This window comes from Pseudoalteromonas obscura (genome assembly GCF_030135505.1).
Taxonomy (GTDB): Bacteria; Pseudomonadota; Gammaproteobacteria; order Enterobacterales; family Alteromonadaceae; genus Pseudoalteromonas; species Pseudoalteromonas obscura.
This window is the reverse complement of sequence record NZ_JASJUT010000020.1, coordinates 1-57048: the sequence shown is the minus strand read 5'-3', so window position 1 is coordinate 57048 and position 57048 is coordinate 1. Positions and strand designations below refer to the sequence as shown.

The following is a 57048-nucleotide window of genomic DNA, read 5'->3' as shown; positions in this document are numbered from 1 at the left end:
ATATAATTGTGCCAATTCTACAGACTTACCTTGGCTATTTTTAAGTGTTAGTTTGGGTGCATCAAGGCCAGGTAATAAAGGCGCGACGGTATTTGGGGAGTTTGTAATATTGGTAACAGTCGCAGCCGAGGCGCTCGGCAGCATAACTAGAAGTAAAATAAAGAGTAGTATTTGCATAAAATCCTCTGTCGAAATGTTTGATCAGTGATATTAGACAGGCAAAGTGACGAAAGACTTTCGCTCGGGTATGATATTGTTTTTATCCTTGTAATTTTATCACGTCAAAGAGAGCGAATATGTCTGCAAATATCACAAAGCTAGTGGTGATGCTGGAAATGCAAAATGCGATGAATACCAAAGTGCATGAGCAATGGTTCAGTCAGGGTTTTGAATGGTATCGAGCGATATGGGTTGAGTGTGCAGAAATGCTTGATCACTATGGTTGGAAGTGGTGGAAAAAGCAAACGCCGGATACAGAGCAAGTGATCTTGGAGTTGGTCGATATTTTTCACTTTGGACTGTCTTTGAGAATTGATGGCGAAACATCATTTGAAGCGCTGGCTGCGCAGCTTGACCAAGAGTTGGCAGCACCTACACAAGCAGACGATTTTAAACAAACGCTTGAACAGTTAGCTGCGAGTGCAGTGGCCGAAAAGTCTTTCAACGCAGCCGCATTTGCAGGGTGTATGGCACAAATCGGAATGAGCCTTGACGACTTATACCGTGGTTATGTAGGTAAAAACACCTTGAATTTTTTCCGTCAAGATAATGGCTATAAAGATGGCACTTATATCAAAGTGTGGGATGGCAAAGAAGACAACGAACATCTGGTTGAGATTGTAAAAAGTCTGGACACTGAACACCCAGACTTTGCTAAGCAAGTTTATAGTGGCTTAACAGCTCGTTACCCTGCTTAGGCTACTTGATTGGCAGCAATGTGCGATAGTCACTGATCGCCAAATAGTCAGTGATCTCTCTAGGAGGTTGCTGACTGTCTGGGTTATTGATTGCCAACAGGTGGCCTATGCCGTACTTTTTGGCTGCAGCCAACACACTCAGGCTATCATCAACAAATAAAGTACGTGTTTTATCAAACCCGATGTCAGCTTGTACTTGCTGCCAAAGCGACTGACTTTCTTTACTGACACCATACTCATGGGTCGAAATCACTTTATCTAAATACCCATCGAACTGAGTACCACTAAGTTGAGTTCGCTCTATCTTGAGGCTTAGGCTGTCGGGGTGAGCGTTCGTTAGCAGCACCAATTCTTTATCGGCATCTTTGAGTGCTTGTAAAAATTCGGGCACGTCTTCTCTGACAGAAATTAAATGCTGCACCTCTCGTTTTAGCTCCATAATGGGAAGCTGAAGCTGTTCTTGCCAGTAGTCGAGGCAATACCACTCTATTTGCCCCATCACGGCTTCATATCTGGCAAGTATATCTGCGCGAGCCTGTTCAAGACTCAAACCCTGTCTCTGCGCGTGGGCTCTGGGAATGAGTTCTAACCAAAAATGGTTGTCGAAGTGCAAATCTAACAATGTGCCGTCCATATCCAACAGAACGGTATCGATTTTAGACCAATTTAACATAGGCTTTTAACTGCAAAGGCTTTATGATTAGATTACCAACATCATAGCAAATAAAAGTTTATGTCACAGAAAAAGCACCCATGTCCGCCAGAAATTTTGTCATCTGACGTTGTTGCATCGAGCAAGCTGTTTACAGTTGAAGCTTTGTCATTGCAATTTTCAAACGGAGAGCGAAGGCAATATGAGCGTGTAAAAGGGGGTGGGCGCGGTGCTGTGATGATTGTGCCAATAACTGCTGAAAATGAGCTATTATTAGTCAGAGAGTACTGTGCGGGCACACATGACTATCAATTGGGGTTTCCAAAAGGGTTAATTGATCCTGGCGAAACACCAGTTGAAGCGGGAAACAGAGAGTTAAAAGAAGAAGTCGGTTTTGGGGCTAACGAATTTGTGAATTTGAAAACCGTATCTTTAGCGCCAAGTTATTTTAAAGCGCAAATGCATATTTTATTTGCACAAGATCTATACCCTGAGCGCTTGATTGGCGATGAGCCAGAACCTCTTGTTGTTGTAAAGTGGCCTTTGAATGATTGGCAATCATTACTTGAGCAAAGTGACTTTACTGAAGCGCGCAGTGTCGCGGCATTGTTGTTATTACAACAGCATTTATTAAAGGAGGTTTAAATTGCAAACCTACTTAGAGCCTTGTATCGAGTTGGCGCAGTTAGCGGGTAAAGCCATTATGGCAATTTATCAACGAGATGATATTGGCCAACAAGAAAAATCTGATCATACACCGGTAACTGCAGCGGACTTGGCCGCCAATGAAGTATTGCTTAATGGGTTGCAGGCATTAGCACCAGAGATCCCGGTAATGTCAGAAGAGACTCCAATTCCCCCTCTAGAACAGCGACAAAGTTGGCAGCGCTACTGGTTGTTGGATCCTATGGACGGAACTGGGGAGTTCATTCTAGAAAGCGGTGATTTTGCTGTTAATATTGCATTAATTGAAGATAATCAACCGGTGTTAGGGGTGATCCATTGGCCTGCCAAAAACGTCACCTATTTTGCAACTAAAGGCGGCGGTGCATTCAAACGTGATAAGCAGCAAGATGAACAGATCTTTGTATCACCGCCTGACACTTTGACACTCGCGGTGAGCCGAAGACAAAAAATCGAAGCGGTGAGCCAATATTTGAATAGCCAATTCGATACAATCGCGCTAGGCTCCTGTTCTCTTAAGGCATGTATTATTGCTGAAGGGAAAGCTGATTGCTTTTTACGAGTTGGACCTACCGGTGAGTGGGATACTGGCGCATCGCAAGTCATTGTCGAAGAAGCGGGCGGCTGCATTACCGATGCACAATTTAATCCACTCACTTACAACCAGCGTGAAACAACTGAAAACCCAGATTTTATTGTTATGGGTCACCCAGATTGGCAATTTCAAAAGTTGATAAGCCCTCATCAGAGGTAATTTTACCCGATCAGAAGGCGTATTTGATTGATAGAATACGCCTGCAATGAATCTATTTGGACCTTCAAAAGTAGGTCTATCTCTTAAAATAAGCGTTGTTGATGTATTTTTGTTCGTTTAAACAATTATTTTATGTCAAATCCTTGCAATAAAAATAAATTTAGATATTATAGCGACCTCTTTAAGGGAGAGCTGCAAAGCACACTTCTTAAAGCGCATCTCAATTAGATGCATACAGGCGCGGGATGGAGCAGCCTGGTAGCTCGTCGGGCTCATAACCCGAAGGTCGTCGGTTCAAATCCGGCTCCCGCAACCACTTCTCAGTTAAGAGAGAAGTAAAACAAACTTAACAATACAGGCGCGGGATGGAGCAGCCTGGTAGCTCGTCGGGCTCATAACCCGAAGGTCGTCGGTTCAAATCCGGCTCCCGCAACCAACTTCTTAGTTAAGAGAGAAGCGAAACAAACTTAACAATACAGGCGCGGGATGGAGCAGCCTGGTAGCTCGTCGGGCTCATAACCCGAAGGTCGTCGGTTCAAATCCGGCTCCCGCAACCAACTCCTGTATTTAAACTTTTCAAACTCTGAACTTCCTGAACATAAAATTTCCTGACTATTCACTTAGCTTGTCATTTTTATTCGTTTACTTAATTGTGTTGTTGGCAGCGCTCATTTTCTGTGGCTTTTAGATCAAAATAGCGCACCAAAAGTGCGCTATGTAATGTGTTTGCAACTAACAGCGACAAGACGAACGATTGCCAAGACAACTGTGCGCCATCGAAACTTGGCAGCAGACCGTATTGGCTGTTCTTGCACCTGCAACATTTGGTGTGTGTTCTGACTCTAGTACGTTTTCGTGAGTCAGTGTTTTAAGCTTCTTTTTTTCAATTTTAAGTTTCATTAAATTTTCCTTTTTAATAGTTGATAAGTTGAAGTAGCACGCTAAGTGGCAACTTCAAAAATTAAGATAGTGCATTTTTTAAAACCAATTAACTTTTTTTGTATGTTTCTGCATTTTTTGTCTGAACGCTTTAACGTGTTTTGAAAAAGGCGTATCTAGATTAATAATCGTGGTTTATGAATAGTGTGATGGGCGCTATATTAAAGTGCTATTGTTGCTCTGATTCAACAATGAGTATTAGTATTAATTTCTGGTTATATAGTTGGTCAATATATCGAGCTTAAAATAAGTGCATTTCTATATGGTGTTAAATAGCGCGAGCCTAAAAAGGCTTGCGCTCACTTAGTGTTACAGTTAGCAGCGGCAAGAAAAGCCACCAATACAACTTGCTTCTTTAGATGCGTGGCAGCATAAAGAAAGGTTGGTTGCACAACTATTTGTTACATTGCAACCATAGCCTTCTTGAGACACCCCACCACCTGCTACCTGTGGTGTTTGTTCCTTCATAATACCTTTGTCACTAGATAGTGATTTGAGTTTCTTTTTTTGTATTTTTAGTTTCATTTAAATTTCCTTTTATACTTGAGATTTTTTGCACGTATTGAAAGCTGATTGGTTTCTTTAACATGCAAATTTAATATAGGATAAATATAAAATTAAAAAAACACGCTGGCTTGAACAATGAAAAGTTTAATAGAGAAGGTATGCTGAGGTAGGAAAAATGACAGGTAGACTTACCATGTTTTCTGACCTCTAACGAAGGATATTAAGGTTTAGCTACAAGCTTCACTGTCGGTTGTCATACTTTGATTTACTTTTTTCATAGCGCCTCTTCGCTTATTTGTTCTCTCGAAACGAAAATTGAAAAGCACAGTTTTGGAACAGTGCACAGGCTTATGCAAGCAAAGGGCAAATTAATTCAATGAGAGTAATAGGTGGCTATGCAAGGGGTATGTACGAGGAAGAAGTGTTGGTGCAGAAGATTGCTTTGCCCCAACACTAAAATGCTCGCTTTAGTTTCAAACAGCGCAGGACTCACTGCTTGAAACTGGACCATCGCTAAAATGAATACGCGAGTGCGCCCTTTGACTTTTTAGGCTCAATACGCACACGCTCAAAGATTAATTAAATCTCAGTAGGGCAGGACGACATCTTCGTCTTGCACCCAATATCAACAATGTAAATAAGCTAAACAAAGTGAAACTACCGCCGCCGCTGTCTGAGTTATCAGACTGCGTTACAGCTGCTTTTTCAATGGTATTTACGTTGACGGTTTTTGATACCTTAGCACCAGCCTCATCAGTGACCGTGACCACAAATTTATCTGCACCTGAGCTCCCTGCATTCGCTGTATAGGTCAGTACGCCTTGCTCATCAACTGTCGCTGTGCCTCTTGCTGCTTGTTCAGTGACTTCGAATTTTAGCTTACCCCCATCAATATTAATGACATCAAGGGTAGATGATTGGCTTGCGCCGCTGACTACAGACATGTTTAAAACATCACTGTGAAAAGATGGTGCATCGTGCATTGGTAATATATTGACGGTCATATTGAAATAACTTGCACTGCCATGTGTATCTTGGATCAATAGTCTCACGCTGTCAGTACCATTTTGGTTTGCTGCGCCTTCATACAATAACGTGTTGTTGTCTTGAATTGAAACACTGCCCTTTTTTGGTTCAACTGCAATACTGATCGTTACCTTATCGCTTTCAGCATCAATAGGAGAGAGTGCGACTGTGGTTTGCCCATCTTCCACTAATTCGATTTGTAGGTCTTTTTGAGTTGGCGCATAGTTTAGATTGACTCTATTAATACGACCAGCGCTGCTGCTTGCGACTGTGTAAATCTCTTTGCCAAAGCCATTCCCGACTCCATTTGTCGTAATTTGACTATTTTCGTCTATTTGAATCGGCTTTTCAGGGTTTGATATGTCAAACAAGAGACCTTTATCATCAAAAATTGCGATCAATAAATCATCATATACATAAGAAAAAGCATTTCTTGTATCAGTGTTGATGGAGACGCTGCTCTTCCTAACAGGTTTATTTGGTTTGCTTATATCAAAGATGAGTAGCTCTTCAGAACCAAATGCATATAGGATATTTCCAGTTACCACAACCTCTCCAGCATAGAAGTCTTGGTGTTCAATACGACTTAGTTCCGTTACTTTTGATAAATCGGACATGTCATAAATAATAATTTCTGATGAGCCTTTAGACACAAAGAGCAAATTATTAGCCACTGCCATATGGCCATATCTGAAACCTGAATCTATTTGCGATAAGATATTTTTGTCTGCGTCAATAAAGCTTAATGTTGTGAAAGCTTTAGCAACAAAACCATTATCTGTTTTCACTATGCGGCCATCTGTTCCAGTGCTGCCTAAAGTTCCATGATTTATACCGACATCAAGGTGTTTCTTTAAGTCCTCGGCTAGGTGAGACTCCAGACTCGACCCTGAGTTAATAATGATTTCATCATCAACCCATTCAACACCTTGAATATTATTGACCGTGTGATACGTTGACTCTAATGTGGCTGGTTTTGATGCATCTGTTTGCCAAAAGTGCAAATTGCTCTGAAAAGCAGAAACAGCAAGCTCGTTTTCGTGTATTGCGATATCGCTCACGTCACCTGATTGGTTAAAGGTATGCAGGCTTGTCAAAGTACCATCACCGCTCAGATTAACAGCCTCAATGCCCATAGAATCTTTAGTTACAAGCAATGTTTCACCGACCAAGGTTGCATCTTCTAAAAAGCCTTTTGTATATAGTTGAGATTTCAACAGCGCGGATTCATTATTTTGAATATCATAAACATCAATCGAGCCAAATGTGCCAATTGCTAAGAGTTGGTTACCTTTGACCTCAAAAGTGTTATACCAAGTGTTATCTGTACTTTCATAGATGATCTTTAACGTATCTCCCTCAATACGTGCCACTTGAAAACCCCAATAGTGATAAGATAAGAACCACAAATCACCGGACACTTGAGAGCTATGATACGCTGATTTTGCGTTAGCTAATTTTAATTCAACGACTTGTCCAAAAGCGCCATTGTCAGCAAGCGGTAACTGGTATAAACCTGCGCCTATTTCATCTTGATTACTGGTTAGGTACAAAGATTGATTGTCGTAAGAAACGCTAAATTTATCATTGTAACGAGGCTCATTTGGACTTATACCAAACTCTAAGCTTTCTTTTTGTTCTAACTTACCACTCTCATCGAGTAGTACGTGCGTTACGATAAGGTTATCTAGTGTACCTATTAAATATAAATTGTTGTTGTGACCAGCGACCAGCTCTCCCGCAGAAAAATGTTTGCTGACATGTAACTCATCTAAGATATTTAAGCGACCGTCTACAATTGATGCTGAAAAAACATGATGACCATAAGAACTGTAAGCGAGAATTACCCAGTGTCCATTGTGGTTTTCAATACTGATTACTTGTATTGGCTTGTCAACGTTTTGCTTACTGGTTAGTTTAGTTTGGCTGAGCAGCTCAAAGCCGTTGTCACCATATTTTAAAATATCAAGATTAGCACTTAACCAAGACGAACCAGATTCAACTTTTCCCGATACTAAAATACTCCCGTTGTGATAAGCCAATTTACTATAGGGATCAGAGCCAAATGATTCTTTAAGTACCAGAGAAACTGGTTTCTCAAGCGCATAAGAGTTGAACACTGCAAAAAACAGCATAGATATAGTTATAAACTTTTTTGTTAAAGCGGAAATCAGATTGGACATCTGCATACTACTTCCTTTGATTGTTGTATGAAGAGATATAATTACATCACCGCAAATGGGTTAACTTTTGCGCTACATGTGTGCGTGCATAATAACTTAAATTAGGTATTTGTAAATAAATTAAAATGTGGTTATACATGTTTTTGGAATTAACAAGTGATGATATAAGAAGTGGCTTCGTATAAAGTATTTTTTGCTGATTGAATTAAATATTCAAATTACATTTCAAAAATAAAAGGCACACACGTCTGATGTGCAACGTAAACTTTATGGCTAAAATAGTAATTCTATCTGTGCTTTCTCAATTATACGTTACCACAGGGAACGTAATATCATTCGACCCAATATTGTGTTGATATGCAGGTTGGAGAATTAATTTATTGAAAGGAAGTCAGGTAGACTGATCAGCCCACCTGATTTAAGTTAAAATTTCGCAGCGAATGCTTCAGCTTGCTTCCAAACTCTCAGCGTATTGCCACCGAGGATCAATTTAATATCGTTATCGCTGTAGCCGCGATCTAAAAGGCCTTGTACTAGATTTGGATAGGTAGATACATCTTTTAACCCGACCGGAAGAGAGTCCCCCACACCATCGTAATCAGAGCCAATACCGACATGTTCAATACCAATCAATTTTACTACGTGATCAATATGGTCCAATACCTGATCTAAAGAGGCGAATGGATAAGGGTTACGTGCGAGAAATGCCGCGCGGAAGTCGGTCTTGGTCGCCCCACGACTGGTTGCTTCTTGCTCTTCTTTAGTGCGTTTATCGGACCAAGTTCGCGATGCAGAAGTGACAAAGCTAGATCCAAAGTTTATCTGGATCACACCACCATTCTTCTTCAGCGCCAATAACATCTCGTCATCCATATTGCGCTCAAATCCTGGAGTATACTTTCGGAGCGAGGAATGTGAGGCGATCACGGGTACTTTTGAGACATCCATTACTTGATAAAAGGCCTTATCTGAAATATGCGAGACATCGATCAGCATACCAATCTTATTCATTTCAACGACGAGCTTTTTACCAAATGGGCTTAACCCTTTCCATTTGCGGCGCAAATCATACGAAGAGTCAGAAATATGGTTGCTTTGCGAATGGGCTAAGGTGATATAGCGCACACCGCGGTCAAAAAAGTGCTGTAGATTTTTTAGATCCCCTTCAATGGGAGAGCCGTTTTCCATACCCATGGCAATCGACATCAACCCTTTATTGAACTGCGCTTCGATGTCTTTGGTATTGTGTGCAATTGCAAACTTATGTGGTGCGCGATGTACCAGAGCTTCCATACCGTCAATGAGCTGATTTGCTAACTGGTAGCTTTTGCCCTTGCCTTCAAACTCTAAGCTAGCAGGTATATAAATTGACATAAAAGGCGCGTTAAGTCCGCCCTGCATTGCTCGAGGGTAGTCGAAATCGCCCCCTTGTGTTGCTTTTGAAACATCATCCCATTTCATATTGATACGATAGGGGACGTCAATATGGGTATCAATAAGTAAGTTTTCTTGAGCCAAACGAATGGCACGGTCGGATGCGGTGTATTCTTTTGCCTGGGCAGTGGAGATGGCCAGTGTCAGAACACAAAGAGCTGAGCTTAACTTCATGTTTGCGCCTTTATTATGATTGTGAAGTTTGATTGTAACAACTAATTATAAAGGCTCAACATGTGGTGCTACATTAAGCGGAGAATACTTAATAAATGGGCTCTGAAGTATAGTCCTGGCTTTGCATAGCGTGAAACTCTGCTTTGCTGACAATATTGACTGATTCATGGAGCTCCGAAAATACAATCAGTGCATCACCACTTTGCAATTGGGCTTTGACTTGAGCAACTTTTTGCTCCGTTGAGATTTCACTGTCACCATAATCTGTGCCTTCACGTAACACATAGTGCTCGATCAAGCTGTTCAGCGTCTCAGTGGCAATTTGTTGATAAGGAATAAGCATGGATGTATCGCTATTTTATTAATGAGTGGATGTAATCAGGCACGACTTTTTCCAGCCAATAGATTGGCTTAAATGGGTTTGCGCCAGAAATAAAGCCAACGTGACCGCCTTTAGAGGATACCGCAAGCTTCACTTGCTCACTGACTTGCTGGATCAGAGGGATAGCTTGTTTTGACAGCATGGGGTCATCTTCAGCGTGGATAAGTAGTGTCGGTGTTTCTATTAAACTTAAATACGGTTGTGCACTGGCCTGTGCATAATAGTCTTCAGCGCCTTTAAAGCCATGTAAAGGTGCGGTGACTCGATCGTCAAATTGCCAAAGGTCTTTAATTTGTGACAGCTCATGGGCAGTCATATTAATGGATGTGTGGATCTGGTCTAATTTACGTGAAAAAGAATGCTTCATTCTATCCAGTAGGTACTTTTGATACAGTTTGAAGCAGCTCTTTCGGATCACTTGGCAAGAGGATGACAAATGATAGGGAGCGGAGATCACCGCTGCGCCAGCTAAGCGGCTTGCATGGCCTTTTTCTCCAAGGTATTTTGCCAACACATTCCCACCTAATGAAAAGCCAACGGCAAACAGAGCCCGGCCGGGAAATCGCTTACTCAATGTTTGCAGTAAGAACCCTAAGTCTTGTGTTTCACCACTGTGGTATGCCCGTGGTTGTTTATTCACTTCTCTAGAGCAGTTACGAAAGTGCATCAGTACCGCATCTAACCCGGATTTGGTAAGGGCATGCAGCATCCCTTTTGCGTAAAAGCTGTTTATATTGCCTTCTAAACCATGCAGTACCACTACGAGAGGCGCCTGTTGATTGCCCTTTTTGGCCCAAGCAAGTTCTAAAAAGTCGTTGTCTGGCGTGGTGAGGTGCTCATAGCTGACATCCGCTTTTAATCTTGGTCGAAAAGCGCGTGGAAGAATAGTTTGCACATGACGGTTGCGCATCCACCAAGCGGGCTGAAAATTTAAATCGAGCTGCTTTGACATAGATAGGTGACGATCTCTTTGTGACGATTAACCCAAATAGTGTACCAAAGCTGCTACAAAATGAGTATGGACCGAAAGAATTTGTCTGTGTCGAATAAAAAGCACCCGACCAGCGAAGCTGGTAAGGTGCTTTGTGCGTCGTGCTTAATTCTGAAACGGGAACTAAGTTTGCTTAACTAGATCTGTGTGACGGTGTCTTACTCTGGTACTTCAGCCTCATTGACCTTTTTCACAAAGTAGTAGACGTAATAGATGCACAGCGCGATCACGATCCCGAGTATGCCAAAAGATAAATACAGTACCGGGTCGGAAAAGAAATCTCTAAAGAATACGTTCATGGCTGTGTCTCCTCAATTTGTCGATGAGTTAATAGTAGAGGAGCACCTGAGCAATCGTTATGATCGAGATCAAGTTTATTATTTAGCCGATCAGCCCGAGTAACGGCACTTGATCTTGATCATAGTTTGGCGTGTTGAAACCGCGTGTAGAGTGACTTTGGCAAATAATGAAGCAGGTTTTTAGGGTCTTTTACATGGTCTTGTAAAGAGAACGTTTTGACATGCTCAATTAAGTGGTGCTGTTGCAGTTTTTCAAGCTCTAGCTCAGTCGCGAGCAGACTGGCTCTGAGTTGTTGATAATCTGGGTAAGCGCTATAACGTGTTTTGGCTTGTTTTCTGGTAGCGCGATAGGGAACCAGCAGTTCCCGATCAATCTGTTTTACGATGACCTCTAACTCGTTAACTTGTTGCACAGTTAGCTGCATATTTAAATAGCTTAAATAGTCTAGTAACAAACACAGGTTTACGTTCTTGCCATGCTTATCTTGGCATTCCAAAAGTATTTGTTGAACTTGCCCGTTTTGATATACCGTGCAAGCGTATTGCCAAAAGGCATCGCGACTTAGCATACCTCTCCTGTACTTGCGAACTGGGCTTCTTTTTCTTCCAGTTCTTCCAGTGCCATTAATAATGCCTCTTCGGTTTCATTCAATTGAGGTGTTAAACGTGCTTGTTCACTCAGCAACTCGCTTAATTTCGCTTTGTTTTCTGCCTCATAGAGCGCATTGTCAGCTAGCTGAGATTCGATTTCGGCCAGTGCAGTCGTATATTTGTCAAGCTGCTTTTCTAGCTTATCTATTGACTTTTTAATAGGTTGCACCGACTTTCTGAACTCCGCTTCTAAGCGTTTTTGCTCTTTTCGATTGACACTTGAATGCGCTTTGTCTTCAGCCTGTGGTTTTTGTTTTGCTTCTTTATTGGCATTAAGCAGCCACTGATAGTATTCGTCTAAGTCATAACCAAATGCCGACACAGTGCCGTTATCGACTAGGTAATACTCATCGGCGGTATTTTTTAGCATATGACGATCGTGGGAAACGGTCACCATAGCGCCCTCAAATCCCTGTAGCGCCATGACTAATGCATGACGCATTTCCAAGTCTAAATGGTTGGTAGGTTCATCCAGCAATAATAAGTTGGGTGACTGATACACCAACATGGCTAATACCAATCGCGCTTTTTCACCCCCCGAGAATGGCGCAACAGGATCAAGCGCTTTGTCGCCGTGAAAGGCAAAGCCGCCTAAAAAGTCACGTAAAGTCTGCTCGGTTGCCTGTGGATCTATGCGTTGTAAGTGGGTGACCGCACTGGCATTTAAATCGAGAGATTCAAGTTGATGCTGGGCAAAGTAACCAACTTTTAAACCTTGATGTTGAAATACCTCGCCTGCTTGAGGTGTTATATCACCAGCCAGCAGTTTAATTAAGGTGGACTTACCTGCGCCATTTCTTCCCAACAGAGCGATTCGGCTACCGGGTACTAAGTTGAGTTTAATTTGATGCAAAATAGTGATGTCGCCATAGCCCGCTTGTGCTTCATCCAATGTCATTAAAGGGTTTGGCATATTTTCAGGGTTGGCAAATTCAAAACTAAATGGTGAATCAGCATGTGCTGGTGCTAACTTTTCCATGCGCTCAAGCGCTTTTACCCGACTCTGTGCCTGTTTGGCTTTGCTGGCTTTGGCTTTAAAACGAGTAATAAACTTTTCAAGATGTGCGATGGTTTCTTGCTGCTTTTCGAACATAGCTTGCTGTTGTGCCATGCGCTCTGCTTTTTGACGCTCGAACTGTGAGTAATGGCCTTTGTAAACATTGATACACTGCTGATCGATGTGCCAGATCTGATCGACTACCGCATCCAAAAACTCTCTATCGTGAGAGATGAGTACTAGGGTACCTTGATAGGCTTTTAGAAATCGTTCCAGCCAGTAAACTGCGTCTAAATCAAGGTGGTTAGTCGGTTCATCCAGCAAAAGTAAATCGGCGTCGCGGATCAGGGCTTGGGCCAAATTGAGGCGCATTCGCCAACCACCAGAAAACTCACTGACTGCAAAATCTAGTTGCTCATTACTGAACCCTAAGCCATGTAGTAATTCTCCGGCCTTAGCTTCAATGCTGTATCCGCCGACTAATTCCATTTGCTGATGGATCTTGGCCTGTTTTTCACCATCACCCTGTGCTTCGGCCTGTTGCAGTGACGCGCGTAATTCATAGTACTGCTGATGACCTTGTAGGACATACTCCATCGCAGAAATAGATAGTGCAGGTGTTTCTTGCTTAACTGAAGCGATAGACCAATCTTTTGGGATTTGAAAGTCGCCGGCATCTGCGTGCAGTTGTGATTTGAGCAACGCAAACAGTGACGATTTGCCGCAACCATTGGCGCCGACTAAGCCGACTTTGTGCTGTGCAAAGAGGGTTGCGCTGGCATTTTTCAATAGCGTTTTGCCGCCGCGTAACAGTTCAATATCAGAAAGTTGGATCATAATAAGCTCGAGTCAAAATTACTGTGTGAATGATAACATGGATCTATAACTAGGGAACAAGCGTATAAATGTATCGCGACTTGAGTTAAAATAGCCTTTCACAGAGTAGGTGAGGTTGTATTGTGAGAACGAAAAAACGCTTTATTGCTGGTGCGTCATGCCCGGCTTGCAACAAAATGGATGTCATGATGCTTTACAAAGAGCATGATGTTGAAAAGGTCGAGTGCGTCGCTTGTGGCCATTCAATGACTCAACCTGAAGAAGCAGTACAAGCGTCAACGCGTCAATTTGAACAGGTCATTGGTGTTTTTAAACCGCAATAACCTGATGCGCCTGAGCGCATCAAATACGGTTGTGGATTAATAGTGCGGTGGTGGGGGCTCTTGCTCGATAGGCATCATGCCATCATCTTTGCCCTCTTTGATTTTTTCAGCTAACAATCTGATTTGATGCTGCATCGTTGCAAGCCTTGCTTGGTGGACTCTTAACTCATCATTTAACGTCTCGATGGTATCTTCTTGAAATGCCACTTTTGCTTCAAGTTCAATTACGCGACTTTCTAACTCTGTCATTACTCTTTTACTCTTTCGAATTGCTCCATTAAACCGCTTGAGCTCTCGGTAACTAAAACGCCGTCGCGCTTTGCAAACGCCACATCAAATACGACTGCGGATTTGGGTCGGCTGCCTTCTCTGGGTTTAACTAGCCAAGTGTTTAACTTGGTGCCATCACTGATCCGCCAAAGTGTCAGTTGGCGGTTGGGGGAGCCTGTTGCGAGCAGATCACCCTGCTGATTGAAGCGCACGGCACTGAATATTTTCTGCCGTGCAATATACTGTAATTGCGCCACAAGATCACCTGAAGTGAGCTGCCAAATACTGGCTTTTTTCATGCTGTCGGCAGTAAATGCATAGCGACCTTGCGGATCTAACGCCACTTTGGTCACTCGACTTGGGTGGTTAAATCGGTGCAAAACTTGGCCAGTTCTGGTGTCCCAAAAGTATGCACTATAGTCATTGGCGCCTGTGAGTGCGAAGTGTCCATTGGGTGAAAGCGCAATACTATTAATTTTTTCTTGGTGTCCAAGGAACTCTATTCGTCTTCCGCTATCTAAGTCGAGATGCACAACCACATTGTCACTGCGACCGTATAGGACATATCTACCTTGGTTGCTGACAGCGATGTCTCTGATGGTGCCAGTGTCTATTTGATAATAGCCAATGTTTTTACCGTCGGAGAGCTGCCATACAGCAAATCGATCGTTGGCGGCTGTGACCGCTGTGGAGCTGTCATGGGAAATGGCGAGAGAGTGAATGAGCTCATCAGGCTGATCTGAATGAGACCACTGATATTTCAGGCCATGGGTGGTGTTGTCCCATAAAACTGCACCGTGTTCGACTGATGACACTAAACTGTAACGCCCATCGTGTGAAATAGCGGCTGCAAATGCACCGCGTGCAGCGTGTTCGACAGTCAATTTCGCTTTGGAACTGTCTGGAGAACAACCTGATAGCATCAGAATGGGTAAGCAAACGAAGAGTCGTGTGTGCAATTTAAAAAATTTGGCCATAAATTCGGTATTTCCCCTTAACTCTATGATTTGCACCGAGTAGACTAGTGGTAAAATTGATTGGGCCACAAAACTGATATTAGCGTATTCGCTAAAGTATGTCGCCAGTAACATGGATTTTTCCTAAAGCAAGGTTCTGTAGGTGTGAATCTTGGCTTTGGTGGCAATGAGTGATAATGTGACATCACCTTTTAAATTAATAATTATTTAACATGACAATGAAGTTAGAGAGCAATGAGACATTGCTGGCTGCTCGGATGTCGGAGAAAGTAAAATGAAACAAACTATTAAGCTGTCTTTAATTGCAGCCTCAGTACTTGCATTAACTGCGTGTAATCAAAAAGCGCAGGAAACTGCAAAAGTAGAAGAAGTAAAACTAGAAACTGAAGTTCAAAAGCAAGCATACGGTATTGGTGCATCTGTGGGTAATTTCCTACAAAAAGATCTTGCAGATAAGCAAGGCCTAGGCATTGAGCTTGATCAAGCATTGCTTATGAGAGGCTTTGAAGATGCGCTTGCTGGTAATTCGAAACTAGATGATGAAAAAATTCGTGAAGTGTTAACTGCACTTGATACATCTGTACGTGAAAAGCAAACTGCTAAAGCAGAAGCTGACGCGAAAGAAAACAAAGAAAAAGGCGCAAAATACCTAGCTGAAAACGCGAAGAAAGACGGCGTTACAGTGACTGAGTCTGGTCTTCAGTACGAAGTAATTTCAACAGGCGAAGGTAAAAAGCCAGTTGCAACTGACGTTGTAAAAGTACACTACAAAGGGACGCTACTGGACGGTTCAGAGTTTGATAGCTCATATTCGCGCAACCAGCCTGCAACTTTCCCACTTAACCAAGTTATCGCTGGTTGGACGGAAGGTCTACAGCTAATGCCTGTGGGTTCAAAGTATAAATTCACCATTCCTGCAGATCTAGGTTACGGTGAGCGTAACTTAGGTAAGATCCCTGCTAACTCAACACTTGTTTTTGAAGTTGAGCTACTGGAGATCCAAGAAGATAAAGAGAAGCCTGCAGCCTAAGGTGCAAGCAAATAAAAAAAGGGCCGATAGGGCCCTTTTTCATTTGCTTAGTTTATTCGGTATGATTTGCAAAGAGGTTATCAATCAGCTCATCCTCTAGTCCGAACCGCTGCTCCAGCGCTTCACCGAGGGTTGATAGGTCTTTATCAAAATCTTCTAGTGGGTTGTCACTACTTGCTTCTGCGTATTTATCATTGAAGTCGAGTGCTAAATCAGTTGATGCTGTAATTTGCGGGTAAATAGACTGAGCTAGTTTTAAGCTATCAGGGCCTTTTTCTTTGCACGCAGCAACAATGTTGTCATATATCTCAAAGTGTCCAGCTGACAAGTAATCCATTAATATCTGGCAAAAAGACTGGATTTGAACTTGTTCTGGCAGCGCTTTGTCTACGCTCTCATAAGGCGATAGGCCTGCTACTTTGTAATATAGTAGCAGCAATTCTTGACGCTCCATGAGCCAGTTGTCGATAACACTATGACTCCCTCCCCATTTTTGTTGGGCTTGTTCTAACCGTGAAAGCATAGTTATCTCCTTAGCGGGTCGTTTTTTTAGGCCCTGCAATGACCAAATTGTGTTTGTATATTAGATTTTATTTTTATGGGTACATCAAAAATAGGATGGTTTGGACCCAATAAGAGACAGCAATTTGGTAATACTGAATACTTAATCTTGCCTCCTATAAAAATGAAAACTGATGAAAAGATCAACCACTTTTTGCAAAAAGCACATAATTTCTTTCATTTGTACCTTAGCTGGGTTTTTTAGTCTTGGTGTTAATCATTTTTATTTAGTATTCAGGTAGGCAAAGTGATGTTTGCTGGGTGATAAAAAACAAAAAACCACCCTAAGGTGGTTCAAAACAGTTTAGCAAATAGCACTTGTTCTTGTTAGAAGGTGTTTTGTTCTTGTTATTTTGCGCAGCATTTTTATAGCAAGGTTTTTTTTGTGGTGCAAATAATCACGAACATTTTTTTATGAATTTAATATCTCAAAAATATGAAAGTGCGTTTATGGAAAAGTGTTGATTGGTGTTTTGAGTCAACAAAGGGGGTATTTGAATGAGTTACACATTAATCTGGATCATGGAGAAGTGATTTAAACGGTTGAACAGCTAGGGGGGTTGGGGATAAAGTGATACAATTCGAACAATTTTTACAGCACTGGAATTGAATCACGCTATGAGCGAGTTGAAAAATGATCGTTATTTACGCGCGTTGCAGAAGCAGCCGGTTGATGTGACACCTGTATGGATGATGCGACAAGCAGGTCGTTACCTCCCTGAATACAGAGCTACACGAGCGCAAGCTGGTGACTTTATGAGCTTATGTAAAAATGCTGAATTAGCTTGTGAAGTGACATTACAGCCACTACGCCGTTACCCACTGGATGCTGCGATTCTATTCAGTGATATTTTAACTATCCCTGACGCTATGGGACTTGGCTTGTACTTTGAAACAGGTGAAGGTCCAAAGTTTGAACGTCCAATCACCTCGCTAGCTGATGTTCAGAAGTTACCAAAACTCGATCCGACGGACGAGCTTGGTTATGTGATGAATGCCGTGAGTACAATTCGCCGAGAACTAAAAGGAGAAGTTCCTTTAATCGGCTTCTCTGGTTCTCCATGGACGCTCGCCACATACATGATCGAAGGCGGTAGCAGTAAAACCTTTGGTAAGATCAAAAAAATGGCATTTGCTGAACCGCAGACATTGCATTTACTACTTGATAAAGTCGCTGACTCGGTAATTGACTATTTAAATGCACAGGTGAAAGCGGGCGCGCAGTCTCTGATGATCTTTGATTCTTGGGGCGGTGTGCTAAGCCCTCGTGACTATAAAGAGTTCTCGCTACAGTACATGCATAAAATTGTCGATGGCCTGATCCGTGAAAACGATGGTCGTAAAGTACCTGTTACCTTGTTTACCAAAAATGGCGGGCAATGGATTGAAGCGATTGCTGCAACGGGCTGTGATGCAATTGGTCTGGATTGGACCATAGATATTGCCGATGCAAAACGCCGTGTAGGTGATAAAGTTGCGCTGCAAGGCAACATGGATCCTGCCATGTTACATGGTACACCCGAGCGCATTCGTGAAGAAGTTCAGTCAATCTTGGCAGGCTTCGGAGAAGGCAATGGTCATGTATTTAACTTAGGTCATGGTATCACGCCGGATGTTGACCCTGAAAATGCAGGTGTGTTCATTAATTCAGTCCATGAATTTAGTCGTCAGTATCATCAGAAGTGATAGTCTGACAAGACGAAAAACCCAAGCATTGCTTGGGTTTTTACTTTATGGCTTGAGCGCTATTCGTCGAATGCGCGGCGCATAAAGTTAGGCGTTGCCAAGGCGCCGTGGTGAATACCGCTATTGTAATATTCGGTATCAAACTGTGCAGCATCAACATCCTGCTCTCTAAAGCCGTTGAAGTGTTCACCTTTGCGCGCGAGTGTTGCTGACCATAGACCGCTTGGGTAAATAGGCTGTGGAAATGGCAAGGTTTGCAAATCGGCAAAACCCACATCTTTCATTGCTTGACGCATTTCTTTAAGCAGTGCCATATGCATCAAAGGTGATTCACTTTGCTGGATTAAAATCCCACCATCGCGCAGTGCAGCTAAACAACTCGTATAAAATGCGTGATTGAATAGGCCTTCACCTGGACCTACCGGATCTGTACCATCGACAATGACCACATCAATAGAATTTGCAGGAGCTTCTCGCATATATTTGATGCCGTCATCAAACATCACCGTAGCGCGAGGGTCGTCATTTGAGGCGCATAATTCAGGGAAGTACTTGAGTGACATTTGTGTTACCACTTCGTCGATGTCTATTTGAGTAACCGACTCGACGTCTGGATGTTTGAGTACTTCGCGCAGTGTTCCGCAATCCCCACCGCCGATGATCACGACATTTTTAGGTGCAGGGTGAGCAAAGAGTGCAGTGTGACTCATCATTTCATGATAAAAAAAGTTTTCACGAGTACTGACCATGGTGCAGCCATCTATGATCATCAAATTACCAAAGTCGGTTGTTTCATACATCTCAACCTTTTGAAATGGTGATTGAACTTCATCTAGCTTTTTATTGATACGCAGAGAAAAAGCGCTACCATCTCGGTCACTGATCTCTGTAAACCAGCGGTTTGCTTCTAAATTAGACATTTTTGCTTTCACGTTGAATTGTTAACAGGCGCAATTTTGCCAGCGCCAAAGAATTTGCTCAATCTATTTTAGTCGATTGTGCCTAGTTTGTCTGTTTACCATAAATTGCGCCCCTAAGTGCGTATAAAAGCGACCTTTCCCTATCGCTAATCACGCTTAAGAGTATTAAAATGAGCAACATATTAGAATTATTTTGCAGAGAAGATGATGGAGTGGGGAGTCGATACAGCACGTAATACATACAATGTACAACATTGGAGCGATGGTTATTTTGATATTGATGATGCTGGTAAGTTAGTCGCCTATCCAGATGGCGATCGCAGCAAAAGCCCTATTTCATTATCTGAACTTACTGAGCGCTTTAAAGCGCAAGGGCTGACGCTGCCTGTTTTAGTGCGTTTTACCGATATCTTGCAAAACAGAGTAGATACACTGACGCAAGCATTTGAGAATGCGCGTGCTCAAAAGAGCTACCGTGGTCAATACACTTGTGTCTACCCAATTAAAGTGAATCAACAGCGTTCTGTGGTCAGTAAGTTGCTTAGTCATCCAAGTGGGCTAGTGGGATTGGAAGCGGGGTCTAAACCTGAACTTATGGCCATTTTGGGTTTGGCTACTTCTCCAATTACGATCGTGTGTAATGGCTATAAAGACAGAGAGTTTCTTCGTCTTTCACTGATTGGACAAGCCATGGGGCACAAGGTACAGATTGTGGTTGAAAAGCTATCAGAACTTGATGCGCTCATTGCTGAAATAGACGATATGCAAATCGAGCCGGCCATTGGTATTCGCATACGACTCAACTCTGTAGGAAAGGGCAAGTGGCAGAATACGGGTGGAGAAAAGGGAAAGTTTGGCCTGACCGCTGGGCAAGTACTCAATGCGGTAGAGACTTTGCGCCGTCACAATAAGCTGCACTTGATGCAGTTGGTACATTTTCATATAGGCTCTCAAATTGCCAATATTCGCGATATTCAGCGTGCACTAAGAGAGTGCGCGAGACACTACGCAGAATTAATCCAGATGGGTGTACCGTTAAAAACAGTCGACGTTGGTGGTGGCCTCGGAGTTGACTATGAGGGCTCAGGCTCGCGTAGCGCTTGCTCGATGAATTACACCGTTGGTGAATATGCCCGCAATGTGGTGAACGCATTTGCTGAAGTTGCAGAGCAACACGACTTACCCCACCCAGATATCATTACTGAGTCGGGAAGAGCATTAACTGCCCATCACGCGGTACTTATTACGGATGTTATCGATATTGAAACGGCCCCTTGTGAAGCAGTGCCTGAACAGGAGTCTGGTGATGAACATCATTTAATCCAAGAGTTGCGGTTATCGCTGGCGCGATTGACGCCAAGACTGGCCTTGGAAACGTATCATGATGCGATGCATTTGTTCCAAGATGCCCATGATCAATATGTTCATGGCCTTATCACGATGGCACAGTGGGCGCAGATCGAGCGTTTGTATTTTACAATATTGAGAAATGTACGTGATAGACTGAACACACAATCTAGAGCACATCGAGAAGTGTTGGATGATTTAAATGAAAAATTAGCCGACAAATTATTTGTGAACTTTTCTCTGTTTCAATCTTTGCCAGATGTTTGGGGGATCCAGCAGTTGTTCCCAGTTATGCCAATTACCAATCTCGATCAACCCTTAACGCAAAGAGCTATCATCCAAGATATTACCTGTGATTCAGATGGACAAATTCGCGAGTATGTTGAAGGGGCTGGAATAGAATCCAGTTTGCCAATGCCGCAATATCGCAGCACAGAGCAATATCATTTAGCTATGTTCATGGTCGGTGCATATCAAGAGATATTGGGAGATTTACATAACCTATTTGGCGACACGGATTCTGTGCACGTTGAGCTCACTGAACAAGGCTACCAATTGACGAATGCGCTTAAAGGAGACTGCGTTGAAGATGTATTGCGCTTTGTTCATTATGACAAACAGCAATTGGTAGACAATTTTAACCGCCAGATAAATGCCACGGCTTTGCCTGCGCAAACACAACAAGCATTTCTACAAGAGTTAAATTCGGGTTTGGCTGGATATACATACTTTGAAGATTGATAAGAACTGCTCAGATTTTTTCTGATCTTGAAAATGCGTATGATGACCTCATCACAGTATTGAGCTGTGATGAGATATCCTCGAGTAAATAATAGTAGTAAAGGAACTTTGCATGTCGCTAGTCCGTCAAATCATGGGGCTTATTTTATATGTCCTAAATACATTAGTGTGGTTCGTGCCAATTTTCATTTGTGGTGTATTAAAACTGATACCGCTCCCTATTTTGCAGCGTTTATTGAGTAAATTGGCAAAAGCATGTGCAAGCATGTGGGTGGCGGGCAACAATGTTAATCAGAGCTGCATTTCACCTTATAAGTTACAAGTTTCAGGTGCAGATACGCTTAATACAAAAGATTGGTACCTAGTGATCGCCAACCATCAAAGCTGGGTTGATATACTGGTATTGCAAAGAGTACTGCATCGCAAGATTCCTTTTTTAAACTTCTTTCTCAAAAAAGAGCTCTTGTACGTGCCGTTTTTGGGGCTTGCTTGGTGGGCGCTGGACTTTCCATTTATGACTCGTACCAGTAAAAGCCAGATTAGGAAAAACCCTAAACTTAAAGGCAAGGATATCGAAACCACAAGAAAAGCATGCGAAAAGTTCAAAACGATGCCTGTCAGTATTGTGAACTTTGTTGAAGGTACGCGTTATACCGAGGAAAAACATCAAAGACAAAATAGCCCATTTAAGCATTTACTTAAGCCTAAGGCTGGAGGCATTGCTTTTGTAATGCAGGCCATGGGAGAACAGATTAATAAAGTGGTCAATGTAACTATTCACTACCCAGATGGAGTGCCTACTTTTATGGATTTTGTGGCCGGAAAAGTAGGCCAAATTAATGTACAAGTCGAGTTGATGCCAGTCAGTGATAAGCTGGTGGGAGATTACACCGGAGACAATGAATTTCGGGTGCAATTTCAAGGAGAGCTTAATCGCTTATGGTCAGAAAAAGACAAGTGCATCGACCAGCTGGCAACGCCTTCGAAGTAAACAGGTAGTACACGGAATAAGCAGCAAGTATAGGAACAGAAATAATGAAGAGTATATTACCGAAGTGGTTTTACGGTGCAATTGGAACATTATTTTTATTACTAAACACCGTGATTTGGGGTGTGATAGTGCTATTACTTGGTGTGACTAAATGGTGTATTCGCGTCAAATTCGTTTCTGTGTTATTGCATTGGGCTTACCATAAATGGTGTCTCGGAAATCGTATAGGATTAAAGCTAGGTGGCGTGCAGATGCACGTCAAGATCCCACAGTCTGTTTCGATAAATGGTTGGTATTTATTGGTTTCTAACCATATTAGTTGGTTGGATATCGTGGTACTAAGTGCGCAAGCTCAATTACCAGCTCCAAAGTTTTTCCTTAAAGATGAGCTAAAATATGTGCCATTTATTGGTACTGGGGCGTGGGCATTGGATATGCCATTTATGAAACGCGCTAGTAAAGCGCAAATAGCTAAAAACCCTAAATTAAAACGCATGGACGTAGAGCGTACCAGACAGAGTTGTAAAAACTTTAAACAACATCCTACTACGGTGATAAATTTTGCTGAAGGTACTCGTTTTACTGCGGCAAAACAGCTGCGCCAAGCGAGCCCATTTGATAATTTATTAAAGCCAAAAGCAGGGGGAACTGCTTTTGCTTTAGATGTGTTGAGTGAGCAGGTTGACGGCTTATTAAATACCGCTGTGGTTTATCATAGTGACGATGAACATATTTGCCGGGCATTTTTCCGCGGGCAGTTAGAAGCAGTTTCGCTGGAAGTTGACTATATTCCAATAGACGATTTACCAAAGGGTGATTATCAACTTGATAAAGAGTATCGCGTGCAATTTCAGGCCTATATGAATCAACTGTGGCAACAGAAATCTCTGCAAATAAAAGCCATAGAGCAACGGCTGGATGACGCAACTGGAAAGTATTCAACAGAGGCAAAATCACTATGAATTCAATGCATGTACAAGATGTGATCTCACCAATTATTGGTGGCGCTAACATGCACCCTTTTGTTCTAGCCTCCCTTACAAATAGTGTGTCGTTGATTGCTTTAGTGATCATATTCGCACTGATCAAGTTAGCATTAGTGCCAAAAGTCAAACGTATGTTATCGCGTTTTTCGCGGGCAAAAATTGCATTTCTCGCTCCCCAGTTAAGTAAGTTAAGTGGCAGAGTGGCTTTACTAATTTGCAGTATGTTGTTTGTGATGGTTAACAAGTATTTGTTTGTTGCGCCCTTGTGGGTCATGGCGCAATTACAAGTATTGGCTCAGGTCATTTTAATTATTGCGTTTGGCTTTTTAGTGAGCTCTTTAATGAATATTGCCCATGCAATATATCAGCAGCAAAAATTCGCAAAAGATGTTCCTATTAAGGGCATTGTTCAGTTGGCCAAACTGATGGTATTCATTGTCACAACTGTTTTGGTCGTCAGCACTGTAGTTGATAAGTCACCAACCTATATTTTGTCTGGCTTTGGTGCCATTGCTGCGGTGACGCTATTGGTTTTCAAAGATACTATTTTAGGTCTGGTGGCGAGTATACAAATCGCAGCAAACAAACTGGTTGCAACAGGAGACTGGATCCAAGTTGATACATTTGGTGCCGATGGAGAAGTCATTGATTTGGGCTTAAATACCGTGCGAGTTCGCAATTGGGATAACACGGTGACAACAATCCCTACCTATGCGCTGATCTCTGATTCCTTTAAAAACTGGCGTGCAATGCAAGAGTCAGCTGGGCGCCGTATAAAGCGTACTATTCCAATAGATATGAACAGTGTGTCTCTGTTGTCTGAGCAGCAATTGATAGTGTTGAAAGACAAGTTCGTAGAATTGAATGCATTAAAATTACCAGAAATGTGTAGCAACTTAACTGCATTTAGAATGTATGCTGAATTGTTATTGAAACAACGTCCCGAGATAAATACTGAGTGTATTTGTATGGTGCGTGAGCTTTCTCCGACTCATAATGGCCTGCCTATCGAGCTGTATTGTTTTAGTAAAGATAAAAGTTGGGTTAACTATGAGCACATTCAAGCTAATATACTTGACCAGATGTTATTGCTCATCAAAGAATTTGAGCTACGTCCCTATCAAACCTTTGACACACGTAGTGTTATGGCTTAAAACGCACTTTGGAGTACCTATGCCTTTTATGCAGGGCGAGATCCGCTGTTCATCCCATAGATAAAAAAATGACTGAGTAGTCACCTTGTCTGTGATAAGGTGGTGGTTCAGGAAACTATTTTATTGTGGTATTTTCGTGACAATGAGATATGTTATATAGCAGGAGAGCATGACATAGGTAATCGCAAGTACGCACAATGTCTTGGTGTTTAAAGGCGTGTTTTTAGGTGGGTGGTCGAATGAAGTTATATAACGTACTAATACAGAGTGTGTTGGCTTTAACTTTTAGTACGTATAGTCTAGCAGTAGAGCAAATTGTTCATGTGGCAGTGGATCATGCGCCTCCTTATAGCCGGCTGAGTGAAAACAACCACTCTCAGGGCTTGATCTTGGATATTCTCAAATATGCCCAGTTAACCAGTGATAAAAAGTACAAGATAAAAGCGGTACCTTGCCCTTTCTCACGTTGTGTCCGTTTACTGAGTAAAGGCAAGGTAGATGTGATGGGGGGATTAATCAGAACTCCTGAGCGTGAAAAAATCATGTCTTTTGTTGAACCTCCTTATATGGTGTTGTCTTCGTCATTTGTATTTTATGGACAGCAAAATAGTGATATTGAGGTTGAACGCTATGAAGACTTACAAGGTAAACGCATTGCGGTGATGCGTGGCGGTGCATTTTTTCCACGTTTTGACAAAGATAATAGCTTAAATAAAATCGCCGTTCCCTCGGAGCGTGTTGCTGTTGATTTGGTGCTTAAAGGGCGTGTCGATTTGGTGATAGCGGTGGAGGATACCGCTGATATTGCAATGGATGCACTCGACCAACCCATGCATAGACTAAAGAAAATGCAATATCGCCATACCCAAGCCATTTATGGTTATATGGCGATGAGTGAGTCATTTGCAAACTCTGGATTGGGAGATCATATTTCTAAGCAAATGCACAGTATGGCCAAAAACAAGACGCTAGACCAACTTGTTGCGCCGTATCACCTGCCCAAAATCCCGTCTAGTTTAATTGAGCCTGCTGCCTCATTTTCGCCTCACTAAGTCATTATTTAATTTGGTGATGCATATACATAGTCATATCAAATATTAGCTTTTCAAGTTTTTGGTATGCTGCGCTTGCCTTCTTAGAGCCAGGATCCGAATCTGTTAGTAAGATAAACCCCGTTTGATTGTATAAGTCGGCAAAAAACTGCGCTTTGGGTGCGGCTACGTTACCTCGGTAGTAAAATTTCTGGTTGTCGGTATGCCAAAAGTAAGTTGGTAGTGGAGTATCATTTTCAATGGCTTGGTGCATACTCGCGATAAGCAAGTGACTCAAATCATTAGCTGTGGAGACAAACTGAGCGCGTGTCGTGGTTGAGTCACTCGAGGGCTGCCAGTAGGTATTTTGCATCTTGAGCGGCTCAAATACATAACGTTGCGCCAATGAAGATATAGGCTCTTGACTACTTTGTTCAAGTACAAAAGTAGCTAATTCTATGCCCATTTGAGAATAAAGTGAGGCATCCTCTGAGGTAACTCCATAGTGACTAGAAAAGTTGCCAGTTTGGTATAGCTCACCTTCTGCACTTAAATAGGCTTTTAACAGATTTTCACGGGCTTTGTGTGAGTGCACACAAGACGTGACAAGTTCCGCAGCATGTCCTGCACAGTTGAGGACCTTTGGGTTATCAACAATGCCACTGGTGTGTGTCAGTAGTTTAGAAAGTGTTACTGGGTGGTCGTGACCAACGGGGTATTCCAGTGCAAAAGGCAAAACATCGTCAATTGACTCATCAAGAGAAAAATGCCCATCAATACTCGCATGAGCTATGGTGGCACCAACTAATATGTCGTTCAGTGATGAGAGGTAAAATGGCGTGTCAGCATTGACCAAATTGCGCTTGTTTGTTGTAAAGCCTTGACTATATATAGATTGACCTTGCGACACGATATTTACTGCAATTGTGGCTATGTCTCCCTGTTTTTGTAGTGCGGATATTTCGCGTTCAAAATCCGCCACTGTCTTTGTAGGTCGCGAATCTTTGTTTAATTTATTGAACACAAATTCATATGTTTCAAAGCGCTGCATTTCGATATCATATTGACTGAAAGCGGGGACGTGATGATCAGGAGTAAACCCTGTATGTTCAAACATATCCCCTTGCGCATTGCGATAGATCTCATTGGATAGGCTTAATTGCCAGCCGTTAGGCAACTCAAACCGCAATGCATCTGAGAGCGCTCCGGCAGTTTCTTCACCGACTTTGGTAACATGATCGAGTTGGTCCATCGCCATTGTAAATACTTCAGCTGCGCTGACTGTCAATTGGCTAGTGAGTAAGTAAACCGGTTTGGTATAGGCATTTGGGTTAAGAGTTAATTTCTGCCGTACAGGTATCCCTCGACCAGTTTGGTTGATAGCTTGCTTGTTAAAGGCCAAGACTTCTTTGTCGGCAAAGTAGCCTGCAATGGCCAACGAAATAGCATCATCTCCGCCAGTATTGTGGCGAATGTCCAGAAGCATAGCGTCAGTGTTGCCAAGATCAGTCATGACTCGCGACATCATTTTATGGGCAGCTAAGAGTTGTTGGGACTCATTTGCAGTTTGAGCCTCAGAGTAACTATCCATATTGTTGAGCACCAAAATGCCAATATTGTCTGCTGTTTTCCCCCATATTGCAGTGGCCGTATGGCTATTTTCTGGTATGGTCGTGAGACTGTCTGGCGTAATATAGTGTTGGCTTATGGATTGTAACTGGGATTGGTAATGTTCAAAAATGCGATACATATCATGCTCTTCTCCTAGGTAGTTTAGGTTAGCCATTTCTTGTTGCACAGCATTTAAAAGCGGCACTGACTTGCGTGAGAAATACTCTTGTTGAGGTGATGAGATACTTGCATGCATATCTTGAAGAGGTGCAATCATTTCTGAGAGAACATCAAATAGGGCCTGCTCTGTCATTGATTCTGTAACAAGTGGACGGTACTGGTCATACTGTGCCTGCCAGTCAAGGTTGCGTATTGAAAAAAAGGCATAGTAATCATTAAAAGTATGCCAAAAATAGTCAAAGACAATGACGGGAGAGACTGTCTTCGATGCCGAAATCGGATCGTCGCATTGTGTAGGGATGGCAGCTATCTGTCTATAATCAATAGGGTAAACTTGGTCTTTGTGGATTAAGCGCAATCGTTCAGTTGAATGAACTTTCTTTACTTCTAATTGGCGATTTGCTTGTTGATGGGTCAGTTCTGATGTTTGGATGCAGCCATAACTGTTGTATTGGTAGCGTAATACTCGACTCATTGTTATGTGAAGTGCTTCGCCATAAGCTGGTTTGTGCCATGTACCAGCTGAGCGCTGCAAGTCACTCCGATGATCCTGGTTATCTTGGCAACCACTTAAAACTAAGCAGCTCGCAGCGATTAACAACTTGTATTTAGGGGCCAGTATCATTGTGAACAATCCTTTGCAATCGATAATTAAAGTGACATCGAGTCTACAAATAGCTGTTGATTGGTGCTGTAAGGGAGTTGGGAAAAAACGTCAACAAATGTTGTAACCATGCTACATTTTTAAACAGTTCAGTGCGCGGATCATGAGTAGGCTGTATATGACGATGACTTTAAGGACAGATGTTGATGCGATTAGAAAATCTTGCTGCGAAGTATTTTGCTATGAGTGAGGAAGTGTGGGAGCGACACGCAAACCCTTGGAGTGTGTGGACTCGATACAGTTGTTTGCCTTTGCTGATTGCCTGCATTTGGTGGCGAGAAATACTGGATATCTGGTTTTGGCCAACTTTGGTGGTCTTGATGGTTTGGATTTGGATTAACCCAAGGTGTTTTAAAAAGCCGCGACATACTCGCCATTGGGCGTCACAAAGCGTATTGGGTGAACGCATACTGATTTATCAACCGGAAATAATCCCGCCGCACCATTCAAAAATGCTGGATATCATTTCAATTTTACTCTGTATATTTACTGTATTGTGTGTCGCGGGGTTGTTTTTTCACGAAGTGATCAGCACTTGTGTAGGCGCGGTTGGCTTGATATTGACTAAAACTTGGTTTTTAGATCGCATGGTGTGGCTATACCATGAAGTTGACAACGCAAACCGCATGAATAAATCAATTAACTCGGAAAAATAGTACACAGCTCAGTGGGTGAACTCGTGAGCACAGTAATATTTTGGTAGCCCAGTCGTTTTAGCTGTTCAGCGGCAAGTACGGCTCTTCCGCCTGAAGCGCAGTACAAGTAAATCGCCGTTTTTAGATCTGGCGCAAGTACAGGTAGCTTAAACTCCAGTAAACCTCTAGAGATGTGAATCGCCGCTTTTGGAGCGCCGGTTTGATACTCAGATGCTTCTCTTACATCTATAAGGAAGCCTTGATTAACAGCGAGCTCTTGCTTTGCCTGTTTACCATCGACACAATTTTGCTTGGCTCTAACGGACGCGACCAAATCTTTAGTGGGTTGAAACATTTTCTAGCACCTTTTATATTAGAATTTACTAATATTAGATCTTTCTAATGTATGTGTCTATAATCTCGGCATACAGAAATTGTTTGGACGTGATATTGAAAGTTCAAGGTATGGCGCAAAGCGCCGAGAATGCAGAAGCTTTGCTAAAGCTTATGGCCAACAAAAATCGCTTGATGATATTGTGTAGTTTGCTGCAACAAGAAATGAGCGTTGGCGAGTTAAATGCTCAGGTTCCCTTAGCTCAATCGGCTTTGTCACAGCACTTAGCAGGGCTGCGCAAAGCCAATGTCGTTGCGACGCGTCGTGATGGGCAGGTCATTTACTATCGCATCATTGATGACAAGGTCACTGCGATTTTGGCCCAGTTGTATCAACTGTTTTGTCAGCCTCAGCTAGACGAGGAGCCTAGCTAATGCTTGCAAGAGTAATGACGCAGTTATTAAACAGCCGCATCCCCCTGTTTATTCTAGTGGTGAGCATTGCACTGGGCCTGTTAGCGTTACATCAAACTGCACGTGAAGAAGAGCCGCAAATAGTCGTGCCTATTCTAGATATTCACGTTGATGTACCAAATATTGCGGCTCCCGAGGTGACGCGTTTGGTTACTGAACCCTTGGAAAAGTTATTGTGGCAAATTCCAGGTGTTGAGCATGTTTATTCCACGACTGTGTCGGGTAAAACCTCAGTTACATTGCGCTTTGAAGTTGGCCAAGATCGCGAGCGAGCGATTCTCAACACTTACACAAAATTGTATGCCAATGAAGATCGCATGCCTCAAGTCGTTGAAAAGTGGCAAATAAAGCCTGTAGAGGTGGATGATGTAGCGATCTTGATGTTGGGCTTATATAGCGATGACCCCAGTCGTTATAGTGACTTCGAGTTGACTCGTATCGCGCAGGAAGTTTCGATACAGCTACAGACGATTGCCGATACCAGTGAGGTGACGGTGCTCACTGGGCGGCAGCGACAAATTCAGGTTGAGCTCAATGCAAATTCGTTAGCGGCGCATCATACTACACCGCTAGATGTACTGAGTGCGATCCAGCATGCTAATCAGTTGCAGACCGTTGGCAGCTTCGTCGTCGGTGATCGGCAATGGCAATTGCAAGCAGGTGATGTGTTACGTACCGCTGCTGATCTCGGCCAGTTGGTTGTCAATGTTGTCAATGGCAGACAGATTTACCTAAGCGATATTGCCGCTGTGAAAGATGGTCCAAGTGAGCCACTGCATTATCAATGGTTAACCCTAGATGAAAAGCGACGTAACCTACCTATGGTGACGCTAAGTGTGGCCAAACAGCGTGGCAGTAATGCGGTGACAGTTGCCAAGCAAAGTCTTGCAATGATGGACAAGTTGGACATGGAGTTACTGCCAGCTGGTGTACATTACCATGTGTTGCGTAACTATGGCGAAACCGCAGATGAAAAAGTGAATAACCTGACCGCAAGTTTGGCTTTTGCCATAGTAACTGTGGTGACATTTGTGGGTGTATTTCTGGGCTGGCGTCAAGCCCTAGTGATTGGTTTAGCAATCCCTATCTGCTACGGTATAACGCTGATTCTAGGGTATGCATTTGGCTATACCATTAATCGAGTTACATTATTTGCCTTGATCTTAGCGCTAGGCCTATTAGTGGACGACCCGATAACTGGCGTAGACAATATGACACGCTTTTTGCGGCGCCTCGGGCCTAGTCAAAGCGATGCAAAACACACCAAAGCTATTACATCAGCAATGCTTGAAGTTAAAGTACCGTTGTTAACTTCGACGCTGACCATCATAGTCGCATTTATTCCACTGGCATTTATAACCGGTATGATGGGCCCCTACATGGCGCCAATGGCATTCAATATTCCTGTCAGCGTGATTGTGTCGACCTTGGTGGCTCTATTTGTTACACCTTGGTTGGGCAGTAAATTGCTAACTAAAAACACAAATACAACGCCAAAAAGCACACAGGGTTGGTATAGGAAAGTACTAACAGCCTTGCTCTCACAGCCAAAAAAGGCCAAATGGATATTGTGGACTGTGCTGGTGCTTTTTGTCATTAGTGCTTGTTTGCCCCTGCTACGTGCCGTACCACTTAAACTCTTGCCTTTCGACAACAAGAATGAAGTACAAGTGTTACTCGATATGCCGAGGGGGAGCAGCTTAGAAGCAACAGCAGCGCAGGTTCAGCGCATCCAAGAGGTAGTTTGGCAGCTTCAAGAAGTGTCGTCTATCGCCGCTTATATCGGACAGCCATCTAGTGTTGACTTCAATGGTATGGTGCGCGGGTATTATCAACGTCATGGGAGCCACTTTGCAGAGCTTCGTGTGCTATTGCTTGATAAGCGGCAACGTGTTCATCAATCTCATGCAGTGGTGCTAAGGATGCGACAATTGTTGTCACCTCTCGCGACTCACGGCATAAAAATTAAGGTCGTTGAGGTACCACCTGGACCCCCTGTGATGTCCACCCTGGTTGCGGAAGTATATGCCTCAGATATGTTTACAGACAGAGCAACACATGAAAAATCGGCAACAATATTGGCAAGTAGGCTGGCACAAGAAGCACACGTTACAGAGGTTGATTTAAGTTTGGACCCTCAAGCGACTCGTCAACGATTTGTATTGGATAAAAGTAAAGCAGCTTTGTCTGGTATTGTAACTCAGGACGTCAATCGAACATTGCAAATAGCCAGTGGAGGCCTAGTTGCTGGCACATTACATGTACCTTCTGAAGCCACGCCATTAGAAATTGAATTGCAATTACCTTTTATTGAGCGAAATCAGTGGCCAGTGCTCAATGCCCTGCAACTACGCGGTCGCGGTGAACTCGCTAAAAACGCATCTGGTCAAGCGCTTGAAGATGCAGCCAAACCTTTAGTGCCATTGGGGGAGTTAGGAAAATGGCAGTTGGGAGCTGTGGAGCAAGCTATTTATCGAAAAGACTTAAGAGAAGTCATTTATGTCACGGCTGAACTGAACGGTCGCACACCCGCATCAGTGATTGCAGACATTGTCAGTGATGAAAATAGAGCAGGTCGGTTGGAGGAGCGAGATTGGCAGCAGCGTACATTTATCAGGAGTGGCTCCGGCATGGGTTGGCAATTACCACAGGGGATTGAATATCGATTCTCTGGAGAAGGGGAGTGGCGTATTACCGTAGATGTCTTTCGTGATATGGGAATTGGCTTTGCATTTGCCCTTACTGCGATATTTGTGATCTTACGTTGGCAAACCGCATCGAGTGCTTTGGCTGGCATTATTATGTCGGCCATTCCTTTGACTATGATTGGGATCATGCCCGGTTTTTGGTTATTGAATCAGTTTGGTGAGCGCACCATTGCCAATGCACCGGAACCTATTTTGTTCACTGCCACAGCTATGATTGGGATGATCGCATTGGCTGGGATAGTGGTACGAAATAGCTTAATTTTAGTGGAATATGTAAATCAGCAACGCGCCCAAGGGGTGGAGATTAAAGAAGCGCTTTACCAAGCGGGCGAAGTACGTATGAGACCAGTGTTGTTAACGGCTGGAACGACCATGCTTGGGAACTTAGTGATCATCTTAGACCCGGTATTTAGCGGATTGGCGCTAGCTATTATATTCGGTACATTGGCATCAACGATGCTCTCACTGGTGGTGGTGCCAGTGGTGTACTTCTTGGTATTTTCGAACAACTCACAGCAGGAGAAATCAAATGCACTTAGTGAATAAAAAGTGGGTCGCGTTGGGTGCATTTGCAGCCTTAGGTATTTTATTGGCCACCTTTTCCGGTGTACTTGATGAGAAACGCAAGCCCCTGCTGCGTGCCAAACCTGAGCCATATCAGGGGGATCAATATATCGTGCAAGCACAGCCTGTGGCATCGAGTGATATTGTCAGTGCAAGTGTGGTTGCACGTGAAAATACGCTCGTTGCGAGTCGGATCTTAGCGCAATTGCAGACACTCGAAGTCCGGGCTGGTCAGTTAGTCAAACAAGGTCAACTATTGGCGACACTGGACGGTGCAGAGCTGCGTGCGGCATTGCAAGAGATCTGGGCGCAAAGTAAAGCCAATGAAGCTCAATTGCTGCAAGCCAAAAAACAACTGACGCGCAGTGACGCACTATTTGCTAAAGGTCTTATTGCAAAAAATATTATTGACGAGCGGCAAAGCAAGGTTGATGAATTGGAAGCGCGTCATCTAGCACTGAGCGAGCAATTAAATGGTGCACAAGTTGCCTTAAGTTACACTCAACTGCGTGCGCCGATAGCAGGTTTGGTCGTAGAGCGATTACAAGAACCCGGCGTTATGCTGAGCCCCGGCGTGCCGATTGTAGAAATATTTAACCCTGCTAGCTTACAAATTAGCGGTGCAGTGCGCTCAAACTTGGCAGGTCAGCTGAGTATAGGTGAGCCATTACAAGTGAAATTAGATGCGCTGGGCAAGTCTGTGATAGGCCACGTCAGTGAAATAGTCCCGGTGGCAGATAGCCTTGCTAGGCAGTTCGAAATAAAATTAGACATCACGCCACCGAAGGGAGCAAAACCTGGCATGTATGCGCAAATTACTCTGCCGACTGAGCTTGTATCGAGAGTCGTGGTGCCGCGTCAGCTTGTCTATCAAACTGGGCAATTGAGCATGGTATATGTCGTTGAACAGGGGATAAAACAAAGACGGTTAATTCGATTAGGGCGACAACTGAATGACAAGGTGGTGGTGTTATCTGGATTAAAATCGGGAGAGATACTGGCCGTTACGCCCAGTATCTCATCTTGAGTACTAGATAAATGAAGCGATCTCATCCAGTGACTTTTTAACCAGGGCATGCTCAGGTACTGTAGCATCCTCGGCAGGGTAGCCGGCTATCAGTAGCATGTACGGGCGCTCGTTGTCTTTGTCACGTCGACAAATTTCCGTTAAAAAGCTCATTGGTTTTGGCGTATGTGTCAATGTGGCAAGGCCTGCATTGTGCAAAGCTTGGATCAAAAAGCCTGTGGCGATCCCAACTGATTCATGTACATAATAATTGGTGTTTTTGTCATCAGCGTGGATCCCGCCTTTTTTTTGCGTGAAAATCGCAATAAGCCAAGGGGCATGTTCTAAATAGGGTTTTTGCGCGTCGGTACCAAGTGGCTTCAGCGCGTCTAACCACTCATCGCCAGCGCGGCCTTCATAGAATGAGCGCTCTAGTTGCTCTGCGGCTTCTCGGATTTGCTTTTTCACATCACTGCTGTGAATTGCCACAAAGTGCCACGGTTGGTGGTTGGCCCCGCTGGGAGCAAGTCCGGCTGTTTTGATACAGGTTTCAATGATTTCTTTTGGCACTGGGCGGTCACTAAAGCTACGAATGGTATGTCTGCGCTGCATTAACTCGAAGTTGTCGTCCGCTCTTTGTTGCATTTCTTGTGGAGGGTACTCAACAAAATCAGTCAATGGGATATTGTCATGGGCTTTCATGATTGTGGTTCCTAGTTACTTGCTGTGGGTTTTTTATAACTTGTGATTATAAAGGTTTCAACTTGTTGCGCACTATGGTTAACATAAAGTTTCCATAACAGTGGCAAAATATGTTTACTATCTGTTAGGTGAGATGAGCATAATAACGAGTGTGTATATTGGCTATAATAACTGCAAACTCTGATTTACTCCTATGCTTAGGTACAATTATGCGTGATGTATCTGATAGTGAAGGATAAAAGCCATGTATCAACACAAATGGGTTTCAGGAGAGACCGTGCAACTTCCAGTTGGAAAAGCTGTATGTATTGGACGTAACTATGTTGCGCATGCAAAAGAGCTCAATAATCCTGTACCAGAATCACCTCTATTGTTTATCAAGCCAGCCAGTGCTTTTTGCGATTTTGCTCCAGCGATTACGATAAATGAGCAGCTAGGTAGGCACCATTATGAAGCTGAACTCGTCTTATTGGTTGGTAAGACACTAGATGCCAATAGTAAAGATCCGCTTGCACATATCGCAGGTATCGGGTTGGGTTTAGATTTAACATTACGAGATCTGCAGTCGCAGTTAAAACGACAGGGCCACCCGTGGGAGCGCGCAAAAGCATTTGATGGCAGTGCCAGTTTAACGCCATTTTTGCCAGTCACTGAAGATGAGTTGAAATTGCCATGGCAATTTCAATTTTGGCAAAACGACCAACTGAAACAATTAGGCGAGACTGACAACATGATTTTTAAGTTGCCCCTTCTGTTACAAGAGATCTGTCGCTACTTTACTCTACTGCCAGGAGATATCGTTATGACAGGCACACCGCAAGGTGTTGGGGAGCTCAATATTACAGATACACTGGCGCTGCAATTAGGCGACGGCGAGCGGGTGTGTAGTCAGGTGCAAAAACGTAGTTAACATCATTTGGCCGTTTTTAAAGCATGGAAGATAATTTACTGGACTCGATACGCAGCATGAGCTTAGGCTATTGAGGTGAATTTACGGATATCAGGAAAATGTATGAAAACTAAGTCATTAGGAACCCCTTTTAGCGCTACTGCGTGTAAGGTATTGTTTTGCGGTGGCGGTGAGCTTGGCAAAGAAACGGTGATTGAGTTTAAGCGGCTCGGTGCCGAAGTCATCGTCTTAGATCGTTATGACAATGCGCCAGCGATGCAAGTCGCGGATAGGAGTTACACCTTGTCGATGCTAGATGGCGATAAGTTGGCAGCAATCATCCGTGCAGAGAAGCCTGACTACATAGTGCCTGAAATAGAAGCTATTGCAACGGGGACTTTAGTTGAACTCGAAGGTGAAGGGTTTACAGTGGTACCCACAGCAAAAGCAACGCAATTGACCATGAACCGTGAAGGGATCCGTCGACTTGCAGCCGAAGAGCTTGGCTTGGCGACCTCCCCATATCAGTTTGTCGATAATTTAGCTGATTTTACAGCTGCAATTCATCAGATTGGTATGCCATGTGTGGTGAAGCCGATCATGAGTTCTTCTGGGAAAGGGCAGAGCGTGGTGAAAACTGATGCCGATATTGACGCGGCATGGACATATGCGCAGCAAGGCGGCAGAGCTGGTCAAGGACGTGTTATTGTTGAAGGTTTTGTTGATTTTGACTATGAAATCACACTGTTGACGATCCGCCATATTCAGGGTACTAGCTATTGTGCGCCAATAGGACATGTACAAGCGGATGGCGATTATCAGCAAAGTTGGCAACCCCAGGCAATGAGCGAAGTTGCGCTTGCGCGCAGCAAAGAAATTGCGTGCAAAATCACAGAAGCGCTTGGTGGTCGGGGCTTATTTGGTGTTGAACTCTTTATCAAAGGTGATGAAGTGTATTTCAGCGAGGTCTCGCCACGGCCCCATGATACCGGCATGGTCACGTTAATATCACAGGATTTGAGTGAGTTTGCCCTGCATGCACGCGCAGTCTTGGGGCTTCCTATCCCGAATATTCACTTTCACGGCCCGTCTGCATCCAGTGTTATTTTAGTAGAAGGTGAGTCCAAACAATTGCAGTTTGGCAATTTAAGCCAAGCGCTGGCTGAGCCAAACACTGACTTACGACTCTTTGGTAAGCCGGATGTTCAAGGAATTAGGCGTATGGGTGTTGCGTTAGCACGGGATACCCACATTGAGCAGGCCGTTGAAAAAGCAAAAAGAGTCAGCGCTGCGGTGGAGTATTCTTTGTAAATCATAGAAATAGGGCCGTTAGGCCCTTTGAGTTGCAGCAAAAATCAAATTACAAATCGAAGTCGACAGCGTAACTGACATAAACTTTAAGATCGTCGTCGGCGTCGAGATCGGTTTTGACTAGGCCAAATGTGTAACCATCTTTACTTAGGTTGACCCCATAATCCATATAGCTGTCATCTTCTCCTGTCCACTCCATGACCGTATCTCCCCGTGAGTTTCCGATATGCAATCCAAGCTCAGCGCTTTTGAATACCGGAAATGTGGCATTGAGTTCAAGATAGAGCATATCTTCTTCTGTGCTGCTACCTGATTGGGCATGGGTCAAATAACTGGCTTTAAAACTGAGATTGCGCCAGCCTAGAGAAGTATAAACTTCACCAAAGTCGATATCACCTGCAGCATCTGGGTAAGCATAGTGAATGTAGCCGACATCATAACTTAGCGCTTTGATCTCTCCGCTAAACCCCAAATAAAAATCTAGTTCGTAACTGGTGCTAGAAGTCTCACCAAAGTCTACATTAGATGCCCACGTTCCAAGGTAAAATCCAGAGTCATTGCTGTAATCGAGGCCACCAGATACAGCCGCGCCATCATCAGATTGCGTGATCCCACGCCAAAAATAATTTGAGCTGGCAGCAGCATTGGCTGAAACAGTATGGCCACTGGCAGCTAGGGCATTGCTAGAAAGTAATACTAAGCACGTACCCAATAAGAAAGAAGCTTTGTTTGTCATAATGGTTCCTATATGGCACAGAATAAATCATTTTTTAATACGAGTACCATTGAGAGAATTGTTTAACCCTGTGTTCAATGGCAACCCAAGCATCGCAAGCTCCGCGCCAACCTAAATAGGACAGAATGAATATTGATTAGGTAGTTGAAATTAATGGTGATAAACCAAAGTGCCGATAGCGCTGTTGGTGGGAAAGGTTATGCTGTGTGCACATCCTTGGTGCGCAATAGCATAGCCTGCACTGTTATTATGCAGGCTATGTCCTCAGAATTAGCCAAATATGGTACGCATTAGCTGGATAGTTTCATCTACGCTTCTGCCTTTTTCTACCTCGGCGATGATGGAGTCTCGTTTAGAGCGTATGTGCTCCGGCATAGACTCATCACTGAGTGCTCTGTCAACTAATGTTGCAGCAGACTCTTTGCTGCGACGCACTGATTTGGTACCAGATGAAGTTGTAGTGCGCTTTGGTTTGTGCAGTAATTTATAGTAGTTAGAAGACGTTTTTGTGTCTTCATCAGCATAATAGAAGAAGATTGGCAGTAGTGCTTTCACTTCTGCAAGTTTCGACTCAAGTTCAGAGGTTCCACAGGCCATCGCAAACCAAGGCATTTTAGCGATTGCTTGCACGATATCTTGCCAATAACGCTCGAAATCACGGTTGTTTAAGCGGGTGACGCCCAAAGCTTGACACAGTGCATCGAGGCGATTATTGGTGATCGGTGTGAATACATCAGGGCGGCGCATGGCGAGCAGGCGTGTTGCAGGGGCAAGAGTTGGTTTTTCATCACTGCCATTAAAAGCACTCAGAAATGCGATAGTAAACCCTTGATAGTTCTCAAGTGTGACTGGACCCTCTAACGGAATATGAGCGAGGGCTTCGTCAAAAGCACCAGGCAAATCGGCCAATTGTTGATGAAAGCCTTTCGCGCTTTTTGTCGATGCAAACCATTCAACATCAAACTGATACACACTGGTATCGTGTTTTGCTGTGTGTTTACCAGCAAAGGCCAAACGATCTTCAATTATCATGTCTTGCAACTTGTTGTCACGTAGTGTTGCGATGTATTCCATGAGCTTTAACTGCTCTTCAAGCACCAATACATCACTGCGTTGGGCTATGAAGTCACTAATCATTGGCCAAGGAGCGATCCGCAACGTTTTGACTTGCAGGAAGCTGATTGCTGAGATCAGCATATCTTGGAGTTTTTTTACAGTCGGAAGCTGGTGGTCGTCCAGCAGGTCAAAATTAATGCGGTTTTTAGCCACATCGAGTAACTCATAACACCAGCCCAGAAAGTCCTCTGGGTGATTTTCTACTTTAACCGCCATCAGATTTAAGCTGATCTCAGTAGATTGTTTTAAGATGTTTTGGTAAATCTGACTTTCTTGTTCGCCCAAAGCCATATTTGACGGTGAAATGAGCAACTTTTTCATGCTGCGCGGATACTCCAAGGTTAGGTTAAAATCTAGACTACTCAGTTTAGCGAATGTATCGATAAACTGGCAAGGGCGAGGATCATACCGGGTTCTAGCGCAGTTGCAACGCGGTTTGTGGTCTTTTTTTCAGCGAGCCTTATTCTGCCTTTTTTATGAGATCTGTTTTGCTCACTTCTGCTTGATGTTTGTTGGGTTATTTAAAGCGATTTGTGAATTGTAAATTGGGCGTAAGTAGTTAATCAGTTGGCGAGAGCTACTTTTATTTTAATTAATAAAAGCAATTGGTTATAAAATTTCTTAATGTACGGAAAGAGAATTTAGAGCCGTTTTATAAAACTTTTTTGCTATTTTTTTTACTATTCGCTTGTACGCTTCTTTTGTGGTTTTTTATCAGCCTCGCTATGATAGTGAATAGAAAATTATTTCTGTGTAAGGATGATCGATGAAGGCGATTTTAAAAGGTTTAGTGGGTCTCATAGTATTGACGATAACGTTGATCATATTGGCGCCCATGTTAATTCCGACAGAAACGATAGTATCTCAGATCACGTCGCAAGTTGAAAAAACAACGGGGCGGAAGTTAACCATCTCTGGCGACAGTGAGTTATCTATTTTACCTGAGCTCAACATTACGCTAAACCAAGTGGCGTTTGACAACATGCCTTCGGGAAGTGCGCCACATATGCTTAAAATGGACCAGCTTGCAGTTCATGTTCCTTGGTTTTCTTTACTGTCAGGTGAGTTTCAACTTGAGCGCTTTGTTATTCAAAACCCGCAGATATTGTTAGAGGTCGATGCACAGGGCCGTCCAAATTGGCAGCTATTTGATCCGGTGGCACAATCTCAAACGCCTGAAGCGACTGAGACTCAATCAGGTCCAGTTGCACTGCCAAGTGGATTCGATATTGCTTTAGGCGAAGTCGCAATTTATGGCGGTACTATCACGTATGCCGACGCTCAAGCGGGTACCAATGAAATGCTCACTGATTTAGCCTTGAGTGTCATGCTCCCTTCTCTATATCAACCGCTTTCGATCAAGGGTCAAGTAACATTCCAAAAACAGCGCTTTGATTTAGCGCTCAATGTTGATAATCCCGCTAAAGCTATTCAAAGTGAAGACTTTAAATTTACTAAACAGTTGCGCAACGAATTAGTGAATGTAGATTTCAACGGTGGCGTTTTAAAACAGGGGAGTGTCTTTGAGGGTGAATTGGCTGTTTCGGGTAGCTCAGTGAAATCATTGACGCAATGGCAAAATGTTGTATTGGAAGCCAAAGACAATGCGTTTAATGAGTTTGAAGTTACCGGCGCGATGACATTTTCCAATAATGTATTTAGCTTGGAAAGCTTTAGCGCAAAATTAGATGAATTGGCTATCAAAGGTAATGCGCAAGTCAACCTTGGTGAGCGTTTGTCTGTTGCGGCCAATGTGGATTTAGGAATGTTGAATTTAAATCCTTATCTACCTGAACCTGTGAACTCAACACAGCCTACAAAGCCAGAAGAAGAGGTTGCCGCAACACCGATTGTGTGGGATGACACTAAGATAGACTTGTCGGCGCTGAACATGTTGGATGCGGATATTGTCGTACGGTCTATGGGCCTTCAAGCACGCCAGATTACACTTGGGAAAAATCAATTGTCGGTGAAATTGGATAAGGGTCAAGCGGTATTATCACTGGATAGCTTCAATGCTTATGATGGCACAGGAAAAGGTAAAGTGGAGGTAAATGCCACTGCGATCCCTTATCAAGTCGATACAGACTTTGCACTCAATGGGATTAACGCTGAGCCATTGCTAACCGATGCGATTGGTTTTGATAAAGTACTGGGTAAGGGAAGTCTCAATTGGCAATTAAGTACGCGTGGTGTTAGTCAAAAGCAATTTATCTCACAGTTAGCTGGGAAATTGGCTTTTGAGTTTAAGGATGGAGGTGTAAAAGGGGCCAATCTAGCGGAGATGGTACGCAAAGGCCAAGAAATGCTTAAAGGTAATTTTTCTGGTTTATCAGAAGGGATCAACGCAGATTTTGATCCGCAACAAAAAACGGACTTCTCGGCTTTAACGGGCAGTTTTACGTTCAAAAATGGGGTTGGTACAAACAGGGATCTGCTACTGGCAAGTCCTCTTATCCGCATAACTGGGTCGGGTGTGGTCGATCTACCAAAAACTTTTGTGGACTACCGTTTAGTAACTGGGATTGTTGATACCATAGAAGGGCAAAGCAGTCGCGATAAAAGCACAGGTTTTAAAATTCCGGCGAGAATTAAAGGTCCATTCCACAAGGTCGAGACCAGCCTAGACTTTAGCAGTGCAGCCAAAGACAAGGCAAAAGATACCATTAAAGACAAACTGAAAGATAAGTTCAAAGGCTTGTTTGGAGGTTAAACAGTCTAAGGTGCATATTGTTTGATAGGACCACAATATGCATCTGTCCCCCTGCATTGTGGGTTTGAGACTTGAAGAGTCGGTTAATTGTATGCTGTGAAGACTTGGTCGCTGTATACTTCAGTTACTTCACTCCTCAAACCTCTATGTTTCATAATGTAAACCATCCTTTAGTATAAATTTATTATTTCCTATTTTGCATATGTTGAATGGTAGCCTGTTTTTAAGTGTCTAGTATTTGGTATATAAATCTTTTTCTCATCCAGTAATTGTAAATAGTGTTACTTACATGTGATATTTTTGATTGAAAAATACACGCTAGTCGTTTAATTCTATTACTCATATTCTCAGCTCAGATAAATTTGAAGACCATGCTTACTGACCCCGAATTGTTAGATTTAATTGGTTTACCATGCAATCGAAAATATGCACTGAATACCTCAGCGGCCATATTATTGAAGGCGGTGTTATGAAAGTCATACAGGTTGACTGTGTCAGTAAAACCTACCAGTACTATAAAAAGCCACAGGGTCTTTCTGCCTCTCTGAGACAGTTATTCCGTCGAGAAATTGAATACAAAGAAGCGATAAAGGACATCTCGTTTGACATTGAGCGTGGACAGATAGTCGCTGTTGTTGGAGAGAATGGTGCTGGGAAAACCACAACGATGAAGATGCTTTCAGGTATCGTACATCCAACACAAGGGCATATAAAAATATTCGGTAATACGCCCTGTGCACAAACCGCATCTTTCAAAAAGCGCTGTTCTTTTTTAACCGGTCAAAGTTATCAACTTTGGCCCGATTTACCTGCTATCGATAATTTCAATTTATGCCAGTGTATTTATGAGATCCCATTACCTATATATCGACAAAGATTGTCCTATTTGACTGAGTTTTTGCGGGTTTCACACTTGCTTGATATTCAGGTGCGTCGTCTGTCTGGGACTGAGCGCTTGAAAATGGAATTAATCGCTGCGTTATTGCATGGTCCAGAGCTATTATGTTTGGATGAACTCACCATGGGGCTCGATTATTTATCTCAGCGTGAAGTCATGCGTTGTCTAAAGCAGTTAGCAAAAGAAGATAAATTAACAGTATTAGTATCAAGTGACACGGTAGATGATGTCTCGACATTGTGCGAAAGGGTACTGGTGATTAAAGATGGGCGTTTGATATGTGACAATGGTATTGAGCTGGCAAAGCAGGTATTAGAACATGTCTTTGAAGTCGCTTGAACTAAATATTTACCTTATAAAGGTACGAAAAATGAATAAAAGTCATGTTGGCAGCCATGGTCTGAACACGAAACCGTCTGCAATATACGATATTGTGCCATTGATAAAACTTTAGGCTTTAGTCTCCACGACGCGACTGGCGTGGCTTTTAGCTACCACAAGCTTTGAACCTGCGCTTTAAGATATCATGTCGAGAATTTCTAAAATGTCATCAATAAATCTGTGTCTTTTAAAACGATTTACATCTTAGCAATTTACTCGATCCCCCTGTGATATTTGTTGGAAGAATTTAATGTTTTAAAAGTGCTGCGGCAATCATTTCTTCAGACGTATTTTTTGCTCGGAAACTGAAATCTTTGACCTGAAACGAGTGTAGTAATATAGGCACTAACATGCATTGCCTTGTATGCTAATAGCATCGCACCGCCAGTGCTCCTTAATATATCCACCTAATCTTTACTCAGACTGGCCATACAACGGCCATAGTGGCAATCATTTATTTGCTGTTGTTATTTACTAAATTATTCCGTGCACTATGAATGTTTCGAAATTGAAACAGGTCCATAAAAGCTCTAGATTGAGTTGTTTTAGCTAATTTTTAACCAATTAGATGTTTAAATAAAAAATGAAAAAGCAGGATCGGATATATGCATTTAAATAAAAGAGCATTAATGGATCGCATTTTGGCTGTGCTGCTACCAACAATGGTAATGGTTAGTCCCGTGTCGGCTAACACTGGCCTAGAGAACATTAATCAACAACAGCTTAACCAACTTGCCGACACGCTAGATGTGAAATACCGTCTACTGAGTAATATGCCGGAGCAATGCCCCGGGTCAAATGCAGAATTTTGCTACCACGCACAAATTGAAATAACGAGTCCCTTTACAGCGAATGTGGATGGCTGGAAAATTCTGTATAGCCAAGTTTATCCAGCGACTCAAAGCAGAAGTAAGCAACTGACCTTAAGCCACTTTAATGGAGACCTTAATCACATTGCACCCAGTAGTGACTTTACTGGGTTTAAAGCAGGTAAAAGTCAAGTGATTGAATTTTGGGTTGCCAGCTCACTATTGAATGAAGGTGAGTTGATGCCAAATTATATTCTAACTGCTCAAGGGCTGGCGCCAAAAGTCATCAAGAGTACGCAGTCGTACATTGAGCCAGATACGGGTTTAGAGATAAAGCCCTATGCAGCTGTTAGCGCAAAGAGCAGTGTTATGCAATCTCACCCTGATGATCATTATGCAAAGTATACCTCAGCCGCTCTGTTTGATAAGTATGATATTGAGGGGTATACGCTCGATTCTGTACAGCACGCTATTGTTCCTACCCCAGAAGCGATGGAAGTGTTTAAAAGAGATACACCGCTGAGTCTGAGCAAAGGGATTAAGTTACATTTAACCGGGTTAGAGTATGGCGATATTGCAGCGGCTTTACAGCGGTTAGATTCGTTAGGTGTAAAACAAACTCACAATGGCATTGCTGTTAACATCACCGTAAGTGGAAAACCACAGGGTCATGCTGGTGCTTACCAGCTGAGTACCCGAAAAGGTAAAATACAGATTAATGCACAGGACAGTGCGGGCGCATTTTATGGATTACAGTCAGTTGCAAGCCTTTTGTCGCTGGATACAATGCAAGTCGCAGCTGTCAAGGTAGAGGATAAACCCCGATATGATTATCGTGGTTTGCACTTGGATGTTGCGCGTAATTTCCGGTCAAAAGAGTTTGTTTTGAGGCTGCTCAGTAAAATGTCTGCATACAAGCTCAACAAATTACACTTTCATTTGGCTGATGATGAAGGTTGGCGCATAGAAATTCCTGATCTACCTGAGTTGACAGCGCTATCATCACATAGATGCGTTGATTTAGATGATAAACACTGTTTACAGCCACAGTTAGGTTCGGCCATTAATACAGGAAGAGATGGCTACTATTCTGTAGCTGATTACCAAGAGATTTTGAATTTTGCCAAGCAACACCACATCGAAATCATCCCCTCTTTGGATATGCCTGGCCATTCGCGCGCAGCGGTAAAGGCAATGGAAAAACGTTTTTATACACTGACGAAAGAAGGTGAACATGATGCTGCTCGTCAGTATTTAGTTAGTGATCCACAGGACGCCACAGAGTATCGCTCAATACAACATTATAATGACAACACGTTAAATGTGTGTATGGAGTCGACTTATGCGTTTGTTGATAAGGTGATTACGGAAGTTGCGGCTCAGCACAAAAAGGCAGGATCTCCACTCAATATCTATCATATTGGCGCAGATGAAACGGCCGGTGCATGGGTTGAATCTCCAGCCTGTAAACGGTTTATTGCGGACAAATCTAACGATGTACATGATGTAGAAGAACTTACTGGTTACTTTATTGAGCGTGTTGCAGCAATGATTGCTGAAAAAGGCATTGAAGTGGCAGGGTGGAATGATGGTCTATCGGAAACAAGACAAGACAAAATGCCACATAAGGTCGCCTCATATGTCTGGGCGACACTTCCACAAAATGCCCACAAAGTCGTGAGCGCTCATGCCAGGCGTGGTTGGGACATTATACTGGCAACACCTGATGTGACCTATTTGGATTTTCCATACGAATTAGATCCAAAAGAAAGCGGTTACAAATGGGGAGCAAGAAGAACTAATAGCCAAACAATTTTTGAGTTTATGCCAGATAATCTACCAGCCAATGCGGAAGTTAAAAAAGACACCATTGGCAGGCACTACGTCGCGGATGATCGTACACAAGTTGACAAGCATGGCAAGTTTACGCATCAGCCTCTCCCTGAAGGCTTTAGAGTAGCGGGTATTCAAGGTCATCTTTGGTCAGAAGTTATCCGCAAAGATCATCTGGCGGAGTATATGTTGTTTCCCCGCTTATTGGCATTGGCAGAAAAAGCATGGCACCGAGCCAAGTGGGAAGTGCCATACAATTATGCAGGTGAGAAGTATGATCACACGACCAGTTTCCTAACTGCGCAAATGCGAGAGCAACGAGAGCAACAGTGGCAAGATTTCATTCATGCTGTCGGACATAAAGAGTTGGAGAAATTTGACCGGCTAGGCGTATTTTATCGTATCCCAAATGTTGTCAGCAAAGTGATCAATGGTCGGCTACATGCCTCAACGATTATTCCTGGATTACCCATTCAATATCGTTTGAATGACGGTAAGTGGCAAGAGTACCTTGAACCATTGCAATTAACTTCGGGTACTGTAGTGAAATTGAGAGCGCTGTCCCCTGACAGACGACGGCCAGGTAGAATAGAAGTGGCCGATTTGACTGGGAAAGCGCGCCTATAAAATAACTGAGAGGTAACAACTACTCTGTTACCTCATCGCTTTATGCAATAGCCGTAGAAGTTTGTCTGGGTAGCCAAACATGAAATACAGCCAAGTTTTAGGCGTTAAAACGCTCTTTGTGAATGCTTGTTGGATAAATCAAACTAGATTTGATTTATCCAACAGAAGGCAATTTGACCCATTGCTAGGATTATCCGCCTCACCTGAACTTTATTATCGACAGAACACTGTTATCGCGTTTGTTGATTTGGTTTTTAGTCCACGTAATTGCAACACGCACTTAACTAAGGTGTTTTTGAGATGAAGTTGGATGCACTATACCCTCAAGATGATCATTTTACCTATCGATCCGGTAGGTTAGAAAAAAGCATTGCAAGGTGCGCGGGCATCACCGAAGTAACGTGTGTGTGTGCGATAAAAAATATGACAGAGCTGCACGGTACTTTAAGGCTATTGGAAATGCAGTTACTTAAACCTGTTGAGTTAGTGGTATGTCATTCTCCTGAGTTGTACATCGAAGCATATCAAAAGACCACATTTGATGTACGCCTGTTGCCAACCAGATTGACACTCAGCTTAGCAGAACGTACTTCAGAGCAGCTTGCATTGGCAGTTAATTGTGATTACGTGGTTATTTGGCCAGTGCTGAAAACTTGGGTATCGAAAGCATGGATACTCTCCCAGATTACCTATTTACGAGAGAAGCTATTGGATGCTGCTGTACTATCTCTTGATAAGGCTGAAGACTATTATTGCTCGCAGGATGAGGGGTTGTGTTGCACAAAAGAGTTCTTTTTAGCTAAACACCAAGCAAGTGATAAAAAGTTTGGCTTTCAAGTATCAAGCAGAAAGCAAATACTCAAAACAGACAGCTGACTTGGTGAGATAGCCTCATTGCTACTGGTTCAAGCCGGGAGCCTCACAGTAAGCGCTACCTCACAGAGATATATGTAAGTGTGTTTGTATTTCTATAGGTACAGGTTTGGTAGGACCTCAAGAAGTGGAATACACGTACAAAGCAGAGTATCGGTTTTCTATATAGTACTAATGTTATTTGTTTTTAAATCTATAAAAGCAATTAAATCAGTGGCTTGTGTTTTATAAATAGAAAATCAGAATACCTTCACTGTTTCATCATGGCGGACAATAGATGTAATACACACACTGCATGGTGAGCGACTTTAAACAAAAAAATGGAGATGGTATGGGCTCATTGAACACATTTAGTAAACTAGTGGCAGTCACCTTATTAACTTTATCCCATAGTAGCTTTGCAACGGTAGGAGAGGCTGCGTCTGAGGCAATAGGCTTTAGCTATCCAAATGGTGCCCGATATGCAATTTCATTGAGCTTCGATGATGCCCGAAGTAGCCAGGTGGATGTTGGCTTGCCCATACTCGATAAGCATGGTGTCAAAGGTACTTTTTATATCAACCCGCAATTTGCGAAGGAACGGTTGGCGGGTTGGAAAGCAGCTGTAAAGAATGGTCATGAATTAGGCAATCATACAAGCTCTCACCTCTGCACTGGCAACTTTGAATGGCTTAGGAAAGATAACTTAGGGTTAGAGCAAGTAGACTTGGCTTGGCTAAAGCGAGACATAGAGTCGACAACCCAATTTATGAAGCAGCAGCTGGAGGTCACGCCGAGATCGTTTGCTTACCCTTGTGGCAATACCTTTGTTGGCAGAGGGGTAGAGGTTCAAAGTTATGTGCCTTTAGTTGCTGAATTATTTAAAACAGGCAGAACTTGGCTAGACGAGACAGGTAATAACCCCACGTACACCGACTTTGCGCAGCTTGCTGGCAATCGCATGGATGGCATGAGTTTTAGTGAAATTAAAGAAATGCTCGACCTCTTGAAAGAAGAAAATAAGTGGATCATTTTGGCAGGCCATGACGTCGGTGAAAAAGGTCTGTATACGGTAGACAAGGAGGCTCTAAACGCACTAATTGTGTATTTGAAGGACCCAAAAAATGGCTATTGGCTTGCAACAGTAGACGAAGTGGCAACGTACATTGAAAAGCATAGATAAACTTTTTTCGGTTATTTTTTAAACTGTAACAAAGGTTTAAATTTTACACATTAGACTTGTTTTCCATTTCACCGCCCTCATATGTATATGGGTGGTGAAGGCAGACAGAGCAAATTGATAAATTAATTAAAAATTGAACTATCTTTGCCTGAACTTTGCTGTTACAATTCCCCGCCCTTGAAAGACGAAAGCTTCGTTTTTTGAGTGGAATTTAATCTAAATGCTTAGGTTTTATACAAAATCTAGGTAAATGTTAACTACACCGGAGCATAGACAATGATCCAAATGCAAACTCAGCTGGACGTTGCTGATAACAGCGGCGCTCGCAAAGTGCAGTGTATTAAAGTCCTTGGTGGTTCGCACCGTCGCTACGCGCGTGTTGGTGACATCATTAAAGTTTCTGTTAAAGAAGCTATTCCTCGCGGCAAAGTGAAGAAAGGTGATGTTAAAAACGCAGTAGTAGTGCGTACTAAGAAAGGCGTTCGTCGTCCAGACGGCTCTTTAATCCGTTTCGATAGCAATGCGGCTGTTATCTTAAATGATAGTCATCAGCCAATTGGTACTCGTATCTTCGGCCCTGTGACGCGTGAACTACGTAACGACAAGTTCATGAAAATCGTTTCACTAGCACCAGAAGTACTATAAGGAGTCGATCATGGCAGCAAAAATCCGTCGTGATGACGAAGTAATCGTACTAGCCGGTAAAGACAAAGGTAAGCGCGGTAAAGTGCTTTCAGTTGTAACTGAAACTGGTCGTGTATTTGTTGAAGGCGTAAATATCATCAAGAAACACCAGAAGCCTGTACCACAACTACAGCAAGCTGGCGGTATTGTTGAGAAAGAAGCGTCTGTCGACGTATCAAATGTAGCGATTTTCAATGCCGAAACTGGCAAAGCAGATCGTGTTGGTTTTAGATTTGAAGACGGTAAAAAAGTCCGTTTCTTCAAGTCTACTGGCAAAACTATTTAATAGTTGGAGTAGACGATGGCGAAACTGCATGAAGTGTACAAAGACAAAGTAGTAAAAGAACTTTTTGAAAAGTTCGGTTACAGCTCTGTCATGCAAGTCCCTCAGATCGAAAAGATCACACTTAACATGGGTGTGGGCGAAGCCCTAGCTGACAAGAAAATTCTAGAAAATGCAGTAGCAGATCTAGAAGCAATCTCTGGTCAGAAGCCTCTAGTGACTAAAGCACGCAAATCAGTTGCTGGCTTTAAGATCCGTGAAGGTTACCCAATTGGCTGTAAAGTAACCCTACGCGGCGAGCGTATGTGGGATTTCCTTGAGCGTTTAGTCTCAATCGCGATGCCACGTATTCGTGACTTCCGCGGTGTTAGCGCAAAGTCTTTTGACGGTCGCGGTAACTACTCTATGGGCGTACGTGAGCAAATCATCTTCCCAGAAATCGATTATGATAAAGTAGACCGCGTTCGCGGTATGGATATCACAATCACTACTTCTGCGAAAACAGATGATGAAGGCCGTGCGTTATTAGAAGCGTTCAACTTCCCATTCAAAAAGTAAGGGTAGGGTTATGGCAAAGAATTCAATGAAAGCGCGTGACGTAAAACGTGCTAAATTAGTTGCACAGTACGCAGAAAAGCGTGCTGCACTTAAAGCTATCATCAGCGATGTTAAAACATCTGATGATGAGCGTTGGGACGCGGTATTAAAGCTTCAGTCTTTACCGCGTGATTCTAGCCCTTCACGTCAACGTAATCGTTGTAACATTACGGGCCGCCCACATGGTTACCTTCGCAAGTTCGGCTTAAGCCGTATTAAAGTTCGCGAAGCAGCTATGCGCGGTGAAATTCCTGGCCTTAAAAAGGCTTCTTGGTAATAGAATCACGGGAGTAAGACATGAGCTTGCAAGATCCAATCGCGGATTTGTTTACACGCATCCGTAACGGTCAGTCTGCGAAGAAGGTATCAGTAACGATGCCAACTTCAAAGCTGAAAGTAGCTGTTGCTGACGTACTGAAAAACGAAGGTTTCATCACTGGTTATTCAGTATCTGGCGACGTAAAAGCAGAATTGACTATCGAACTTAAGTACTTCGAAGGCAAAGCTGTTATCGAAAGCATCCAGCGTGTTAGCCGCCCTGGTCTACGTATCTATAAGAAACGTGACGAATTACCTAAGGTAATGGGTGGTCTAGGTATCGCTATCGTATCAACTTCTAAAGGCCTGATGACAGACCGCGCTGCGCGTACCGCTGGTGTTGGTGGTGAAATCATTGGCTTTGTAGCTTAATCGGAGGGGAACTATGTCTCGTATTGCGAAGGCTCCTATTGCTGTTCCTGCCGGTGTTGAAGTTGCAATTAACGGCCAGGAAATCAAAGTTAAAGGTAAAAACGGTGAATTGACTCGCGTTCTTAACGACGCAGTTGAAGTTGTTCTTAACGACAACGTTATCACTACAGCTCCTCGTGAAGTAGCAAATGCTTGGGCTCAAGCTGGTACTGCACGCGCTCTGATCAACAACATGATCATCGGCGTTAACGAAGGTTTTGAAAAGAAACTACAACTAGTAGGTGTTGGTTACCGTGCTGCAGTTAAGGGTAAAGTATTAGACTTAACTCTTGGCTTCTCACACCCTGTGAACTTCGAGATCCCAGCGGGTATCACTATCGAAGCTCCAAGCCAAACTGAAATCGTTGTTAAAGGCGCAGACAAGCAGCTAGTTGGTCAAACTGCTGCTAACATCCGCTCATATCGTGAACCAGAGCCTTATAAAGGTAAAGGTGTACGTTACGCTGATGAGCACGTGCGTCGTAAAGAGGCTAAGAAGAAGTAAGGTAAGACGATGGATAAGAAAACAGCTCGTCTACGTCGTGCTAAGCGCACTCGTAGAAATATTATCGAACAAGGCACAACACGTCTTGTTATCCACCGCACGCCACGTCACATCTACGCTCAAATCGTAAACGTTGAGGGTAATGTACTGGCTGCTGCTTCTACTGTTGAAAAAGCAATTGCTGAAACAGTTAAAGGCACTGGCAACATCGAAGCTGCACAAGCAGTTGGTAAAGCAGTTGCTGAACGCGCGGCAGACAAAGGCATCGAAAAGCTTGCTTTTGACCGCAGTGGCTTTAAATATCACGGCCGTGTGAAGGCGCTTGCTGATGCAGCGCGTGAAGCCGGTCTGCAATTCTAGGAGTAGACAATGGCTAACGTAGAAGCAAAGCAACAACAGCCTGATTTGGCTGAAAAGCTAATCGCGGTAAACCGTGTGTCTAAAGTGGTTAAAGGTGGTCGTATCTTTAGCTTCACTGCACTAACTGTAGTTGGTGATGGCGCAGGTAAAGTAGGTTTTGGTTACGGTAAAGCACGTGAAGTTCCAGCTGCTATTCAAAAAGCAATGGAAAAAGCGCGTCGTAACATGGTAAATGTTGACCTTAACGGTCACACGCTACAGCACCCAATCAAGGGTCGCCACGCGGGTTCTAAAGTGTACATGCAGCCTGCATCTGAAGGTACAGGTATCATCGCCGGTGGTGCGATGCGTGCAGTACTAGAAGTTGCTGGTGTACAGAACGTACTTTCAAAAGCATACGGTTCTACTAACCCGATCAACATCGTTCGCGCAACAATTTCTGCTCTAGAGAACATGAATTCTCCAGAGAAGATCGCTGCGAAACGTGGTCTTAGCGTAGATGAAATCTTGGGGTAAGAAACCATGGCAAACACAGTTAAAGTAACACAAGTACGTAGCTCAATCGGTCGTTTACCGAAGCATAAAGCTACATTACGTGGCCTTGGTTTACGTCGTATCAACCATACTGTTGAGCTAGAAGATACGCCAGCAGTACGTGGTATGATCAACCAAGTTTCTTACATGGTTAAGGTTGAGGGCTAATTCGATGCAATTGAATACACTTTCTCCTGCTGCAGGTTCAAAAACTGCTGGTAAGCGTGTTGGTCGTGGTATCGGCTCTGGTCTAGGTAAGACTGGTGGTCGTGGTCACAAAGGTCAAAAGTCGCGTTCTGGCGGTAAAGTACGTGTTGGTTTTGAAGGCGGTCAAATGCCTATGCAACGCCGTCTACCAAAGTTTGGCTTCACTTCACGCAAATCATTAGTATCTGCTGAAGTAAACCTTTTCGAAATCGCGAAGGTTGAAGGCGACGTGGTAGAGCTAAGCACACTACAAGCAGCTGGTATCGTTAAGAAGAACATTCAGTTCGTTAAAGTTGTTAAATCTGGCGAAGTTTCACGCGCAGTAACTGTTAAAGGCATTAAAGTGTCTAAAGGTGCTCGCGAAGCTATCGAAGCTGCCGGAGGCAAGGTAGAAGACTAAGGAAGTACACTATGGCTAAACCAGGTCAAGATATGCAAAGCGCACAAAGTGGGCTTGCGGAGTTGAAGCGCCGATTACTATTTGTATTGGGTGCCATCATTATTTACCGTTTAGGTTCGTTCGTGCCTATCCCTGGGATTGACGCCGCTGTACTTGCCGAGTTCTTCGAGCAACAAAAGGGCACCATCTTTGCCATGTTTAACATGTTCAGTGGTGGTGCGCTTGAGCGTGCATCTGTACTAGCGCTGGGTATTATGCCTTATATCTCAGCCTCAATTATCATGCAGCTATTAACGCATATACATCCTGCGATGATAGAGCTGAAAAAAGAGGGTGAGCAAGGTCGTAAGAAAATCAGCCAGTACACGCGTTACGGCACGCTCGTGCTTGCTACAATACAGTCGATCGGTATCGCAACTAACCTGCCAAATATGATGCAAGGCTTAGTTGTGAATCCTGGTTTCGGTTTCTATTTCACAGCTGTTGTGAGTTTAGTGACTGGTACTATGTTCCTGATGTGGCTGGGCGAACAAATTACAGAGCGTGGTATCGGTAACGGTATCTCAGTACTGATATTTGTTGGTATTGTAGCTAACCTGCCGTCTGCAATCGGTTCGACAGCAGAAATGGCGCGCCAAGGCGATTTGAATGTCTTTATCTTAGCACTTATTGCGTTTATCGTTGTCGCGGTAACTTATATGGTAGTGTTCTTTGAGCGTGGTCAACGTCGTATCGTTGTTAACTATGCTAAACGCCAGCAAGGCCGTCAGGTTTTTGCAGCACAGAGCACGCATTTACCATTGAAAGTGAACATGGCAGGGGTTATTCCACCAATATTTGCTAGCAGCATCATTCTGTTCCCTGGTACAATTGCAAGCTGGTTCGGCCAAGGTGAAGGTCCACTTGCTGATGCACTACAAGCAGTGTCAGCTGTGTTGACCCCAGGTCAGCCTCTGTACGCAATGGTACTAGCCGCAGCGATTATTTTCTTCTGCTTCTTCTACACAGCGTTGGTGTTTAACCCGCGTGAGACAGCAGATAATTTGAAAAAATCTGGCGCATTTATTCCAGGTTATCGCCCAGGTGAGCAGACGTCTAAATACATTGATAAAGTGATGACACGCCTGACATTGGCAGGTGCAATGTACATTACCTTTATCTGTCTGGTGCCCGAGTTTATGACCATGGCATGGCAAACGCCATTCTACTTCGGCGGTACATCAATTTTGATTATCGTTGTTGTTATCATGGACTTTATGGCACAAGTACAGACTCATTTGATGTCTCATCAATATGATTCTGTGCTGAAAAAAGCAAACCTTAAAGGCTACGGCCGATAGGGTCTGTTACGGAGTTGAGTTATGAAAGTACGTGCTTCCGTTAAGAAAATTTGCCGTAACTGTAAAGTTATCAAGCGTGCTGGTGTAGTACGTGTGATCTGCAGTGAGCCTAAGCACAAGCAAAGGCAAGGCTAAGAAATCTAGTCGTGCAGGCTAAGTAAATTACTTAGCCTGTTTCATTGGTAAAACCTGAATGTCGGTTGGGTATCCTATACGGGCTTTCCAGCAAGATGATAATCAGGTTTATTTATAGGAGATATGTTAGTGGCCCGTATCGCAGGCATTAACGTTCCTGACCATAAGCATGCTGTTATCGGTTTAACAAGCATCTATGGTGTAGGTAAAACTCGCGCTAAGGCTATCTTAGCTGCGACAGGTATCGCTGAAACTACTAAAATCGGCGAGTTAAACGACGAAACTCTTGACATCCTTCGTGAAGAAGTTGGCAAGTACACTGTTGAAGGTGATCTTCGTCGTGAAGTAACACTAAACATCAAACGTCTTATGGACCTTGGTTGTTTCCGTGGCTTACGTCACCGTCGTTCGTTACCACTTCGTGGTCAACGTACTAAGACTAACGCGCGTACTCGTAAGGGTCCACGCAAGCCTATCAAGAAATAAGGTGGGGTAAGTTATGGCAAAAGCACCAATTCGTCGTAAAAAGGTCAAAAAGCAAGTTGTTGATGGTATGGCTCACGTTCATGCTTCTTTCAATAACACTATTGTGACCATCACTGACCGTCAAGGTAATGCTCTTTCTTGGGCGACTGCGGGTGGTTCAGGTTTCCGTGGTTCTCGTAAGTCTACTCCGTTCGCTGCACAGGTTGCTGCTGAGCGCGCAGGTACTGCTGCACAAGAGTACGGTCTTAAGAACCTAGAAGTATTCATTAAAGGTCCAGGTCCAGGCCGTGAGTCTGCTGTACGTGCATTGAATGCTGCTGGTTTCCGTATCACAAACATCACTGACGTGACGCCAATCCCACATAATGGTTGTCGTCCACCGAAGAAACGTCGCGTATAATTAATAGGTTAGGAGAAAGAACATGGCAAGATATTTGGGCCCTAAGCTCAAGCTGAGTCGTCGTGAAGGTACTGACCTGTTCCTTAAAAGCGGCGTAAGAGCAATTGACTCTAAGTGTAAACTAGAAACAGCACCTGGTCAGCACGGCGCACGTAAAGGTCGTCTATCTGACTACGGTTTACAGTTACGTGAAAAGCAAAAAGTACGTCGTATCTACGGTGTATTAGAAAAGCAATTCCGCAACTACTACAAAGAAGCTGCTCGCCTTAAAGGTAACACAGGTGAAAACTTGTTACAGCTTCTAGAGCAACGTCTAGACAATGTTGTATATCGCATGGGTTTTGCAAGCACACGTGCTGAAGCACGTCAGCTAGTAAGCCACAAAGCGATTATGGTTAATGGTCGTGTTGTGAATATTCCTTCTTTCGTTATTACTCCAGAAGATGTAGTAGTAATCCGTGAGAAGTCTAAAAAGCAAGCGCGTATCATCGCTGCTCTAGAGTTGGCTGAGCAACGCGAAAAGCCAACTTGGATTGAAGTTGACGGTAAGAAAATGGAAGGTACTTTCAAGCGCCTACCTGAGCGTTCTGATCTGTCTGCGGACATTAATGAACAACTAATCGTCGAACTTTACTCGAAGTAAAGTTAAGAGTTAAGAGAGGATAAAATGCAGGGTTCTGTAACCGAATTCCTAAAACCAAGATTAGTCGATATCGACGCTATCAACTCAACCCGTTCTAAAGTAGTTTTAGAGCCTCTAGAGCGTGGCTTTGGTCACACTTTAGGTAATGCTTTACGTCGTATTCTTCTTTCGTCTATGCCGGGTTGTGCAGTGACAGAAGTAGAGATCGACGGTGTATTACACGAGTACAGCGCGAAAGAAGGCGTACAAGAAGACATCATTGAAATCCTGTTAAACCTTAAAGGTCTAGCAGTTACTCTAGAAGGTAAAGATGAAGTTTTCCTTACCCTGACTAAGTCTGGTGTAGGCCCTGTGACTGCGGCTGACATCCAGCACGACGGCGATGTAACAATTGCTAATCCTGAGCACGTTATTTGTCATCTAACTGCTGACAATAGCGAAATCAGTATGCGTATCCGTGTTGAGCGTGGTCGTGGTTATGTTCCGGCGTCAAGTCGTTTATCCTCTGATGACGATGAGCGCCCAATTGGTCGTCTGTTGCTAGATGCATCATTCAGTCCAGTTGAGCGTATTGCGTACTCGGTTGAATCAGCCCGTGTTGAGCAGCGTACTGACTTAGATAAACTAATCATCGATATGGAAACTAATGGCACACTAGATCCTGAAGAAGCGATCCGTCGTGCATCTACAATCCTAGCTGAACAGCTAGAAGCGTTTGTAGACTTGCGTGATGTTTCTGAGCCAGAAGAAAAAGAAGAGAAGCCGGAGTTTGATCCGATTCTACTTCGTCCTGTTGATGATTTAGAGCTAACAGTACGTTCTGCAAACTGTCTGAAAGCCGAGCAAATTCAATATATCGGTGATCTGGTACAGCGTACTGAGGTTGAGCTTCTTAAGACGCCAAACCTTGGTAAGAAATCTCTAACAGAGATTAAAGACGTGCTAGCTTCTCGTGGTCTATCTCTAGGCATGCGCCTAGAAAATTGGCCGCCAGCAAGCCTAGCTGAATAATCAGATTACTATATTAGTTTAGTTAGAAGGATAGGGTCATGCGCCATCGTAAGAGTGGTCGTCAATTAAACCGTAACAGCAGCCATCGCAAAGCGATGTTCAGCAACATGGCTGGTTCTTTGGTGAAGCACGAAATCATCAAAACAACTTTGCCTAAAGCGAAAGAGTTGCGCCGTGTAATTGAGCCTTTAATCACACTGGCTAAGACTGACAGCGTAGCAAACCGTCGTTTAGCGTTTGCTCGCACGCGTGATAAAGAAGTAGTTGGTAAATTGTTCTCTGAGATCGGTCCTCGTTTTGCGGATCGTCCAGGTGGTTACACTCGTATTCTTAAGTGTGGCTTCCGTGCAGGTGACAATGCGCCAATGGCTTACATTGAACTACTAGATCGCCCAGTTGCGACTGAAGAAGTTCAAGAAGACGCGCAGTCTGCAGAGTAAGTCTTTATAAGACACAAAAAAGCCGAGCATTAGCTCGGCTTTTTTGTTTTTACGCTTTTTGAGCATACTTAAAAAGGACTTACTTTTCTTACAGCTTGTTTTTACATAGTTGCTCTTTCATTAATTCTCTTTCTAGTTAATACGAAATATAGACAACTATTGAGTAGCTGAGGATATACCTAGCCCTAAGGTGGAGGTAATTAAATAAGAAAAACTACTGATTTAGTATGTAAAATATGCAGAAATAGGCTTTTTGGTGTGATTTTTAATCGAAGTGTCACTTTTTCTAAGTTTTTTATAAAAAGTGCTTGATCCAAATTTGGATCTCCCTATAATGCGCACCCACTGACACGGCGGGACGCAAACAAAAACGTAAACCAAAGTGAAGGTCAAAGTTAAACGGAAAGCTTAATTAAGAAAAATTAAATTTTCTAGTTGACTTTAAAAGTGAAGCGGTTAATATGGCGCTCCACTTCGCAGCAACGCTGCGGTAACTAACCAAGCGTTAGTTACACTGTTCTTTAAAAATATGAAGCAATCATCTGTGTGGGCACTCGTACAGATTGAGTTCTAACAGCTCTTGATTCAGGAGCAAAAGAATTAGAGTCTCAATTTCTTATGAGTG

The 57048-nt window shown here is 43.3% G+C and carries 59 protein-coding genes and 3 tRNA genes (1 of these 62 only partly in view); 42 read left to right on the top strand and 20 right to left on the bottom strand.

From position 1 onward, the window contains the following. A protein-coding gene (locus tag QNM18_RS26630; RefSeq protein ID WP_284138876.1) for a peroxiredoxin-like family protein crosses the window boundary here: on the bottom strand, window positions 1–177 show its beginning. It extends 450 nt beyond the left edge of the window; 177 of the gene's 627 nt are visible here — the first part of the coding sequence; the start codon lies at window positions 175–177; its stop codon lies off the left edge, out of view. 119 nt (window positions 178–296) lie between these two features. On the opposite strand from QNM18_RS26630, the gene QNM18_RS26625 reads away from it, so the two are divergent. After that, a complete protein-coding gene (locus QNM18_RS26625) occupies window positions 297–917 on the top strand; it encodes a dUTP diphosphatase (protein ID WP_211013411.1) in 621 nt (206 codons plus the stop codon). A 1-nt stretch (window position 918) separates the two neighbouring features. Here QNM18_RS26625 and yrfG read toward each other — a convergent pair whose 3' ends face one another. Further along, the gene (gene yrfG, locus QNM18_RS26620) at window positions 919–1590 is read right to left on the bottom strand and encodes a GMP/IMP nucleotidase (protein ID WP_211013412.1); all 672 of its coding nucleotides are present in this window, start codon (window positions 1588–1590) and stop codon (window positions 919–921) included. Between the two features lie 60 nt (window positions 1591–1650). Here yrfG and nudE point away from each other — a divergent pair, with 60 nt between their 5' ends. The 5 genes from nudE to QNM18_RS26595 all read left to right on the top strand — a co-directional run bounded on the left by nudE (window position 1651) and on the right by QNM18_RS26595 (window position 3564). Beyond that, entirely contained in the window at window positions 1651–2214 is a 564-nt protein-coding gene (gene nudE / locus QNM18_RS26615) for an ADP compounds hydrolase NudE (RefSeq protein ID WP_211013413.1), read from the top strand. A 1-nt stretch (window position 2215) separates the two neighbouring features. Continuing rightward, window positions 2216–3007, top strand: a complete 792-nt coding sequence (cysQ, locus tag QNM18_RS26610; RefSeq protein WP_211013414.1) for a 3'(2'),5'-bisphosphate nucleotidase CysQ — start codon at window positions 2216–2218, stop codon at window positions 3005–3007. 239 nt (window positions 3008–3246) lie between these two features. Beyond that, window positions 3247–3323: transfer RNA gene (locus QNM18_RS26605), tRNA-Met, on the top strand. A 43-nt stretch (window positions 3324–3366) separates the two neighbouring features. Next, a tRNA-Met gene (locus tag QNM18_RS26600) sits at window positions 3367–3443 on the top strand. 44 nt (window positions 3444–3487) lie between these two features. Further along, window positions 3488–3564: transfer RNA gene (locus tag QNM18_RS26595), tRNA-Met, on the top strand. Window positions 3565–3739: 175 nt separating this feature from the next. Here QNM18_RS26595 and QNM18_RS26590 read toward each other — a convergent pair. The 9 genes from QNM18_RS26590 to QNM18_RS26550 form a co-directional block, all read right to left on the bottom strand. Next, complete coding sequence (locus QNM18_RS26590) at window positions 3740–3907, bottom strand: hypothetical protein (protein ID WP_211013415.1); 168 nt, start codon at window positions 3905–3907, stop codon at window positions 3740–3742. A 354-nt stretch (window positions 3908–4261) separates the two neighbouring features. Further along, entirely contained in the window at window positions 4262–4471 is a 210-nt protein-coding gene (locus QNM18_RS26585) for a hypothetical protein (protein ID WP_211013416.1), read from the bottom strand. Between the two features lie 557 nt (window positions 4472–5028). After that, a complete protein-coding gene (locus tag QNM18_RS26580) occupies window positions 5029–7668 on the bottom strand; it encodes an Ig-like domain-containing protein (RefSeq protein WP_284138875.1) in 2640 nt (879 codons plus the stop codon). Window positions 7669–8085: 417 nt separating this feature from the next. Beyond that, window positions 8086–9270: a dipeptidase gene (locus tag QNM18_RS26575; protein ID WP_284138874.1), complete on the bottom strand. Its 1185-nt coding sequence runs from the start codon at window positions 9268–9270 to the stop codon at window positions 8086–8088. An 88-nt stretch (window positions 9271–9358) separates the two neighbouring features. Then, window positions 9359–9613: a YheU family protein gene (locus QNM18_RS26570; protein WP_023401305.1), complete on the bottom strand. Its 255-nt coding sequence runs from the start codon at window positions 9611–9613 to the stop codon at window positions 9359–9361. A gap of 10 nt (window positions 9614–9623) precedes the next feature. Continuing rightward, on the bottom strand, window positions 9624–10604 hold the full coding sequence (locus QNM18_RS26565; protein WP_211013419.1) for a hydrolase: 981 nt from the start codon (window positions 10602–10604) through the stop codon (window positions 9624–9626). Window positions 10605–10801: 197 nt separating this feature from the next. Next, window positions 10802–10942: a hypothetical protein gene (locus QNM18_RS26560; RefSeq protein WP_023401303.1), complete on the bottom strand. Its 141-nt coding sequence runs from the start codon at window positions 10940–10942 to the stop codon at window positions 10802–10804. 119 nt (window positions 10943–11061) lie between these two features. After that, window positions 11062–11511: a TIGR02444 family protein gene (locus tag QNM18_RS26555; RefSeq protein ID WP_211013420.1), complete on the bottom strand. Its 450-nt coding sequence runs from the start codon at window positions 11509–11511 to the stop codon at window positions 11062–11064. Further along, a complete protein-coding gene (locus QNM18_RS26550; protein WP_284138873.1) occupies window positions 11505–13427 on the bottom strand; it encodes an ATP-binding cassette domain-containing protein in 1923 nt (640 codons plus the stop codon). The genes QNM18_RS26555 and QNM18_RS26550 overlap by 7 nt, the downstream gene beginning before the upstream one ends. Window positions 13428–13549: 122 nt before the next feature. Here QNM18_RS26550 and QNM18_RS26545 point away from each other — a divergent pair, with 122 nt between their 5' ends. Further along, window positions 13550–13750: a YheV family putative zinc ribbon protein gene (locus QNM18_RS26545; protein ID WP_023401300.1), complete on the top strand. Its 201-nt coding sequence runs from the start codon at window positions 13550–13552 to the stop codon at window positions 13748–13750. Window positions 13751–13786: 36 nt separating this feature from the next. Here the strand turns inward: QNM18_RS26545 and QNM18_RS26540 are convergent, their stop codons facing one another. Continuing rightward, window positions 13787–13999 (bottom strand): SlyX family protein, encoded by a 213-nt coding sequence (locus tag QNM18_RS26540; protein ID WP_023401299.1) that lies wholly within the window; start codon window positions 13997–13999, stop codon window positions 13787–13789. Further along, window positions 13999–14943: a WD40 repeat domain-containing protein gene (locus QNM18_RS26535; RefSeq protein ID WP_247687593.1), complete on the bottom strand. Its 945-nt coding sequence runs from the start codon at window positions 14941–14943 to the stop codon at window positions 13999–14001. Before QNM18_RS26535 ends, QNM18_RS26540 begins: the two co-directional genes overlap by 1 nt. Window positions 14944–15271: 328 nt before the next feature. Here QNM18_RS26535 and fkpA point away from each other — a divergent pair, with 328 nt between their 5' ends. Beyond that, a complete protein-coding gene (gene fkpA / locus QNM18_RS26530) occupies window positions 15272–16027 on the top strand; it encodes an FKBP-type peptidyl-prolyl cis-trans isomerase (protein WP_211013422.1) in 756 nt (251 codons plus the stop codon). 52 nt (window positions 16028–16079) lie between these two features. On the opposite strand, the gene rsd is transcribed toward fkpA, so the two are convergent. Continuing rightward, entirely contained in the window at window positions 16080–16550 is a 471-nt protein-coding gene (rsd, locus tag QNM18_RS26525; RefSeq protein ID WP_211013423.1) for a sigma D regulator, read from the bottom strand. A gap of 656 nt (window positions 16551–17206) precedes the next feature. Here rsd and hemE point away from each other — a divergent pair. Continuing rightward, window positions 17207–18274, top strand: a complete 1068-nt coding sequence (hemE, locus tag QNM18_RS26520) for a uroporphyrinogen decarboxylase (RefSeq protein ID WP_023401294.1) — start codon at window positions 17207–17209, stop codon at window positions 18272–18274. 59 nt (window positions 18275–18333) lie between these two features. On the opposite strand, the gene speE is transcribed toward hemE, so the two are convergent. Then, window positions 18334–19194 carry a polyamine aminopropyltransferase gene (speE, locus tag QNM18_RS26515; protein ID WP_284138872.1) on the bottom strand — a complete coding sequence of 287 codons (861 nt, stop codon included), beginning with the start codon at window positions 19192–19194 and terminating at the stop codon, window positions 18334–18336. Window positions 19195–19401: 207 nt separating this feature from the next. Here speE and speA point away from each other — a divergent pair, with 207 nt between their 5' ends. The 5 genes from speA to QNM18_RS26490 all read left to right on the top strand — a co-directional run bounded on the left by speA (window position 19402) and on the right by QNM18_RS26490 (window position 25465). Further along, window positions 19402–21282, top strand: a complete 1881-nt coding sequence (gene speA, locus QNM18_RS26510) for a biosynthetic arginine decarboxylase (RefSeq protein ID WP_284138882.1) — start codon at window positions 19402–19404, stop codon at window positions 21280–21282. 112 nt (window positions 21283–21394) lie between these two features. Further along, window positions 21395–22273 (top strand): acyltransferase, encoded by an 879-nt coding sequence (locus tag QNM18_RS26505; RefSeq protein ID WP_284138871.1) that lies wholly within the window; start codon window positions 21395–21397, stop codon window positions 22271–22273. A gap of 41 nt (window positions 22274–22314) precedes the next feature. Beyond that, entirely contained in the window at window positions 22315–23235 is a 921-nt protein-coding gene (locus QNM18_RS26500; protein ID WP_211013447.1) for an acetyltransferase, read from the top strand. Continuing rightward, the gene (locus QNM18_RS26495) at window positions 23232–24413 is read left to right on the top strand and encodes a mechanosensitive ion channel family protein (RefSeq protein ID WP_211013427.1); all 1182 of its coding nucleotides are present in this window, start codon (window positions 23232–23234) and stop codon (window positions 24411–24413) included. The genes QNM18_RS26500 and QNM18_RS26495 overlap by 4 nt, the downstream gene beginning before the upstream one ends. A 239-nt stretch (window positions 24414–24652) precedes the next feature. Beyond that, a complete protein-coding gene (locus tag QNM18_RS26490) occupies window positions 24653–25465 on the top strand; it encodes a substrate-binding periplasmic protein (RefSeq protein ID WP_211013428.1) in 813 nt (270 codons plus the stop codon). Between the two features lie 4 nt (window positions 25466–25469). Here QNM18_RS26490 and QNM18_RS26485 read toward each other — a convergent pair whose 3' ends face one another. Continuing rightward, window positions 25470–27860: a S41 family peptidase gene (locus QNM18_RS26485; protein ID WP_284138870.1), complete on the bottom strand. Its 2391-nt coding sequence runs from the start codon at window positions 27858–27860 to the stop codon at window positions 25470–25472. Between the two features lie 185 nt (window positions 27861–28045). Here QNM18_RS26485 and QNM18_RS26480 point away from each other — a divergent pair, with 185 nt between their 5' ends. Next, window positions 28046–28555, top strand: a complete 510-nt coding sequence (locus QNM18_RS26480; RefSeq protein WP_211013430.1) for a DUF6653 family protein — start codon at window positions 28046–28048, stop codon at window positions 28553–28555. On the opposite strand, the gene QNM18_RS26475 is transcribed toward QNM18_RS26480, so the two are convergent. Further along, window positions 28539–28889 carry a rhodanese-like domain-containing protein gene (locus QNM18_RS26475; RefSeq protein WP_284138869.1) on the bottom strand — a complete coding sequence of 117 codons (351 nt, stop codon included), beginning with the start codon at window positions 28887–28889 and terminating at the stop codon, window positions 28539–28541. The two genes, QNM18_RS26480 and QNM18_RS26475, sit on opposite strands and share 17 nt — an antisense overlap. A 110-nt stretch (window positions 28890–28999) precedes the next feature. Here QNM18_RS26475 and QNM18_RS26470 point away from each other — a divergent pair, with 110 nt between their 5' ends. The 3 genes from QNM18_RS26470 to QNM18_RS26460 are packed head-to-tail and all read left to right on the top strand — an operon-like array spanning window position 29000 to window position 33640. Beyond that, window positions 29000–29302: an ArsR/SmtB family transcription factor gene (locus QNM18_RS26470; protein ID WP_417714872.1), complete on the top strand. Its 303-nt coding sequence runs from the start codon at window positions 29000–29002 to the stop codon at window positions 29300–29302. Continuing rightward, window positions 29302–32595, top strand: a complete 3294-nt coding sequence (locus QNM18_RS26465; protein ID WP_284138868.1) for an efflux RND transporter permease subunit — start codon at window positions 29302–29304, stop codon at window positions 32593–32595. The genes QNM18_RS26470 and QNM18_RS26465 overlap by 1 nt, the downstream gene beginning before the upstream one ends. After that, window positions 32579–33640 carry an efflux RND transporter periplasmic adaptor subunit gene (locus tag QNM18_RS26460; protein WP_284138867.1) on the top strand — a complete coding sequence of 354 codons (1062 nt, stop codon included), beginning with the start codon at window positions 32579–32581 and terminating at the stop codon, window positions 33638–33640. The genes QNM18_RS26465 and QNM18_RS26460 overlap by 17 nt, the downstream gene beginning before the upstream one ends. A 3-nt stretch (window positions 33641–33643) precedes the next feature. On the opposite strand, the gene QNM18_RS26455 is transcribed toward QNM18_RS26460, so the two are convergent. Beyond that, window positions 33644–34321, bottom strand: a complete 678-nt coding sequence (locus tag QNM18_RS26455; RefSeq protein WP_211013435.1) for a nitroreductase family protein — start codon at window positions 34319–34321, stop codon at window positions 33644–33646. 244 nt (window positions 34322–34565) lie between these two features. Between QNM18_RS26455 and QNM18_RS26450 the strand changes: the two genes are divergently transcribed. After that, on the top strand, window positions 34566–35231 hold the full coding sequence (locus QNM18_RS26450; protein ID WP_284138866.1) for a fumarylacetoacetate hydrolase family protein: 666 nt from the start codon (window positions 34566–34568) through the stop codon (window positions 35229–35231). Between the two features lie 102 nt (window positions 35232–35333). Continuing rightward, window positions 35334–36521 carry a formate-dependent phosphoribosylglycinamide formyltransferase gene (gene purT, locus QNM18_RS26445; protein ID WP_284138865.1) on the top strand — a complete coding sequence of 396 codons (1188 nt, stop codon included), beginning with the start codon at window positions 35334–35336 and terminating at the stop codon, window positions 36519–36521. Window positions 36522–36570: 49 nt separating this feature from the next. Here purT and QNM18_RS26440 read toward each other — a convergent pair whose 3' ends face one another. Further along, window positions 36571–37257: a TorF family putative porin gene (locus QNM18_RS26440; protein ID WP_284138864.1), complete on the bottom strand. Its 687-nt coding sequence runs from the start codon at window positions 37255–37257 to the stop codon at window positions 36571–36573. A gap of 270 nt (window positions 37258–37527) precedes the next feature. Beyond that, window positions 37528–38694: a hypothetical protein gene (locus QNM18_RS26435; RefSeq protein ID WP_284138863.1), complete on the bottom strand. Its 1167-nt coding sequence runs from the start codon at window positions 38692–38694 to the stop codon at window positions 37528–37530. Between the two features lie 445 nt (window positions 38695–39139). Between QNM18_RS26435 and QNM18_RS26430 the strand changes: the two genes are divergently transcribed. The 22 genes from QNM18_RS26430 to rplQ all read left to right on the top strand — a co-directional run bounded on the left by QNM18_RS26430 (window position 39140) and on the right by rplQ (window position 56423). After that, entirely contained in the window at window positions 39140–41086 is a 1947-nt protein-coding gene (locus QNM18_RS26430; protein WP_284138862.1) for an AsmA family protein, read from the top strand. Between the two features lie 469 nt (window positions 41087–41555). After that, window positions 41556–42323, top strand: coding sequence for an ATP-binding cassette domain-containing protein (locus QNM18_RS26425; RefSeq protein WP_284138861.1), 768 nt, complete (start codon window positions 41556–41558; stop codon window positions 42321–42323). 647 nt (window positions 42324–42970) lie between these two features. Further along, entirely contained in the window at window positions 42971–45634 is a 2664-nt protein-coding gene (locus tag QNM18_RS26420; protein ID WP_284138860.1) for a family 20 glycosylhydrolase, read from the top strand. Between the two features lie 300 nt (window positions 45635–45934). Beyond that, the gene (locus tag QNM18_RS26415; RefSeq protein WP_284138859.1) at window positions 45935–46510 is read left to right on the top strand and encodes a hypothetical protein; all 576 of its coding nucleotides are present in this window, start codon (window positions 45935–45937) and stop codon (window positions 46508–46510) included. Window positions 46511–46838: 328 nt separating this feature from the next. Continuing rightward, window positions 46839–47669 carry a polysaccharide deacetylase family protein gene (locus tag QNM18_RS26410; protein WP_211013444.1) on the top strand — a complete coding sequence of 277 codons (831 nt, stop codon included), beginning with the start codon at window positions 46839–46841 and terminating at the stop codon, window positions 47667–47669. A gap of 276 nt (window positions 47670–47945) precedes the next feature. After that, window positions 47946–48314: a 50S ribosomal protein L14 gene (rplN, locus tag QNM18_RS26405; protein WP_023401270.1), complete on the top strand. Its 369-nt coding sequence runs from the start codon at window positions 47946–47948 to the stop codon at window positions 48312–48314. Window positions 48315–48324: 10 nt separating this feature from the next. Next, window positions 48325–48639: a 50S ribosomal protein L24 gene (gene rplX / locus QNM18_RS26400; protein WP_023401269.1), complete on the top strand. Its 315-nt coding sequence runs from the start codon at window positions 48325–48327 to the stop codon at window positions 48637–48639. A gap of 15 nt (window positions 48640–48654) precedes the next feature. Beyond that, complete coding sequence (gene rplE / locus QNM18_RS26395) at window positions 48655–49194, top strand: 50S ribosomal protein L5 (RefSeq protein WP_010386945.1); 540 nt, start codon at window positions 48655–48657, stop codon at window positions 49192–49194. Window positions 49195–49204: 10 nt separating this feature from the next. Then, a complete protein-coding gene (gene rpsN / locus QNM18_RS26390) occupies window positions 49205–49510 on the top strand; it encodes a 30S ribosomal protein S14 (RefSeq protein WP_023401268.1) in 306 nt (101 codons plus the stop codon). 20 nt (window positions 49511–49530) lie between these two features. Further along, window positions 49531–49923, top strand: coding sequence for a 30S ribosomal protein S8 (gene rpsH / locus QNM18_RS26385; RefSeq protein WP_063355771.1), 393 nt, complete (start codon window positions 49531–49533; stop codon window positions 49921–49923). A gap of 13 nt (window positions 49924–49936) precedes the next feature. Further along, window positions 49937–50467 carry a 50S ribosomal protein L6 gene (rplF, locus tag QNM18_RS26380; protein ID WP_023401266.1) on the top strand — a complete coding sequence of 177 codons (531 nt, stop codon included), beginning with the start codon at window positions 49937–49939 and terminating at the stop codon, window positions 50465–50467. A gap of 9 nt (window positions 50468–50476) precedes the next feature. Next, the gene (gene rplR / locus QNM18_RS26375) at window positions 50477–50827 is read left to right on the top strand and encodes a 50S ribosomal protein L18 (protein WP_063355770.1); all 351 of its coding nucleotides are present in this window, start codon (window positions 50477–50479) and stop codon (window positions 50825–50827) included. Between the two features lie 9 nt (window positions 50828–50836). Then, entirely contained in the window at window positions 50837–51343 is a 507-nt protein-coding gene (gene rpsE / locus QNM18_RS26370; RefSeq protein WP_023401264.1) for a 30S ribosomal protein S5, read from the top strand. A gap of 6 nt (window positions 51344–51349) precedes the next feature. After that, complete coding sequence (rpmD, locus tag QNM18_RS26365; protein WP_010378276.1) at window positions 51350–51529, top strand: 50S ribosomal protein L30; 180 nt, start codon at window positions 51350–51352, stop codon at window positions 51527–51529. A 4-nt stretch (window positions 51530–51533) separates the two neighbouring features. Then, complete coding sequence (rplO, locus tag QNM18_RS26360; protein WP_039611416.1) at window positions 51534–51968, top strand: 50S ribosomal protein L15; 435 nt, start codon at window positions 51534–51536, stop codon at window positions 51966–51968. Between the two features lie 11 nt (window positions 51969–51979). Next, complete coding sequence (gene secY / locus QNM18_RS26355) at window positions 51980–53308, top strand: preprotein translocase subunit SecY (protein ID WP_023401262.1); 1329 nt, start codon at window positions 51980–51982, stop codon at window positions 53306–53308. A gap of 21 nt (window positions 53309–53329) precedes the next feature. Continuing rightward, on the top strand, window positions 53330–53443 hold the full coding sequence (rpmJ, locus tag QNM18_RS26350; RefSeq protein WP_002959476.1) for a 50S ribosomal protein L36: 114 nt from the start codon (window positions 53330–53332) through the stop codon (window positions 53441–53443). Window positions 53444–53572: 129 nt separating this feature from the next. Then, window positions 53573–53929, top strand: coding sequence for a 30S ribosomal protein S13 (gene rpsM / locus QNM18_RS26345; protein ID WP_010378282.1), 357 nt, complete (start codon window positions 53573–53575; stop codon window positions 53927–53929). Between the two features lie 13 nt (window positions 53930–53942). Continuing rightward, window positions 53943–54329 (top strand): 30S ribosomal protein S11, encoded by a 387-nt coding sequence (rpsK, locus tag QNM18_RS26340; protein WP_010386935.1) that lies wholly within the window; start codon window positions 53943–53945, stop codon window positions 54327–54329. A 22-nt stretch (window positions 54330–54351) separates the two neighbouring features. After that, complete coding sequence (gene rpsD, locus QNM18_RS26335; RefSeq protein WP_039611418.1) at window positions 54352–54972, top strand: 30S ribosomal protein S4; 621 nt, start codon at window positions 54352–54354, stop codon at window positions 54970–54972. A gap of 24 nt (window positions 54973–54996) precedes the next feature. Next, complete coding sequence (locus tag QNM18_RS26330) at window positions 54997–55983, top strand: DNA-directed RNA polymerase subunit alpha (RefSeq protein ID WP_063371527.1); 987 nt, start codon at window positions 54997–54999, stop codon at window positions 55981–55983. A gap of 38 nt (window positions 55984–56021) precedes the next feature. Next, complete coding sequence (rplQ, locus tag QNM18_RS26325) at window positions 56022–56423, top strand: 50S ribosomal protein L17 (RefSeq protein ID WP_010386932.1); 402 nt, start codon at window positions 56022–56024, stop codon at window positions 56421–56423. Window positions 56424–57048 lie beyond the last annotated feature (625 nt).

Bases quoted from the DNA above. Each gene is read 5' to 3' on its own strand.
- QNM18_RS26625 (WP_211013411.1), top strand. From the start codon at position 297: ATGTCTGCAAATATCACAAAGCTAGTGGTGATGCTGGAAATGCAAAAT.
- yrfG (WP_211013412.1), bottom strand. From the start codon at position 1,590: ATGTTAAATTGGTCTAAAATCGATACCGTTCTGTTGGATATGGACGGC.
- nudE (WP_211013413.1), top strand. From the start codon at position 1,651: ATGTCACAGAAAAAGCACCCATGTCCGCCAGAAATTTTGTCATCTGAC.
- QNM18_RS26590 (WP_211013415.1), bottom strand. From the start codon at position 3,907: ATGAAACTTAAAATTGAAAAAAAGAAGCTTAAAACACTGACTCACGAA.
- QNM18_RS26585 (WP_211013416.1), bottom strand. From the start codon at position 4,471: ATGAAACTAAAAATACAAAAAAAGAAACTCAAATCACTATCTAGTGAC.
- QNM18_RS26580 (WP_284138875.1), bottom strand. From the start codon at position 7,668: ATGCAGATGTCCAATCTGATTTCCGCTTTAACAAAAAAGTTTATAACT.
- QNM18_RS26575 (WP_284138874.1), bottom strand. From the start codon at position 9,270: ATGAAGTTAAGCTCAGCTCTTTGTGTTCTGACACTGGCCATCTCCACT.
- QNM18_RS26570 (WP_023401305.1), bottom strand. From the start codon at position 9,613: ATGCTTATTCCTTATCAACAAATTGCCACTGAGACGCTGAACAGCTTG.
- QNM18_RS26565 (WP_211013419.1), bottom strand. From the start codon at position 10,604: ATGTCAAAGCAGCTCGATTTAAATTTTCAGCCCGCTTGGTGGATGCGC.
- QNM18_RS26560 (WP_023401303.1), bottom strand. From the start codon at position 10,942: ATGAACGTATTCTTTAGAGATTTCTTTTCCGACCCGGTACTGTATTTA.
- QNM18_RS26555 (WP_211013420.1), bottom strand. From the start codon at position 11,511: ATGCTAAGTCGCGATGCCTTTTGGCAATACGCTTGCACGGTATATCAA.
- QNM18_RS26550 (WP_284138873.1), bottom strand. From the start codon at position 13,427: ATGATCCAACTTTCTGATATTGAACTGTTACGCGGCGGCAAAACGCTA.
- QNM18_RS26540 (WP_023401299.1), bottom strand. From the start codon at position 13,999: ATGACAGAGTTAGAAAGTCGCGTAATTGAACTTGAAGCAAAAGTGGCA.
- QNM18_RS26535 (WP_247687593.1), bottom strand. From the start codon at position 14,943: ATGCTATCAGGTTGTTCTCCAGACAGTTCCAAAGCGAAATTGACTGTC.
- fkpA (WP_211013422.1), top strand. From the start codon at position 15,272: ATGAAACAAACTATTAAGCTGTCTTTAATTGCAGCCTCAGTACTTGCA.
- rsd (WP_211013423.1), bottom strand. From the start codon at position 16,550: ATGCTTTCACGGTTAGAACAAGCCCAACAAAAATGGGGAGGGAGTCAT.
- hemE (WP_023401294.1), top strand. From the start codon at position 17,207: ATGAGCGAGTTGAAAAATGATCGTTATTTACGCGCGTTGCAGAAGCAG.
- speE (WP_284138872.1), bottom strand. From the start codon at position 19,194: ATGTCTAATTTAGAAGCAAACCGCTGGTTTACAGAGATCAGTGACCGA.
- speA (WP_284138882.1), top strand. From the start codon at position 19,402: ATGGAGTGGGGAGTCGATACAGCACGTAATACATACAATGTACAACAT.
- QNM18_RS26505 (WP_284138871.1), top strand. From the start codon at position 21,395: ATGTCGCTAGTCCGTCAAATCATGGGGCTTATTTTATATGTCCTAAAT.
- QNM18_RS26495 (WP_211013427.1), top strand. From the start codon at position 23,232: ATGAATTCAATGCATGTACAAGATGTGATCTCACCAATTATTGGTGGC.
- QNM18_RS26490 (WP_211013428.1), top strand. From the start codon at position 24,653: ATGAAGTTATATAACGTACTAATACAGAGTGTGTTGGCTTTAACTTTT.
- QNM18_RS26485 (WP_284138870.1), bottom strand. From the start codon at position 27,860: ATGATACTGGCCCCTAAATACAAGTTGTTAATCGCTGCGAGCTGCTTA.
- QNM18_RS26480 (WP_211013430.1), top strand. From the start codon at position 28,046: ATGCGATTAGAAAATCTTGCTGCGAAGTATTTTGCTATGAGTGAGGAA.
- QNM18_RS26475 (WP_284138869.1), bottom strand. From the start codon at position 28,889: ATGTTTCAACCCACTAAAGATTTGGTCGCGTCCGTTAGAGCCAAGCAA.
- QNM18_RS26470 (WP_417714872.1), top strand. From the start codon at position 29,000: ATGGCGCAAAGCGCCGAGAATGCAGAAGCTTTGCTAAAGCTTATGGCC.
- QNM18_RS26465 (WP_284138868.1), top strand. From the start codon at position 29,302: ATGCTTGCAAGAGTAATGACGCAGTTATTAAACAGCCGCATCCCCCTG.
- QNM18_RS26460 (WP_284138867.1), top strand. From the start codon at position 32,579: ATGCACTTAGTGAATAAAAAGTGGGTCGCGTTGGGTGCATTTGCAGCC.
- QNM18_RS26455 (WP_211013435.1), bottom strand. From the start codon at position 34,321: ATGAAAGCCCATGACAATATCCCATTGACTGATTTTGTTGAGTACCCT.
- QNM18_RS26450 (WP_284138866.1), top strand. From the start codon at position 34,566: ATGTATCAACACAAATGGGTTTCAGGAGAGACCGTGCAACTTCCAGTT.
- purT (WP_284138865.1), top strand. From the start codon at position 35,334: ATGAAAACTAAGTCATTAGGAACCCCTTTTAGCGCTACTGCGTGTAAG.
- QNM18_RS26440 (WP_284138864.1), bottom strand. From the start codon at position 37,257: ATGACAAACAAAGCTTCTTTCTTATTGGGTACGTGCTTAGTATTACTT.
- QNM18_RS26435 (WP_284138863.1), bottom strand. From the start codon at position 38,694: ATGAAAAAGTTGCTCATTTCACCGTCAAATATGGCTTTGGGCGAACAA.
- QNM18_RS26430 (WP_284138862.1), top strand. From the start codon at position 39,140: ATGAAGGCGATTTTAAAAGGTTTAGTGGGTCTCATAGTATTGACGATA.
- QNM18_RS26425 (WP_284138861.1), top strand. From the start codon at position 41,556: ATGAAAGTCATACAGGTTGACTGTGTCAGTAAAACCTACCAGTACTAT.
- QNM18_RS26420 (WP_284138860.1), top strand. From the start codon at position 42,971: ATGCATTTAAATAAAAGAGCATTAATGGATCGCATTTTGGCTGTGCTG.
- QNM18_RS26415 (WP_284138859.1), top strand. From the start codon at position 45,935: ATGAAGTTGGATGCACTATACCCTCAAGATGATCATTTTACCTATCGA.
- QNM18_RS26410 (WP_211013444.1), top strand. From the start codon at position 46,839: ATGGGCTCATTGAACACATTTAGTAAACTAGTGGCAGTCACCTTATTA.
- rplN (WP_023401270.1), top strand. From the start codon at position 47,946: ATGATCCAAATGCAAACTCAGCTGGACGTTGCTGATAACAGCGGCGCT.
- rplX (WP_023401269.1), top strand. From the start codon at position 48,325: ATGGCAGCAAAAATCCGTCGTGATGACGAAGTAATCGTACTAGCCGGT.
- rplE (WP_010386945.1), top strand. From the start codon at position 48,655: ATGGCGAAACTGCATGAAGTGTACAAAGACAAAGTAGTAAAAGAACTT.
- rpsN (WP_023401268.1), top strand. From the start codon at position 49,205: ATGGCAAAGAATTCAATGAAAGCGCGTGACGTAAAACGTGCTAAATTA.
- rpsH (WP_063355771.1), top strand. From the start codon at position 49,531: ATGAGCTTGCAAGATCCAATCGCGGATTTGTTTACACGCATCCGTAAC.
- rplF (WP_023401266.1), top strand. From the start codon at position 49,937: ATGTCTCGTATTGCGAAGGCTCCTATTGCTGTTCCTGCCGGTGTTGAA.
- rplR (WP_063355770.1), top strand. From the start codon at position 50,477: ATGGATAAGAAAACAGCTCGTCTACGTCGTGCTAAGCGCACTCGTAGA.
- rpsE (WP_023401264.1), top strand. From the start codon at position 50,837: ATGGCTAACGTAGAAGCAAAGCAACAACAGCCTGATTTGGCTGAAAAG.
- rpmD (WP_010378276.1), top strand. From the start codon at position 51,350: ATGGCAAACACAGTTAAAGTAACACAAGTACGTAGCTCAATCGGTCGT.
- rplO (WP_039611416.1), top strand. From the start codon at position 51,534: ATGCAATTGAATACACTTTCTCCTGCTGCAGGTTCAAAAACTGCTGGT.
- secY (WP_023401262.1), top strand. From the start codon at position 51,980: ATGGCTAAACCAGGTCAAGATATGCAAAGCGCACAAAGTGGGCTTGCG.
- rpmJ (WP_002959476.1), top strand. From the start codon at position 53,330: ATGAAAGTACGTGCTTCCGTTAAGAAAATTTGCCGTAACTGTAAAGTT.
- rpsK (WP_010386935.1), top strand. From the start codon at position 53,943: ATGGCAAAAGCACCAATTCGTCGTAAAAAGGTCAAAAAGCAAGTTGTT.
- rpsD (WP_039611418.1), top strand. From the start codon at position 54,352: ATGGCAAGATATTTGGGCCCTAAGCTCAAGCTGAGTCGTCGTGAAGGT.
- QNM18_RS26330 (WP_063371527.1), top strand. From the start codon at position 54,997: ATGCAGGGTTCTGTAACCGAATTCCTAAAACCAAGATTAGTCGATATC.
- rplQ (WP_010386932.1), top strand. From the start codon at position 56,022: ATGCGCCATCGTAAGAGTGGTCGTCAATTAAACCGTAACAGCAGCCAT.